Source organism: Gordonia malaquae NBRC 108250, from assembly GCF_000344135.1.
GTDB classification, from domain to species: Bacteria; Actinomycetota; Actinomycetes; order Mycobacteriales; family Mycobacteriaceae; genus Gordonia; species Gordonia malaquae.
In genome coordinates, this window is record NZ_BAOP01000022.1 from 1 (window position 1) to 44,114 (window position 44,114).

General features: G+C 65.2%; 49 protein-coding genes and 1 pseudogene. 29 read left to right on the forward strand and 21 right to left on the reverse strand.

What is annotated here, in order from left to right:
* Positions 1-328 (forward strand): hypothetical protein (locus tag GM1_RS14705; RefSeq protein WP_008380065.1); only part of this gene is annotated, 328 nt, incomplete at its 5' end.
* 615 nt (positions 329-943) lie between these two features.
* Here the strand turns inward: GM1_RS14705 and GM1_RS21630 are convergent.
* Positions 944-1,330: a hypothetical protein gene (locus tag GM1_RS21630; protein ID WP_052005427.1), complete on the reverse strand. Its 387-nt coding sequence runs from the start codon at positions 1,328-1,330 to the stop codon at positions 944-946.
* Between the two features lie 229 nt (positions 1,331-1,559).
* On the opposite strand from GM1_RS21630, the gene GM1_RS14715 reads away from it, so the two are divergent.
* The 4 genes from GM1_RS14715 to GM1_RS14730 all read left to right on the forward strand — a co-directional run bounded on the left by GM1_RS14715 (position 1,560) and on the right by GM1_RS14730 (position 4,327).
* Positions 1,560-1,994, forward strand: coding sequence for a hypothetical protein (locus GM1_RS14715; RefSeq protein ID WP_008380070.1), 435 nt, complete (start codon positions 1,560-1,562; stop codon positions 1,992-1,994).
* 90 nt (positions 1,995-2,084) lie between these two features.
* A complete protein-coding gene (locus GM1_RS14720) occupies positions 2,085-2,537 on the forward strand; it encodes an excalibur calcium-binding domain-containing protein (protein ID WP_052005428.1) in 453 nt (150 codons plus the stop codon).
* A 51-nt stretch (positions 2,538-2,588) separates the two neighbouring features.
* On the forward strand, positions 2,589-3,803 hold the full coding sequence (locus GM1_RS14725; protein WP_008380074.1) for a cytochrome P450: 1,215 nt from the start codon (positions 2,589-2,591) through the stop codon (positions 3,801-3,803).
* Entirely contained in the window at positions 3,800-4,327 is a 528-nt protein-coding gene (locus GM1_RS14730; RefSeq protein WP_008380076.1) for a TetR/AcrR family transcriptional regulator, read from the forward strand. The genes GM1_RS14725 and GM1_RS14730 overlap by 4 nt, the downstream gene beginning before the upstream one ends.
* On the opposite strand, the gene GM1_RS14735 is transcribed toward GM1_RS14730, so the two are convergent.
* The gene (locus GM1_RS14735) at positions 4,317-5,327 is read right to left on the reverse strand and encodes an esterase/lipase family protein (RefSeq protein WP_157436046.1); all 1,011 of its coding nucleotides are present in this window, start codon (positions 5,325-5,327) and stop codon (positions 4,317-4,319) included. The genes GM1_RS14730 and GM1_RS14735 overlap by 11 nt on opposite strands.
* The gene (locus GM1_RS14740) at positions 5,327-6,490 is read right to left on the reverse strand and encodes a lipase family protein (RefSeq protein WP_008380080.1); all 1,164 of its coding nucleotides are present in this window, start codon (positions 6,488-6,490) and stop codon (positions 5,327-5,329) included. Before GM1_RS14740 ends, GM1_RS14735 begins: the two co-directional genes overlap by 1 nt.
* Positions 6,491-6,636: 146 nt before the next feature.
* Between GM1_RS14740 and GM1_RS14745 the strand changes: the two genes are divergently transcribed.
* Positions 6,637-7,872, forward strand: coding sequence for a PucR family transcriptional regulator (locus GM1_RS14745; RefSeq protein ID WP_008380081.1), 1,236 nt, complete (start codon positions 6,637-6,639; stop codon positions 7,870-7,872).
* Positions 7,873-7,931: 59 nt separating this feature from the next.
* On the opposite strand, the gene GM1_RS14750 is transcribed toward GM1_RS14745, so the two are convergent.
* On the reverse strand, positions 7,932-8,288 hold the full coding sequence (locus GM1_RS14750) for a fluoride efflux transporter FluC (protein ID WP_008380083.1): 357 nt from the start codon (positions 8,286-8,288) through the stop codon (positions 7,932-7,934).
* Positions 8,285-8,716 (reverse strand): fluoride efflux transporter FluC, encoded by a 432-nt coding sequence (locus tag GM1_RS14755; RefSeq protein WP_223291309.1) that lies wholly within the window; start codon positions 8,714-8,716, stop codon positions 8,285-8,287. Before GM1_RS14755 ends, GM1_RS14750 begins: the two co-directional genes overlap by 4 nt.
* 70 nt (positions 8,717-8,786) lie before the next feature.
* Between GM1_RS14755 and GM1_RS22620 the strand changes: the two genes are divergently transcribed.
* Positions 8,787-8,927, forward strand: a complete 141-nt coding sequence (locus tag GM1_RS22620) for a hypothetical protein (RefSeq protein ID WP_169332786.1) — start codon at positions 8,787-8,789, stop codon at positions 8,925-8,927.
* An 8-nt stretch (positions 8,928-8,935) separates the two neighbouring features.
* On the opposite strand, the gene GM1_RS14760 is transcribed toward GM1_RS22620, so the two are convergent.
* Positions 8,936-10,207 (reverse strand): DNA polymerase III subunit delta', encoded by a 1,272-nt coding sequence (locus GM1_RS14760; protein ID WP_040520277.1) that lies wholly within the window; start codon positions 10,205-10,207, stop codon positions 8,936-8,938.
* 83 nt (positions 10,208-10,290) lie between these two features.
* Between GM1_RS14760 and GM1_RS14765 the strand changes: the two genes are divergently transcribed.
* Positions 10,291-11,853, forward strand: coding sequence for an adenylate/guanylate cyclase domain-containing protein (locus GM1_RS14765; RefSeq protein ID WP_008380087.1), 1,563 nt, complete (start codon positions 10,291-10,293; stop codon positions 11,851-11,853).
* Between the two features lie 195 nt (positions 11,854-12,048).
* Here GM1_RS14765 and topA read toward each other — a convergent pair whose 3' ends face one another.
* Positions 12,049-15,096 carry a type I DNA topoisomerase gene (gene topA, locus GM1_RS14770; RefSeq protein WP_008380089.1) on the reverse strand — a complete coding sequence of 1,016 codons (3,048 nt, stop codon included), beginning with the start codon at positions 15,094-15,096 and terminating at the stop codon, positions 12,049-12,051.
* 132 nt (positions 15,097-15,228) lie between these two features.
* On the reverse strand, positions 15,229-15,528 hold the full coding sequence (locus tag GM1_RS14775) for a helix-turn-helix transcriptional regulator (RefSeq protein ID WP_217997952.1): 300 nt from the start codon (positions 15,526-15,528) through the stop codon (positions 15,229-15,231).
* Positions 15,529-15,674: 146 nt separating this feature from the next.
* Between GM1_RS14775 and GM1_RS22355 the strand changes: the two genes are divergently transcribed.
* The 4 genes from GM1_RS22355 to GM1_RS14795 all read left to right on the forward strand — a co-directional run bounded on the left by GM1_RS22355 (position 15,675) and on the right by GM1_RS14795 (position 19,088).
* Complete coding sequence (locus tag GM1_RS22355; protein ID WP_008380093.1) at positions 15,675-16,061, forward strand: hypothetical protein; 387 nt, start codon at positions 15,675-15,677, stop codon at positions 16,059-16,061.
* Complete coding sequence (locus tag GM1_RS21635) at positions 16,058-17,299, forward strand: LppP/LprE family lipoprotein (RefSeq protein WP_157436048.1); 1,242 nt, start codon at positions 16,058-16,060, stop codon at positions 17,297-17,299. The genes GM1_RS22355 and GM1_RS21635 overlap by 4 nt, the downstream gene beginning before the upstream one ends.
* A gap of 245 nt (positions 17,300-17,544) precedes the next feature.
* On the forward strand, positions 17,545-18,456 hold the full coding sequence (locus GM1_RS14790) for a nuclease-related domain-containing protein (RefSeq protein ID WP_008380097.1): 912 nt from the start codon (positions 17,545-17,547) through the stop codon (positions 18,454-18,456).
* A gap of 17 nt (positions 18,457-18,473) precedes the next feature.
* Entirely contained in the window at positions 18,474-19,088 is a 615-nt protein-coding gene (locus tag GM1_RS14795; RefSeq protein WP_008380098.1) for a hypothetical protein, read from the forward strand.
* Positions 19,089-19,094: 6 nt separating this feature from the next.
* Here GM1_RS14795 and GM1_RS14800 read toward each other — a convergent pair whose 3' ends face one another.
* Together GM1_RS14800 and GM1_RS14805 are read right to left on the reverse strand one after the other, a co-directional pair.
* Complete coding sequence (locus tag GM1_RS14800; protein WP_040520295.1) at positions 19,095-19,670, reverse strand: hypothetical protein; 576 nt, start codon at positions 19,668-19,670, stop codon at positions 19,095-19,097.
* 102 nt (positions 19,671-19,772) lie between these two features.
* On the reverse strand, positions 19,773-19,976 hold the full coding sequence (locus GM1_RS14805) for a cold-shock protein (RefSeq protein ID WP_008380101.1): 204 nt from the start codon (positions 19,974-19,976) through the stop codon (positions 19,773-19,775).
* Positions 19,977-20,209: 233 nt separating this feature from the next.
* Between GM1_RS14805 and sftH the strand changes: the two genes are divergently transcribed.
* Positions 20,210-22,546 (forward strand): DEAD/DEAH box helicase, encoded by a 2,337-nt coding sequence (sftH, locus tag GM1_RS14810; protein ID WP_008380103.1) that lies wholly within the window; start codon positions 20,210-20,212, stop codon positions 22,544-22,546.
* Positions 22,547-22,549: 3 nt separating this feature from the next.
* Here sftH and GM1_RS14815 read toward each other — a convergent pair whose 3' ends face one another.
* From GM1_RS14815 to GM1_RS21980, 5 genes and pseudogenes are all read right to left on the reverse strand, one after another.
* Positions 22,550-22,948 carry a type II toxin-antitoxin system VapC family toxin gene (locus tag GM1_RS14815; RefSeq protein WP_008380104.1) on the reverse strand — a complete coding sequence of 133 codons (399 nt, stop codon included), beginning with the start codon at positions 22,946-22,948 and terminating at the stop codon, positions 22,550-22,552.
* Positions 22,945-23,178, reverse strand: coding sequence for a type II toxin-antitoxin system Phd/YefM family antitoxin (locus GM1_RS14820; protein WP_040520280.1), 234 nt, complete (start codon positions 23,176-23,178; stop codon positions 22,945-22,947). The genes GM1_RS14815 and GM1_RS14820 overlap by 4 nt, the downstream gene beginning before the upstream one ends.
* A 55-nt stretch (positions 23,179-23,233) precedes the next feature.
* A complete protein-coding gene (locus GM1_RS14825) occupies positions 23,234-23,590 on the reverse strand; it encodes an Rv3654c family TadE-like protein (protein WP_040520297.1) in 357 nt (118 codons plus the stop codon).
* Positions 23,574-23,936, reverse strand: coding sequence for a TadE family type IV pilus minor pilin (locus GM1_RS14830; protein WP_008380110.1), 363 nt, complete (start codon positions 23,934-23,936; stop codon positions 23,574-23,576). Before GM1_RS14830 ends, GM1_RS14825 begins: the two co-directional genes overlap by 17 nt.
* A gap of 1 nt (position 23,937) precedes the next feature.
* A pseudogene (locus GM1_RS21980) lies at positions 23,938-24,075 on the reverse strand (DUF4244 domain-containing protein); the annotation flags it as partial.
* Positions 24,076-24,232: 157 nt separating this feature from the next.
* Here GM1_RS21980 and GM1_RS14835 point away from each other — a divergent pair.
* The 10 genes from GM1_RS14835 to GM1_RS14875 all read left to right on the forward strand — a co-directional run bounded on the left by GM1_RS14835 (position 24,233) and on the right by GM1_RS14875 (position 31,906).
* Positions 24,233-24,490, forward strand: coding sequence for a hypothetical protein (locus tag GM1_RS14835; protein WP_157436050.1), 258 nt, complete (start codon positions 24,233-24,235; stop codon positions 24,488-24,490).
* A 5-nt stretch (positions 24,491-24,495) separates the two neighbouring features.
* The gene (locus GM1_RS14840) at positions 24,496-24,870 is read left to right on the forward strand and encodes a hypothetical protein (protein ID WP_008380113.1); all 375 of its coding nucleotides are present in this window, start codon (positions 24,496-24,498) and stop codon (positions 24,868-24,870) included.
* A gap of 2 nt (positions 24,871-24,872) precedes the next feature.
* The gene (locus GM1_RS14845; RefSeq protein WP_157436052.1) at positions 24,873-25,046 is read left to right on the forward strand and encodes a hypothetical protein; all 174 of its coding nucleotides are present in this window, start codon (positions 24,873-24,875) and stop codon (positions 25,044-25,046) included.
* Positions 25,043-25,591, forward strand: coding sequence for an antirestriction protein ArdA (locus GM1_RS14850; protein ID WP_008380117.1), 549 nt, complete (start codon positions 25,043-25,045; stop codon positions 25,589-25,591). The genes GM1_RS14845 and GM1_RS14850 overlap by 4 nt, the downstream gene beginning before the upstream one ends.
* Before the next feature lie 142 nt (positions 25,592-25,733).
* Positions 25,734-25,982 (forward strand): hypothetical protein, encoded by a 249-nt coding sequence (locus GM1_RS22360; protein ID WP_157436054.1) that lies wholly within the window; start codon positions 25,734-25,736, stop codon positions 25,980-25,982.
* Positions 25,979-26,278 carry a hypothetical protein gene (locus GM1_RS14855; protein ID WP_008380121.1) on the forward strand — a complete coding sequence of 100 codons (300 nt, stop codon included), beginning with the start codon at positions 25,979-25,981 and terminating at the stop codon, positions 26,276-26,278. The genes GM1_RS22360 and GM1_RS14855 overlap by 4 nt, the downstream gene beginning before the upstream one ends.
* Before the next feature lie 91 nt (positions 26,279-26,369).
* A complete protein-coding gene (locus tag GM1_RS14860) occupies positions 26,370-27,125 on the forward strand; it encodes a helix-turn-helix domain-containing protein (protein WP_008380123.1) in 756 nt (251 codons plus the stop codon).
* 63 nt (positions 27,126-27,188) lie between these two features.
* On the forward strand, positions 27,189-27,380 hold the full coding sequence (locus GM1_RS14865; protein WP_008380125.1) for a hypothetical protein: 192 nt from the start codon (positions 27,189-27,191) through the stop codon (positions 27,378-27,380).
* Between the two features lie 235 nt (positions 27,381-27,615).
* A complete protein-coding gene (locus GM1_RS14870; protein ID WP_008380127.1) occupies positions 27,616-29,577 on the forward strand; it encodes a site-specific DNA-methyltransferase in 1,962 nt (653 codons plus the stop codon).
* A 4-nt stretch (positions 29,578-29,581) separates the two neighbouring features.
* Positions 29,582-31,906, forward strand: coding sequence for a DEAD/DEAH box helicase (locus GM1_RS14875; protein ID WP_008380129.1), 2,325 nt, complete (start codon positions 29,582-29,584; stop codon positions 31,904-31,906).
* A gap of 129 nt (positions 31,907-32,035) precedes the next feature.
* On the opposite strand, the gene GM1_RS14880 is transcribed toward GM1_RS14875, so the two are convergent.
* Complete coding sequence (locus tag GM1_RS14880; RefSeq protein WP_157436056.1) at positions 32,036-33,211, reverse strand: CHAT domain-containing protein; 1,176 nt, start codon at positions 33,209-33,211, stop codon at positions 32,036-32,038.
* A gap of 162 nt (positions 33,212-33,373) precedes the next feature.
* Here GM1_RS14880 and GM1_RS14885 point away from each other — a divergent pair, with 162 nt between their 5' ends.
* Entirely contained in the window at positions 33,374-33,640 is a 267-nt protein-coding gene (locus GM1_RS14885) for a hypothetical protein (protein ID WP_040520284.1), read from the forward strand.
* Positions 33,637-34,251: a recombinase family protein gene (locus GM1_RS14890; protein ID WP_008380133.1), complete on the forward strand. Its 615-nt coding sequence runs from the start codon at positions 33,637-33,639 to the stop codon at positions 34,249-34,251. The genes GM1_RS14885 and GM1_RS14890 overlap by 4 nt, the downstream gene beginning before the upstream one ends.
* A 4-nt stretch (positions 34,252-34,255) precedes the next feature.
* Here the strand turns inward: GM1_RS14890 and GM1_RS21640 are convergent, their stop codons facing one another.
* Complete coding sequence (locus GM1_RS21640) at positions 34,256-36,871, reverse strand: AAA family ATPase (RefSeq protein ID WP_008380134.1); 2,616 nt, start codon at positions 36,869-36,871, stop codon at positions 34,256-34,258.
* 129 nt (positions 36,872-37,000) lie between these two features.
* Complete coding sequence (locus tag GM1_RS14900) at positions 37,001-38,401, reverse strand: hypothetical protein (protein WP_008380135.1); 1,401 nt, start codon at positions 38,399-38,401, stop codon at positions 37,001-37,003.
* A 410-nt stretch (positions 38,402-38,811) separates the two neighbouring features.
* Between GM1_RS14900 and GM1_RS14905 the strand changes: the two genes are divergently transcribed.
* Genes GM1_RS14905 through GM1_RS21650 form a run of 4 tightly spaced genes read left to right on the forward strand, consistent with a single transcriptional unit; the run spans position 38,812 to position 41,973 of the window.
* On the forward strand, positions 38,812-39,111 hold the full coding sequence (locus GM1_RS14905) for a helix-turn-helix domain-containing protein (RefSeq protein ID WP_008380136.1): 300 nt from the start codon (positions 38,812-38,814) through the stop codon (positions 39,109-39,111).
* Between the two features lie 50 nt (positions 39,112-39,161).
* Entirely contained in the window at positions 39,162-40,523 is a 1,362-nt protein-coding gene (locus GM1_RS21645) for a glycosyltransferase 87 family protein (protein ID WP_008380137.1), read from the forward strand.
* A complete protein-coding gene (locus GM1_RS14915; protein WP_008380138.1) occupies positions 40,523-41,563 on the forward strand; it encodes a hypothetical protein in 1,041 nt (346 codons plus the stop codon). Before GM1_RS21645 ends, GM1_RS14915 begins: the two co-directional genes overlap by 1 nt.
* A gap of 32 nt (positions 41,564-41,595) precedes the next feature.
* Complete coding sequence (locus tag GM1_RS21650) at positions 41,596-41,973, forward strand: hypothetical protein (RefSeq protein ID WP_008380139.1); 378 nt, start codon at positions 41,596-41,598, stop codon at positions 41,971-41,973.
* A gap of 83 nt (positions 41,974-42,056) precedes the next feature.
* Here the strand turns inward: GM1_RS21650 and GM1_RS14925 are convergent, their stop codons facing one another.
* From GM1_RS14925 to GM1_RS22715, 3 genes are all read right to left on the reverse strand, one after another.
* On the reverse strand, positions 42,057-42,473 hold the full coding sequence (locus tag GM1_RS14925; protein WP_008380140.1) for a hypothetical protein: 417 nt from the start codon (positions 42,471-42,473) through the stop codon (positions 42,057-42,059).
* Positions 42,474-42,575: 102 nt separating this feature from the next.
* On the reverse strand, positions 42,576-43,484 hold the full coding sequence (locus GM1_RS14930) for a hypothetical protein (RefSeq protein WP_008380141.1): 909 nt from the start codon (positions 43,482-43,484) through the stop codon (positions 42,576-42,578).
* Positions 43,477-44,114, reverse strand: a 638-nt coding sequence (locus GM1_RS22715) for a hypothetical protein (RefSeq protein WP_008380142.1), incomplete at its 5' end; no start/stop codon positions are given. The genes GM1_RS14930 and GM1_RS22715, both read right to left, overlap by 8 nt.

Here is a 44,114-nt window from a genome sequence, read left to right on the forward strand (position 1 = left end):
CCCAGTAACATTGACTTCGACAAAGAGCTGGGAAGTCGGCGGCGAGCTTGGCGGAGAAGTCGGCAATGATGTGGGCGCCAAGGCAAGCGCCCAAATATCGGCCAAGTATGGGCAGTCTATGTCCCAGGAAGTCCAGTACTCCAGCTCAATGGGGCTCGATACCAGCAAACTGAAACCTGGGCAACGAATGGTCGGGTACTCCATGTACAATAAGTACCTCGTTACCGTGCAGAAGTATCACACAGAGAGCAAGACGGTGGAATCGACAAAGCAGTATATCGTCTTAATCCCTATCGATGGCCTCGATGCCGATGTGGAAGACGTGTAGCCATGAGGAGAACCGTTCTGCTCTCTTTGTCTGCGGTCGCCCTGATTGCGGTTGCACTTATCACCACGTTGTACTTCACACGAACCGCGGAGCCTAACCCACCTGCGGCCGAACCCCTTCCCTCGCGCGTTCAGGGCGAAACCGTCACAGGACTCGACCTCGTAGGTTTGCCTCCCTCCACCGCAGAGGCTCGCCTGGGGTATCCAAAAAATGATCCTTTTGGCTCACCCCCGAGAATCATTGGCCAAGACCCTTCGGTCAACTTGAATGCGCCGACTATTATCACTGCAGTCTGCATGAACCCGAAAAGTGAATCTGAGAGATCGTCTGGCACTGTTGTCTTCGAGGTCGCGAACCCCCAACAGATTAGCGAGAACGACCTCGCTCTACTAAAGAAGTTCACTTATAAGTCACGTCGACAGCACATTAAGGACGCGACTGGCTGTGAAAGTGACGTGATCGGCGTGTTTGTGCCAGGCGAGAGATAATCAATACTCTGGCACAAGTTGAGGCAGTCGAATAGACGATCAACCGCCCCAACACCCATACGCAGGAAAGGCGCCCCACCCTCCGAAGAGGTTGGGGCGCTTTTCAGTTCACGACAGCGGCGAGACGCTACTGATCCTCCGAGTGATGCTTCGCCGCGATCGCATCCTGACGATCCAGACGGACTGCGAGCTCGTCGAGCCGAGCCGGGAGCGCCTGATCTCCCGCACGCCTCGCCACCCGATCCTCCCGGACCTCCGCACCGATCGTCTCGACGAGCGCCCTGACGTCGCCGACGGCGTCGGACACGTCGTCGAGGTCGTACCGCATCGGCCGCTGATGCGAGTTGACCGTCGACTCCCAGATCTCCCGGATCGTCTTCGCCTGCTCCTCGACCTGCTCACCGTCTCTTCGTGCCGGACGCCGCCCTTTCGGGCGACCACGATCGCGGTGATGCCGGTGACTGCCACGGCGATCAACGCGGCGCCGTTGTCGATGAGTCAGCAACGAGATCAAAGACGCTGTCAGCCTGGGCCTGCTCCGCAGCCCACACCGACCACGCGCCGGTCACTCGCGGTCCTTGCTGAGGGTCGGGGTGTGCCACGCGGCCATTGTCGAACCACCCGGCCGCAGATCAGACGGTATAGTCACCGCCGATCACATCCACCGATGTCCGCACGCGAACAGCCGACTGCCTGACGATCGATCCTCGCCCGCGACGACATCGCCTGAGAAAGCCGGAACCATGAGGCCACTTCACGCGATCACCGCCGTCGGTGCAGCCCTTGTGCTTGCACTCTCCGCTTGCGGCACCGAGCAAGAGGCCGCGCCGGCCTTGAGCACCACGGCGCAAGCAGACGCCTCCGGCACCGAGAACGCATTGCGAGCGCGGCTCGACGACGTCTATCGCATCGTCATCCAGGGCGGGCAGTGGGCCAAGGGATACGACTACCTGTCCCCTCGCTGCCAGACGAAGCACAACCGCACCGACGTCGAAGCAGCACTCAAGGCCGAATACGGCCCCGAGTCCGGCCGCGACTTCTCGGGCGAGCCCACGTATGTCATCACCGTGGACGACGACTCCGCGTCAGTCGTGACACGGGCATCGGATGGCAAGGGCTCGAACGCACCTAAGACCTGGACCTTCGTCGACGGACAGTGGTCGAACGACAGCTGCTGACACCGGACCGCACTCGACGACAGTCGGCCGCTCGGACGATTTCTGGCGAGCACGGACCACAACCAGGACAAGTAGCGGACCGTCGAAGGCATGAGTGTGCGTGAGACGGTCCTCCGAAATCCGAAGCGTTCGGCAGTGATCGGCGTCGGCGGCTTGATAGCACTGCTCGGATCGTGCGGGATCGGCGCAGCGGTGAGCAGCCCCGCGCCGATGGCCAGCCCACCGACGACGATCACACAGACCGAGGTTCTCACGGAGACGACGACTGTCACCGCGACTCCGACAACGTCCGAGCAGCCAGTGAAGCGGACGACCACACGGGAGCCGCGAAAGCCGAGGACGACAACGGAGGAGTCGCCCCGCGTGCGCGCGGCAGTCCCTCGTCGGACCCGAACACCACGACCGGCCCCGACAACCGAGTCGGACGCTTCGTACGCCAACTGCGGTGAAGCTCGAGCAGCGGGCGCGGCGCCGCTTCTCCAAGGTCAACCCGGATATCGCAGCAAACTCGACCGCGACGGCGACGGAGTCGCGTGCGAGTAGCCCCAAGACTCGAAGGTTGACACTTTTCCTCGTCTGTCTCATTATCAACACATGTTGATGGATTCGTCGCAGGGCTATTCACTCCGCTCCGATGACACGTGGCGGGACCCGTTCACGATGTACTCACGCCTGCGGGCAGACGACCCCGTCCACAATGTGGTTCCCGCCGATCGGCCGTCCGACGACTTCTGGGTGTTGACCCGCCACGCTGATGTGATGGCGGCAGCAAAGGACTGGCAGACGTTCTCGTCCGCGCAGGGACTGACCGTGACGTACGGCGAACTACAGAAGATCGGGCTCGCCGACAACCCTCCGATGGTGATGCAGGACCCGCCGGTGCACACCGACTTCCGCAAGCTGGTGTCGCGCGGGTTCACTCCGCGCCAGGTCGTGACGCTTGAACCGCTCGTGCGCGACTTCGTGGTCGAGCGAATCGAACGCCTCCGCGCCGAAGGCTCCGGCGACATCGCCGCGGAACTGTTCAAACCGCTGCCGAGCATGGTCGTCGCCCACTACCTCGGCGTGCCGGAGGAAGACCGCGCGCGGTTCGATGCGTGGACCGACGCGATCGTCGCCGCCAACCCCGGTGCCGATCTCGGTGCAGCGATGACCTCGGCCGCCGACGCCGTCCTCGAACTCACGTCGTACTTCGCCGAACTCATCGAACACCGCCGCAAGCACCCGGGCGACGACACCGTCTCCCACCTCGTCGACGCGGGAATCGCCACTGACTCGGCGGGCCTGCTGTCGGTGCTCGCGTTCGCATTCACGATGGTCGCGGGCGGGAATGACACCACGACGGGCATGCTCGGTGGTTCAGCGGCCCTGCTCACCGAGCATCGGGACCAACGTCAGATCCTGATCGACGAACCGGAACTCATCGGGACTGCAGTCACCGAGTTGCTGCGACTGACCTCCCCAGTTCAGGGCCTCGCGCGGACCACGACCCGCGACGTCGACTACCCCACGGCGACGATCCCGGAGGGCCGAAAGGTCCTGCTCTGCTACGCCTCCGCCAATCGCGACGAGCGTCTCCACGGTCCGGACGCCGACCAACTCGACGTCCGGCGAGATCCGCCCGGCCTGCTCACCTTCAGCCACGGCTCGCATCATTGCCTCGGCGCGGCGGCCGCTCGCATGCAGGCCACCGTCGCTCTCACTGAGCTCTTGCATCGCTGCCCAGACTTCGAGGTGGATGTGGACGGGATCGTCTGGGCGCCGGGCAACTACGTGCGTCGTCCGTTGTCAGTACCCTTCACCGCATGACCTCCGAGTGGACCGGCGCACGACGCTCCGCCGCGCGTGACCGCATCCTGCAGGTGGCTGCCGAACAGTTCGCCGAGCACGGGGGCGACGTGTCGATGTCGGACATCGCAGCAGCGGCCGGCTGTTCGCGCGCGACGCTGTATCGGCATTTCGACAGCCGGACCGCCCTGCAGCTGGCGTACATCGCACAGGTCGCGGGGGAGATCTCCTCAACGATCGAGACCCGCTTGGCAGGAATCGACGACCGAACTGAACGAATCACCGAGGCAGTCTTGATCGCCCTCGCCGAGGTCCGCTCCGATCCCGCGCTGACCGCCTGGTTCACCTCTGCGGGCGCCGGGCTGACCAGTGAGCTCGCGCTGTCGTCGGACTCCGTCGGGGCGATCACGACGGCGTTCACGCAGGATCCGATCGCTGCGGCGTGGATCGTCCGCGTGATCGTCTCACTGCTGATCGTCCCCTCCTCGGAAGACGAGGAGAGGACGATGATTCAGCGTTTTGTGACACCGACGCTCAGCCGATGAGCCAACCGTGCTGAGCGCAGACCGGGTTGGTGACGCCGCCGAGAGCGCCCTCGACGAGGGAGATCATGCGTGGTGAGTAGACCATCGTGAGGTGATCCGACAGGTCTTTCGAGCAGCCGTCCTGGATGGTGATGTTGCGGACTCCAGCACTGCGGATGAACGCGGAGGTATACGGCGTGACGACCTCGTCGAACCGACTGGCAATGTTTGTGTACTCCACTCCGGGGTAGGTCATCCGGCCGCTGTTGAGCCGTTTGATGAACGGCGACCCGACGGACTGATCGATGGGACCGGCACCGTACAGCCACGCGTAGAACCCCATTATGTCGAGTCCTGCGCTATTGATCTGGCGGCCGATCCAGGCGAGGCCGTCGAGCGTGGTCCCGTGGTTGGGTGCGGCGAGCATCACGAGCTTGCCGATCTTGTTGTTCTCGGGATTCGACACATCGGCGCCCCCGTCCGCCTTCATCCACTGGCGGACCACAACCCCGCCCTGCGAATGTGACACCACGTCGACCTTCGCCGATCCGGTGGCCGCGCGGACCCGGTCGATGTAGCGACCCAGCTGTGTCGCCGACTGCGCAATGCTCGCGACACCGTTCGCGGCAGGCAGAATCGTGACCACCCCACCCTTGTCGACGAGATCGGTCCGGCCGTAGTTGGGCGCGAACACGCATCGCCCGGACTCTGCGAGCTCGGGTGCGATTCCCGCCCAATTGTCGTATGCGTCCTCGTAGGTGCCGTGGACGAGGACCACCGGGTTCTCCCCTTCCTTCGGCGTGCATCCGAAGTCGTTCGCGCCAGGAGGGGCAGAGTTCGGGTGCAGTTGGGCGTAGAGGTAACCCGCCCAGAACCCTGGCTGACGTGGCCCCACGTCCGCGGTGCCACCGATCGCCTGCAGCGTCTTCGGCGCGGCCTGCACAGTGGCCGACGCGCACACGGACGCTGCGGCAATAGCGCCCAGAATCGCGACAACCCACCGCCTCGACATCGTTCTCATCACGTCAGAACATCCCTCTTTCCAGTTCGCGACAGGCCCTCAACCTTCGCGTTCGGCTGCTCCTGCAACCAGTCCAATGCGCTACGCGCCGTCCAGAACTCGAGCGGGAGGTGCGCGCCGTACGGCAATCGGCGGTAGTCGACCGTCGTCCCGACACTTCGGTAGCGATCGACGAGATCGTCGACGTCGGACACTGAGATCACCTCGTCTCGCATCCCCTGCTGAATGAGCAGCGGCATCGCCGACGCACTGCCGCCCGGCCGGATATCGGCGAGAACCGACGCCAGGCGGGGGTCGGCGAGCAGTCCGTCGACACCGTCGCGCAGATGTGCTCCGAGGTCCATCCCACGTAGTCGGATGAGCAACGGCACCGTCGTGAACCGCTCCGCCGTGTCGACGGCAGCACGTAGTCGAGCGTCCGCGTGGTCGACGAGCACATCATCAACCTGCGGGTATGCCCGGCGCAGCCCGGCGATGAACATGATCGGAAATCCCGCGAACCGACCCGACGACAGCCTGCGCAGGGCGTTCGCCGGGTCCCCGACGGGGGACCCGGCAACCGCGCCGATCATCGGGAGTTCGGACGCGTAGTCGGCCGCGACCTCAGCGGCCCATAATGTCGCGAGACCTCCACCCGAGTAGCCCCACAGCCCGACGTCGAGACCGAACGTTCCGCGGTCCATCCCGAACCTACGCGCGGCTCGCACGCCGTCGAGCACGCGATATCCCGGCTCGCGAGCTGCGCCGAGCCGACCCTCGAAGCCACAGTGGTCCGGTATCGACACCACCCAGCCACGTCGAAGAGCCGCGACGACCTGACCGAACTCCAATTGGGCGAGGCTGCCCGCGGCCCTGGCTCCGAGACGAAGCGCATACGACGGCGAGCATCGCGGTGTCACCGCGTCGATCGCGCATTGGAACGAGAGGAGGCCCCGGTGGTCACCACGAGGAAAGAGGACCGTGGTCGTCGCCGCTTCCGGCGCACCCGTCAGATCCGTGGTCCGATACTGCAGCTGCCATGCATCGACAGACATCGGGAGTCGCCCGAAAGCTGCGGGCGTCACCCGTCGTTCGGCGAGCACGCCTCCCGGCTGCCGCGCGGCCATGTCGGCGACCGGCAGGTAGAAGCCATCATCGTCGGGTGGTCGGATCGTCGAATTCACAAGATCCAACGCTAGGTTCGATCCGGCCCGGCCGTCACTGCACGCACACGAGAACTATCCGCTCAGAATTTGTGCCCGGAACCAATTCCTCACCGAATCGACAATCCGATGGCACATACGAACGGAGTGTCGAGCAGTATGTCCTGATGACCGACGCCACCGAAGGACTGTCACCTCTGCTGTCACGCATGCGAGACCAGTGGGAGACGATCGCAGGAAAACTGCTCACCGACGGCCTCGCAGCGGCCATGCCCGACGGTGTTCCCGACGATCATTTCAACGCCGACGTCCTCCCCGCGATCACCTTGTGCGGCTACGCGCTGTTCGAAGCGATCTCGTCCGGTCGCGATCTGACGTATGACGAAGTCCGCGTCTTCGCGGAACCTGTCGCCGCCAAGCACGCCGAAGACCGCCTGCCCCTCCACATGTTGCTCACCGGCATGCACGCGTCCGCGCAGGTCCTTCTCGCCGAGGCAGCGGCGATAGCCGACGACTCCGAGATGGACCAGATGCTCGATATGGGCAAGCGAATGCTGAACTTGCTCGCGAGCCTCACATTGACGGCTGTCGCCGCGTACACGGAGGTGGAACAGTCGATCTACCATGCGGAACGCGAAGCGCGACGCGAGTTGTGCGCCGCGTTGATCGACGGACGAGCGGCCGCAGGACTCGCCGCCCGTGCCGACGCCTCGATCGCTGATCGGTACCTCGTACTGTCGCTTCGAGTAGACGTCGACCCGAGCCCGGTGAGCGCGGCTCACCTCATCTCCCGCAGGCGGATGCGACTGCTGCAACATGTGCTCGACGACCTGACCTCGAGCACCACCCTTGCCGTCTTCGACGGAGCAGTCGGGACTGCGCTCATCCCGGAGGCGTCGACCGACGACATCACCGACCGGGATAGATGGAGCGCACTGACATCGCGCCTCACGGATGAGTTCGACGCAGCGGTGCACGTCATCGTCGCGACCGGTGTCACGCCTGAGCAGATCCCGGCCGCTGTTGACGACGGCCGCGAACTGGCACGACTGGCCAGCGCACTTCGACGACCAAGCGGCGCTTACGAACTCGACGATCTGCTGCTCGAGTACCAGATCACCCGTCCAAGCGCGGCCCGTGACCGGCTCGCGGACCGCGTCGCGCCTCTGTTCAGTCAGGCGCACCTCCTCGAATCACTGCAAGCCCATCTCACACACGGCACGAATCGGAAGGAAGCCGCGAGCCAACTCTTCGTGCATCCGAACACCTTCACTTACCGGTTGCGTCGCGTCGCCGAACTGACCGGGCTCGACCCCGCCGATCCGTACGAGTCACGAATGCTCGCCGCGGCACTGACCATCTCGAAGGCACAGGACTCACCTAGTGTCGTCGAGACACCGTGAGCAGACGCCGGTTCGCGTCTCGTCCAGCAGCGAGACATCACGACCAACACGCTCAGGGTTCACCCGACGTAAGTGACGGCCAGCCCGACTGCACACGCACCGACCGACCCGCCGAGAGTCAGCACTGCGTACACGAGCCCCCGCCGACCGCCGGTGCGGACTGTCTCCAGGACCGACGTCGAGAACGTCGTGTACCCGCCGAGGAACCCTGTGCCGATCACCGTCTGCCAGTCGTGATCGGCGCCGTGGAACATCACCATGCCCGCGATCAATCCCATGGCGAGCGAACCCGTCACGTTGATGGCGAAGGTGGGGCCGGGGAAGGCTCCCGGCCACCGACGGCGACAGGCGTCGTCGACGAGGAACCTCAGTACGGCGCCGACCGCACCGGCGAGAAAGGTGAGTATCGGGATCATGCGTGATCACCGGCCATGTGCACGCTGCGGCGGGCCGCCCACACGCCTGCCGCGGCGGCCAGCACACCGACGATCACGCTGACGAGGGCGTAGACGACCGCGATCGCAGGATGCCCGTCCTTGCCCAGCAGGCTGATCTCCAGCGAGAACGCGCTGTACGTGGTGAATGCTCCGCAGAATCCGGTGCCCGCGGTCAGCCTGATCCGGCGACGCCGCCCGACGTCCGGGCCCCGTCGCACCAGCCCTTCGAGCAGCGCGCCGAGCACAAACGCACCGACGATGTTGACCAGGAACGTCCCCACCGGCCACTGCCCCGAGTCTGCGGGCCACTGCTCCTCGGCAGCCCACCGCGCTGCAGTCCCGACCACGCCCCCCGCGAAAACCGACAAGATGTCGCCGACACCTGGTCGGCTGCGCTGCTCGGTCACTCAGCCAGACTACGGGCGATCCGACCTATAGTTGACAGGACATCGACCACACCGGCCCGAGGAGCCCGCCATGTCTGAGTTCATCGACAAGATCAAGCACAAGGTGGAAGAGATCTCGGCAGCGGTCGACAACGAGCTCACCGTCCTCGAGGGCGCGGGCGGCGACGACATCCTGGCCGACCACGACGACAAGCCTACAGAGAACGCCTAGGAGAAGCCCTAGCGGCGGGTGGCGAGTTGGTCGCCGAGTTTGACGACCATCGCGCCGACCGCGAACTTCGGCTTCACGTTCATCTCCAGCACTTCGCGGCATTCCAGCACTGCTTCGATGCAGCGTAGAAGCTTGTCGGGCGTGGCGTAGTCGGCCATGGGCGCCACCACGTCGTGCTCCTTGTCGGGGTGCATCAGCGTGACACGCGCCCCCAGGGAGACGGCGAGCGCATCGCGGAACAGTGCCGCCAGGTCGACGAGCGCCCGGTCCAGAACGTCACGCATCACGCGGGTCCGTCGCGACTTCTGCTGCTTCTCCAACTCCTTGACCGCGCCCGCGGTCCCTCGAGGCGGCCGCGCCGTGCCTTTGCCGGTTCCGCCGGCCCCCAGCGCCGTCATGAGTTCTTCTGTTTCGGCCGCGTCGATCTCGTCGCTGATCGCTGCCGCCGCTTCAGCCGCTGTCTTCACCAACTTGTCGGCCGCAGAGTACGCCGTCGAATCCCGAGTAGCCGCGCGGGCAAGGCTCAACGCCTGATCGCGCTGCGCACGTGCGATCGGATCGGTCGCGAGTCGCTTCGCCCGGCCGACGTGTCCGCCGGACACCGACGCCGCCCACCGCGCGGGTTCGGCGTCGATGCCGTCCCGTTCCATCAGAACACGTGCGATCTCACTGCTCGTCGGCGCGGTCAGCGCGACGTGCCTGCACCTGGATCGAAGGGTGATCGCGATGTCGTCCGGGGACACCGACGGCGCGCACAGCAGGAAGATCGTGCGGTCCGGCGGCTCTTCCACCGCCTTGAGCAGCGCGTTGGCACCCTGTTCGGTGAGACGATCAGCGTCTTCGACAACCACGATCTGCCACCGCCCGGTGGTCGGGCGTCGCGCGGCCATCGAGACGATCTCACGGATCTGCTTGACCGAGATCGTCAGACCGTCGGGAACGATGTGGCGGACGTCGCCGTGCGATCCAGACATGACCGTCGTGCACGCCCGGCACTCACCGCAGCCCACCACGTCCGACTGGCACTGCAGGGCGGCGGCGAACGCGGTCGCAGCGATCGACCTGCCACTGCCTGCGGGTCCGGTGAACAGCCAGGAGTGGGTCATCGACTCGCGGACGCCCACCGGGAGTTCGTCGACCGGGTCGCCCTCGAACATCGAGACCGCGCCGTCTGCGGCCTCCTCCAGACGTGCCGCGACCAGGCGCGCAGACGTTGCCGCGGCTCGGAGTTCGGCGGCGAGGGTGTCCTGCCCGATCAATCGATCAAAGACATTTGTCACACCGGCAAGCCTAATCCCCAGTTCAGACGACCGATGACCCGCAACCCGTTTAACAATTGCAAGCACCCCGGTACCGTGGACTCGTGGTAGCAAGACGGTTCGGCCTCGCCAAGCCGGCGCAGACCCTGCGCTGGCTGGCACACACGCCCTGGCCTGTCCTTGCCCTCGATCTCCTTCGAGCCAATCTCGTCGGCGCACTCTTCACGTTCGCTTTCCTCCGCTTCGGCATGCCACCCGCAGACGCCTTCTCCATCGGCGACGCGGACGCCTACAACCAGGTCGCGTTCGCGATCTATCTCGTGGTCGCGGTCCTCGTCGGCATGTACGCCACGGTGGCGCTCAGCATGCCGGTCCTGATATGGCATCGTCGCAGGTCACGGCTCGACGACGCGGCGGCTCGCAAACGAGCTCTCCAGTTGCCGAGCCTCCTGACCCTGACCACACTCGGCCTGTGGACGGTCGGCGGCATCTTCCTCTCGATCATCAACTGGCGCACCACCTCGGCCAAGGACGCGATTCTGGTCGCGTTGGCGAGCCTTGTCGGAGCCCTGGTGACCGGCGTTCTGTCGTTCATGCAGTCTGAGCGCGTCCTGCGTCCCATCACGGTGACCGCGATGGCTAACGATCCGGACTCCACCAACGCGCCCGGCATCACCGCCCGCATCTCGGTGTTCTGGGCGGTGACCGTCGGCGTTCCGATGCTGGTGATCGGCGCCCTCATCGTCCTGCAGCACTACCACTTCATCGACACCGATCCGAGCGGTCTGCTGCGGCCGATCCTGTGGCTGGCCGGCGCGTCGATCGTGTTCGGTCTCCTTGCGATCTCCCGCCTCGTCGGGTCGATCACCGACCCCATCAAACAGCTCCGGGTGGCGTTGGCGCAGGTCCGCGCCGGCAACCTGAACGTGGCAGTCAAGGTGTACGACGGCAACGACCTCGGCGCACTGCAGTCGGGTTTCAACGAGATGGTGTCCGACCTTCGGGAGCGCCAGGAACTGCGGAACCTGTTCGGCCGCTACGTCGGCGAGGACGTCGCCCGCCGCGCCATCGAGACGGGAACTGAGCTCGGCGGCGAGGAGCGCTACGTCGGCGTGCTGTTCGTGGACATCGTCGGCTCGACGCGCCTGGCGGTGAACCGCCCGCCGCGCGAGGTGGTGATGCTCCTCAACGAGTTCTTCCAGATCGTCGTCGAGGTGGTCGGCCGTCACGGCGGGTTCGTCAACAAGTTCCAGGGCGACGCTGCTCTCGCGATCTTCGGTGCGCCTTTGGATCAGGACGACTTCGCGGGGGCCGCTCTCGCCGCCGCCCGTGACCTGCGTGTCCAGCTCGACAAGCGTCTCGGCGACGTCGACATGGGCATCGGCGTCTCCGCGGGCAAGGCAGTCGCCGGCCACATCGGCGCCGAGGAGCGTCTCGAGTACACGGTGATCGGCGACCCGGTGAACGAAGCCGCCCGCCTCACCGAACTGGCCAAGGATGAGCAGACACGCGTCCTCGGATCGGCGCGAGCCGTCTTCCTCGCCGGCGACGACGAGGCCGCCCACTGGGCCATCGGCGAAGGCGTCGAACTCCGCGGTCGAGGCATCGAGACCCTCCTGGCCCGCCCCGACATCGACGTCACGACGCCCACTGTTCCTGAAGCCTGAGTCCGGTTCACAGCAAAGACGCTGCTTACAGCGACATCCGCTCCCCAAAGAAGCAATCCGCTCCCTCCAGCTACATCCGCTCCCTCCGGGAAGGGAGCGGATGTAGCCGAGAGGAGCGGGATGTCGACGAAGGGAGCGGATGGAGGCCACCCGCTGTCGTCCCCAGCGTCTTTGACGAAAGGCCGCGGTAGGAAGCTAAGCCTCCGGAGCAGCCTTCTTGGCAGCGGTCTTCTTAGCCGCAGCAGTCTTCTTAGCTGCCGCAGTCGTCTTCTTGGCCGCCGTGGTCTTCTTCGCCGCGGTCGTCTTCTTAGCCGCCGTGGTCTTCTTGGCGGCAGTCTTCTTCGCCGTCGTCTTCTTGGCGGTCTTCTTGGCAGTCTTCTTCGCCGGTCCGCGGGCGCGGCGGTCGGCGAGCAACTCCATCGCCCGTTCCGGGGTGATGGTGGCGACTTCGTCGCCCTTGCGGAGGCTGGCGTTCGTCTCGCCGTCGGTCACGTACGGGCCGAAGCGACCGTCCTTGATGACCATGGGTGCGCCGCTGACGTCGTCGTTCTTGCCGAGTTCACGCAGCGGCGGAGCTGCTGCGGCCCGGCCGCGGCGCTTGGGTTCGGCGTAGATCTTGATCGCCTCGTCGAGCGTCACGTCGAAGAGCTGGGCTTCGCTGGTCAGCGACCGCGAGTCGGTGCCCTTCTTCAGATACGGGCCGTAGCGGCCGTTCTGCGCGGTGATCTCCTCGTTCGTCGCGGGGTCGACGCCGACCACGCGCGGCAGGGACAGCAGTTTGAGTGCGTCCTCGAGCGTGACGGATGCGATGTCCATCGTCTTGAACAGCGAACCGGTGCGCGGCTTGGGCGCAGCCTTCTTGGCAGTCTTCTTCGCGGTCTTCTTGGCGACCTTCTTCGCCGTCGACGTCACGGTCGCGACACCGCCTGAGGGGACCTCGTCGAGTGCGACGACGGCGTCGCCGGTGGGCAGCTCGCCTCCGTCACGCGGGGTGGGACCGGCGGGGATGGTCGGGACGGGTGCTCCGTCGTCAGGCTCCTCGTCGTCGGGGAGGACCTCGGTGACGTACGGGCCGAAGCGGCCCTCCTTGGCGACGATGCGGTGCCCGGTCACCGGGTCGACGCCCAGTTCCCGTCCGTCCTGAGGCGTCTCGAAGAGCTTCTCGGCGACGGCGAGGGTCAGCTCGTCGGGCGTCATGTCGGTGGGCAGGTTCGCGCGCTGCAGATCGGGTTCGGCATCCGGACCTGCGACGTTGCGTTCCAAGTACGGTCCGTACCGGCCGACGCGGACGAACACCGGACGGCCTTCGGAATCGTCGAACAGCTTGATCGAGTTCACTTCGCGAGCGTCGATGCCCTCGAGGTTCACACCGACGAGCTTCTTGAGGCCACCGAGGCGGGCGATCGCGCCCGCAGCGTCCTCGTCCTTCGACGCGCCCTCTTCGTCACCGAAGTAGAACTCGGTGAGCCAGCGGGTGCGGTCTTCCTGGCCGGATGCGATCTGGTCGAGATCGTCTTCCAGTGAGGCGGTGAAGTCGTAGTCGACGAGACTGTTGAAGTAGCTCTCGAGCAGTCCGACGACGGCGAACGCCACCCACGACGGGACGAGGGCGTTGCCCTTCTTCACCACGTAGCCGCGGTCCTGGATGGTTCCGATGATCGACGCGTACGTCGACGGACGGCCGATGCCGAGCTCTTCGAGGACCTTGACCAGCGACGCTTCGGTGTAGCGGGCGGGCGGGTTGGTCGAGTGGCCGTCGGCGACGAGCGACGTCGCGGTGAGCGACTGGCCTTCGACGAGGTTCGGGAGTCGACTCTCGGCGTCGTCCGCCTGGCCGCCCGCAAGCTCGTCGACGGTCTCGACGTACGCCGACAGGAAGCCGGGGAACGTGATGGTGCGGCCGGACGATGCGAACGTGACCTGCTCGCCGGTCGACGCTCGTCCACCGATCTTGAGGCTCATCGTGGTGCCCTTGGCGTCTGCCATCTGCGACGCGACGGTGCGCTGCCAGATCAGTTCGTAGAGACGGAACTCATCGGTGTCGAGCGCCGAAGCCACCTGCCCGGGGGTGCGGAAGGTCTCGCCCGCCGGGCGGATCGCCTCGTGCGCCTCCTGCGCGTTCTTCACCTTGCGGTTGTACTGACGCGGGGTGGCGTGGACGAACTTGTCGCCGTACAGGTCCCGGGCCTGAGCACGGGCTGCGGTGATGGCCGACTCCGACAGCGTGGTCGAGTCGGTACGCATGTACGTGATGTAGCCGTTCTCATACAGCCGCTGCGCGATGCGCATGGTGCGGTCGGACGTGAAGCGGAGTTTCCGGCCGGCCTCCTGCTGGAGGGTCGACGTCATGAACGGCGCGTACGGCCGACGGGTGTACGGCTTCTCCTCCACCGACGTGACCGCGAGCGCGGTGCCGTCGAGGGCGGCGGACAGCGCGTTGGCGCGGGCGCCGTCGAGCACCGTGACGCCGGAGGCCTTCTTCAGCTTGCCGTCGGACCCGAAGTCGCGGCCGGTGGCCACACGGTCGTCGTTGATGTTGACCAGGCGCGAACTGAAGGTGCGCGGCGCGGCGTTCTCGCCTGCGTCCATCGTGGCGGCGATGTCCCAGTAGTCGGCCGACACGAACGCCATGCGCTCGCGTTCGCGCTCGACGATGATGCGCGTCGCGACCGACTGCACGCGGCCTGCCGACAGCTTCGGCATGACCTTCTTCCACAGGACCGGCGACACCTCGTAGCCGTACAGGCGGTCGAGGATGCGGCGGGTCTCCTGCGCGTCGACCATCGGCATGTCGAGTTCGCGCGGGTTCTCGGCGGCGGCGAGGATCGCCGACTCGGTGATCTCGTGGAACACCATCCGCTTGACGGGGATCTTCGGCTTCAGGGTCTCGAGGAGGTGCCAGGCGATGGCCTCCCCCTCGCGGTCACCGTCCGTCGCGAGGTAGAGCTCGTCGACGTCGCGCATCAGTGCGCGGAGCTCCGACACGGTCGACTTCTTGTCGGCGGAGACCACGTACAGCGGCTCGAAGCGGTCGTCGACGTTGACGCCGAGTCGGGCCCACGGTTGCCCCTTGTACTTGGCCGGCACGTCGGCGGCACCACGGGGGAGGTCACGGATGTGCCCACGCGACGACTCGACGACGTAGTTCGACCCGAGGTATCCCTGGATCTTGCGCGCCTTGGTCGGGGACTCCACGATCACGAGTCGCCGAGTGGCGGGGGACGCACTGCCTGTGGTGGCCACACCGTGCCCTTCGCTTAGAAAATTTCGCTGTTCGAATGCCGTTGTACCTTATATACGGGGTGTTCTGCACTCCACCCCGCCTAACGGGTCGAAGGTCACGATTGTTCCCGACGTACGCTGCAGTACAGGTCGTCAGCGTCGGATATCGGTTTCGAGCGCCGCTTCGATCCGGTCGCGGGCGAGTTCCTCGACGGTCTCCGCGGGACGAACGGGCGCAATCCGCTCCAGATCTGCGAGTACATCCTGAACGGTCCGGCCTAGCGGGCGGAGGTACTCCTGGAGTTCGATGAGGTCGAGTCTGCGTTCGCGCGACTCCACTTTGGACACCAACGACTGGACGACGCCGAGCCGCTCAGCGAGTTCGTCCTGCGTGAGACCGCTGAGCACGCGGTAGGACTTGAGGATTCGGCAGATCGCCTCAGAGCGCTGCACGTAATCCGCTCCCCTCAAGGACATTCATCGATCATCCCTCTGTCGAACATGACAACCCAATATCGGTTTAGACATTCTATGTTAGGTTGACGCGTGACGTCCGCTTCAGGCGATTGGCGCAGACGCGGGCACATCGGAGGGGAAACATGAAGACAGCACTCAAGCGAGCGGTGGCGGCGACCCTGGTCGCCGCGGCCGCCGGCACTGGCATGACGCTCGGGGCGACAGACGCCGAAGCGGCTCGATACGGCATTGCCGGCGGAACCTACACGTGGGCGCAGGTCCAGAACTGGGGACCGTACTCGAAGGTGACCGGCAAGGCATGGGTCCGCGGAAACGTCATGACCCTCAAGCCCAACAACCGCGGTGCAGCAACTGTTCGGTTCCGCATCGTGCCGACCCGCACCGGCGGCTACACCGATCCAGGCTTCGGTTCGCGCTTCGTCTTCAACCGAAAGGCCGGCGGCCGCTACTCGGGGCCCTCGTACACCTTCGGCATCCCCTCGGGCACCGTTCGCCTGACGCCGCGATGACCCGCACACGGATCGGCGCTGTCCTGGCCTGCGTTCTTCTCGTCGGCGCTGGGCTCACCGCTTGCGGCGACGACAGCAGCCACGACCCGAGTTCACCACAAGCAACCGCTACGGGCACCGCGTCGGACACAACGAGCGCGGCCGCAGCACCGGACCCGTGCCCGCCAAATCGCAACGGCGCGTGCACTCCCCTCGCCGTTGTCGACATGGACGGCTCGGGCGAGCCCGCGTCGCTCAGCCTGCATCCGATCGGGACGAAGCTCGTCACGCTGACGACGCCGACAGAGACGTACGTAAGCCCGGAGATCGCACCCGCGAGCGTCCGTCTCACTAGGCCGAAGTCGTCATCTGAGATCGCCGACGGCATCGCCTACTACGAACTCGATGGTCGTCCAGGGGCCGAGATCGTCGTGCCGATTGGAATGATGGGTTCCAATTCGGTGTTTCAGGTCTTCACGTTCCGAAACGGTGAACTCATCAGCGTCGGCGCACCCGGCGACACGTACCAGATGAACCTCGGATCATCGTTCTGGGTGTTTCCCGGTGAGGGAATTCTGGCTCGGGCGATGTGTCGCGACGGCGGACTCAGCCTCGGAAGCACGGAGATGCCGACTCCGAAACAGGGACACGTGATCGATTTCGTCTCCGAAACGAGCACCGGCGCAGGCGAGGCAAGCGAATGGGTCGTCAGCGGACGAAGGACAGTCACCCCGTCCGAGATCACCGATATGTCGATCGGCCAGACGCATTTCAAGTGCAAGGACGTCCGTATCAAGTCGCTCACTGGTGCCACGACCTCAGCAGCGACCACGACATCATGCGACTCGAGCAAGGACATGTCGGATGCGGTACGCACCGCGGTCCTCGGACTCTCCACCAAGAACGGGTGGCAATGGCAGGCGGACAACGCGGACGTGTCCAGCCTCGATCCATGCAAGACCTTGAGCTTCGCCACTACGACGATCGAGATGGCGACCAACTCGAGTCCGGTTGCGATCCTGCTCTTCAACAAGGGCAAGTTCGTCGGACCTGCATCGACGTGCTTCCCGCCGATCAAGGACGTCACCTCTTCTGGCGACGACACCGTGACCGTTACTTACCGATACCCGAACGAAGGCGATACGAACGCCGGGATGACCGGACGGGCCACCCTGACCTTCCGGTGGGACGGATCGAAGGTCGTCAAGACCGGTGACGTCCCCGCCCGACTCACGCAACTCGCCGGCTGCGCGCCATAAGGACCTCGGCATGGAGACGACCGCTGCGGAAGACACGTCAGCACCAGACCCCACGCCCTTTGTTGTCGTACCCGCCCTCGTTTCGATTCTCTCGGCATCGCCGCACCGCCCCCACTGAGGAGCATTCAGAAGTCATGGACGAAACAACAGGTTCTGCTGCGCGGTACGGGTCTCGAAGGCCCGCCGAAGGAGCATTCCGAAAGGCGCTGAACGTCAGCGATTCGGTTCCCGACAGAATCCGACGAGTGATCGTCTCCCAGACCGGCGGGACCACCCGCCGAGATGAGATCCGAACTCATTTCATCGCAGCCGCCGGAACCTTCGTTCTCGGTGTGGTTCTGTTCAGCTTTGTCTTGTGGTTCACCACGGTGATTCAAGGCATGGTCGTCGGCGGGCGTGACCGCAGCATCATTGGAAACCTGTTCTTCCTCGTACTCGGTCTAGCACTCGCCCTTGCGATGGTTCCAGCCGGGCTCATTGCACTCCGCATGATCTTCATTACTCCGTTCATCAAGGCCGCCAAGGGTTTCGTCAGCGAGAAGACGCCACCGACAACGACGTTTGCGTACGTCACGGACGACGCTGGGCCAGCGCCGACCTTCGACTACGATTCAGCGGTCGCAATGCTCGCCGATGACAGCAACGCACCTGCGAACGAGGAGGAGGCGCAGTGGTGGCGCGGCGCAAAGGGTGAGGTGATCGTCGGCGAACTGCTCGAGCAACTTCCGGAGGGCTACGAAGTCGCGCACGACATCGAAATCCTTGACGGACGTGGTCGGGTCCGAGCGAACATCGACCACATCGTCACCGGCCCGGCCGGCGTCTGGATGGTCGACGCCAAGCACTGGCGCGGGTACACCAAGGTGGAGAACGACGGTATCGCAGGCGCGGAGTACAAGCAGAACGCCGCACGCATCACCCGCTGGGAGGCGAGCCAGATCGGCTGCGACGTCGACGGCATCATCATCGCCGTGGTCGGCGGCAAGGTCAGGCGATCCGGTGTCATTCTCGACGGCGAACGAGATGATATCCCGGTCATCGTCACCGAGGCTCAAGTTGTCAACGGCTTTCTGCAGAACCATGCAGCGGGGAGGAACGAGTCCGGCCCGCCGATGCACGAGGTCGCAACACGTTCGCGCACCCTGCGCTTCGGCTGAATGGAAGGCACCCACTCATGAACTCGATGCAGCGGAGTCTCGATGCCGCGATCCGTTCCGCGAAAGCGAACACTCCGGCGCCACATCCCCTATCGGAAGCATCACCGGCCCAACCGTCATCGATCTCGCTCGTCAAACCTGCGCCAGTCGCTTCCGACTTCGACGAATGGCTGGAGACCGATGAAGGAGCGGCATTCCACGCCTGGAAGTTCACTGCAGGAACGCAGGTACGGTTCGCTGCAGCAGTCGACGCGCTGTGGACGGCTGCCGTCGACGACATCGTCGACGACTGGGTGACGACCCACGGCCCGCTGTTGGAACAGCTCACAGCCTTGTCGAAAGGATCCGGCGCCGAGGTCGATGTCGCCGCAGCCGGATTCGAAGCACTTCGGCAGCACTCCCGAACCGAACTGGGCTTCTACCCGCTCGATCAGGCTGATCGACCGCGATGGCAACCTCCTGAGACCCGGGCCTATCTGTCGGGTGTCACGAGGCACATCTCCGCCGTGACAGCAGATCACCGCGGCCATCACACGCTGCCAGACCTTGCCCACGTCGACTGCGTTCCGATCGAGTCCATTGTCAGCACTCGACTTCGCACGATCCTTCGCGAACTGTTCCCGGACGACTAGGGCAGTTCAGCCCTCCGGCCACACCCCGCCCGGAGCTTCGAGGGGCACCCCGCCGACAGTCTCGGCTAGGCGAGAGAGTCGCTTGTGTCCCGACACCCGCAGGGCGGGGTTGTTTCCGCGGACGCCGACGAGGGTCGGGGCTATGCCGACGCGCATGAGCGACGTCGCGAGCGGAGCGTGTGTGTCGGGGGCGCTGGGGTCGAGCCCAAGGACGTAGTGGACGCCGTCGAAGCGTCCGGCCGCGAGGACCCAGAGGCGTAGTGCGCGTGGGCTGGGCGTCCACCCCTCCGGGACCGCTTTCACCGCGCCAGAGGACCAGCGGCGGTGCAGTGCAGTGATCCGGGGGTTCGCTTCGGTGCGTGCGATCGGCGATCCCTCCTCGGACGTGAGGGTTTCGGCATCGAGACCGGTGGCCATGATGTCGGCGGCGATCTCGTCTGCCCGCCACTGCTCACCGACGACGACGGATACCCGCGCGCCGAGCGACGTGTGGACCGACTGTCCTTGTGCCGCAAGGAGACCCGCAAGATCGTCGATCACAGGATCTTCCGTGTCTGCGGAGAACAACGACATCTGGCTCACACCGTTGATCTTATAGTGCACAGCGCACAACTCCCGGCCCCGCCGAAGCGGAACCGGGAGTTGTGTCTAAGTGTCTGGTGTCGCCCCGAGGGGCGGGTCAAATCAGACTGCGCGAACGCCGGTGGCCTGCGGGCCCTTGGTGCCCTGGCCGACCTCGAACTCCACGCGCTGGTTCTCTTCGAGGGTTTTGAAGCCGTTGCCCTGGATCTCCGAGTAATGAACGAACACGTCGTCATTGCCCTCGTCAGGCGCGATGAAGCCGAAGCCCTTCTCCGCGTTGAACCACTTCACAGTGCCCTGTGCCATTTACTGCATTCCTAACTTTTGCTTCCCGTCACGGAACGTCCCGACGGGGGCCTGTTCCGACCGCCATACCTCAACTAGCCCCGCCTATTGGCGATGGAACCGACTGCAAGTACCACGCTCGCAACTACCTTCGCCATCGAAGCGAAGTGTGCGACCAGGACTAGCTAATCACGTTTCGGGGCGGCGCGATACTTTTAGCGCACGACGATCGAGAAGAACCTGGAGCGAGGGCGATGCAACACGCGACGTACGGCAGCGAACTGCTCGGTCGCACCCTCGCCGGAACACCGTCCGACGAGACGTCACCCCTCACTCACATGGCCGTGATCCCCACGCGGACAGCACAATTCGACGAGTGGCCGGAGTGGGTCCATCCGCAGGTCCGGGAGGCGTTCGTCGAGCGCGGCGTCCGGACGCCGTGGCGTCACCAGATCGCCGCGGCGAATCATGCGCGCGAGGGACGCCACGTGTGCGTCTGCACCGGCACCGCGTCGGGCAAGTCACTCGCCTACCAGTTGCCGATCCTCACCACGTTCGCCGAGGATCCCAACGCGACCGCGCTCTACCTCTCCCCCACGAAGGCGTTGGGCAGCGATCAGCTGCGGGCGACGGCCCAATTGATCACCGGGCGGTCGGCCTTCGCGCACCTGCAGCCGTGCGCGTACGACGGCGACACCGACTCCGAGCTGCGCCAGTGGGCGCGACAGCATTCACGGTGGATCTTCACCAACCCCGACATGCTCCACGTCGGCATCTGCTCCTCGCACCCCAAGTGGCGGCAGTTCTTCAGCAAGCTCAAGTACATCGTCGTCGACGAGTGCCACCACTATCGTGGCGTGTTCGGGTCGCACACTGCGCTGGTCCTGCAACGCACGCTTCGCATCGCCCGTCGCTACGGCGCGGATCCCGTGGTCATCGGGGCGTCGGCGACGGTGTCGAATCCCGCACAGGCGTTGTCGCGGCTCATCGGCGAGGACGTCGTGGCCGTCACGGACGACACGTCGCCGCACGGTGAGCGGACCGTCGCCATGTGGGAGCCGGGATTCCTCGAGGGCTCCGGCGGAGAGGATCCGACGACCGGAGAGAACGGGGCACCCGTCCGTCGCGCCGCGGGCGCTGAGGCGGCACGACTGCTCGCAGACTTCGTCATCGAAGGCGCCCGGACCCTGTGTTTCGTACGGTCCCGCCGTGGGGTCGAAGTGACGGCGGTCAAGGCCAAGCAGTTGCTCGCGGAGTCAGCGCCCGAACTCGTCGATCGCGTAGCCGCGTATCGCGCCGGCTACCTCGCCGACGATCGCCGCAAGCTGGAACGTGCGCTGTCCGACGGTGAACTGCTCGGCGTCGCCACCACCAACGCTTTGGAACTCGGCGTCGACATCAGCGGCCTCGACGCCGTCGTCGTCGCCGGTTACCCCGGAACTGTCGCATCGTTCTGGCAGCAGGCCGGGCGCGCCGGACGACGCGGCGAAGGATCGCTCGTGGTGATGATCGCGCGCGACGATCCGCTCGACACCTACCTCGTCCACCATCCCGAAGCTCTGCTGGAGCGGCCCGTCGAGGCGACGGTCACCGACCCGACCAACCCGTACGTCCTCGGCCCACACCTGCTGTGCGCCGCAACCGAGTTCCCGATCACGCCTGACGAGGCCGAGGCGTGGCATGCCGTCGGCGTGATCGACGAACTCGTCGTCGACGGGCAGCTCAAGCGACGGAAAGCCGGGTGGTACCCCGCGCCCGGCCTGGATCCCCACGGCGACATCGACATCCGCGGCGGGATCGGCGGGCAAGTGCTGATCGTCGACGCGACAACCTCCCGCCTCCTCGGGACCGTCGACTCCTCGCGTGCGAAGACGTCCGTCTTCCCCGGTGCCGTCTATCTGCATCAGGGCGAGAGCTTCGTGGTCGACGAACTCGATCTCGACGACGGCCTCGCTCTAGCTCACCCGGAGGAGCCGGACTGGACCACGTCCCCGCGCGAGGTGAGCGACGTGGTGATCGACCGGGTCGTCGAGCAGCGCTCGTTCGGACCGTTGACCGTCGCCTTCGTCGAGGTGACCGTGACGAGCCAGGTGGTCGGCTTCCTTCGGAAGGCACTGTCGGGCGAGATCCTCGACCAGGTCGCGCTCGATCTACCGGAGGAGAGCCTTCCGACGAGGGCCGTCATGTACACCCTCGAGCCGGACACCATGGTCGACGCCGGGATCACACCCGACAAGTTCCCCGGCGCTCTTCACGCCGCCGAACACGCGGCCATCGGAATGCTGGGGCTGGTCGCGACGTGCGACCGCTGGGACATCGGCGGACTGTCGACCGACGTGCATCCGCAGACCGCGCTGCCCACGGTGTTCGTCTACGACGGCTTCCCCGGAGGCGCAGGATTCGCCGAGCGCGGCTATCACGCGTTCGCGGATTGGATCTCCGCGACCGATGTCGCCGTCTCATCCTGCGCGTGCGACTTCGGCTGCCCGTCGTGTGTGCAATCGCCGAAGTGCGGCAACGGAAACGAACCGCTCGACAAAGAACACGCCATCAAGCTCCTCCGCCTTCTCGGGCGGTTGTACGGGAGTTGACGGTCAACCGCGCGTATCCAACGTTCGGGTGTGAACGGCGTCGATCATCACCTTGTCGCTCGTCGCGATCGTCAGACCACGCCGGGCGGCCTGGGCGACGATCATCCGGTCGAACGGATCTCGATGATCCCAGTCCAGCGTGCCCGCGAGGATGGCATCGCTCGCGTCGACCGGCAGATCAACAGCGGACATCGCCGCGAGCGTCTCCGGCCATGTCGCAAGCAGGGGGCCGGCATCCAGTTTTCCCAACCTGGCCTTCGTCGCCACTTCCCAGGCAGACGCAGACGACACGTAGACCTCCGTCGCCGGATCACTGATCACGGCCAGCGCCGCGCTGTTCAGCCTGCTCGGCTCGGTCAATAACCACAGCAGCGCGTTCGTGTCGAGCAGGATCGATGTCACGCGTCGCCCTCCCACGCACCGAGTTCACTGTCGGGCAGCGGAGCATCGAAATCGTCGGGCACGACCATCCCCGGGAACTGCCCGAACTGCCGCGTTGCAGGAGTGACAGGCGACAAGACAGCGACCGGCCTGCCGTGGTTCGTGATCGTCACAGGAACACCCGTCCGCTCGACTTCGGCGAGCACAGCGTTCAGTCGCGCCTTCGCATCGGTGCTGCTCATCACGTTCATTCTCCAATCGTACCCATGAACTGACTATTGCCAATAGTCAATTTTCGCCCAGGCGTCACTCCTCCACCGGCCCCGCACGGGCCGCAGCGACCGCGTCCCGAACCCCGAGCCCGCCGAGCCGAACCGAGACCGCAACTCGAAGGACGACGTCCTGTCCGTCCACCGTGCACGACGTGATCCGCGGGCGGCCGTCCGCTGAGGCGAGCAGCTCTTTCGCGGCGGCACACCCGTCGTCGCCGAGAACGTGCGCAGACGCGGCGGCGAGCGCTCCGAGATCGGCCGCACTCTGTGCCCGGTGACGGGCGACCACCGCCACTCCGACGTACAGCACCCCGACAAGCACACTGGCGAGAGCCGCGATCACCGCAGCACCGGTGATGGTGGAGAAGCCCTCGTCATTCCGCCGACGCATCGGCAGCACCCGCAGGCTCAACGGCTGCGACAGCCCGCGCCGACACCGTCAGCATCGGGACCAGTGGAACATCAGCCGACACCGTGACGGTGACCGTCTCCCCCGACGTCACCACCGCGACGGACGCACCTCGGGGAGCGACTCGGCGCCCGACCGATTCAGCCGCCGCATCGCCTGCCGCGGTGAGCCTGGCGACTTCACGCGCGGCGTCCGTGCACCGGATCTGCGTCGCCACCCCCGCGACCGCACCGATCCCCACAAGCAGGAACGCGGCTATCGCCGCCAACGCGAAGGCCGCCTCGACAGTCACCATTCCGCGCTCGTCGACGAACAGACGACTCAGCACGTCAACCGACCGATGTGCTGAGCGCTTTCGAGATGATCCCGGTCAGCGCGGTGACGACGTTGTCGCCGGTCACAACCGTGTACAGGATCGCCCCGAACGCCGCAGCCGCAATCGTGCCGATGGCGTATTCGAATGTGGCGCTTTACACCAATCGTGACCTGCGGTTTTTCTAAACGGTCCGATCAGTCCGTTCCGTAGCGGCGACCAGCATGGGTCTTCGCAGCACGTTCAACACTCTAGTAGGCACCGGCGGCAGAGCCACCGCCAAGACCTCTTTGAATCAACAGGAGGTCCAGTTGTCAGAAATCATTGCACTCAAGATCCGCACCGAGAACAGCTACGCCACAGGCGCAGTCTTCACCCACGTCCTCGCCGTCGAGGTACCGCCACCGCCGAGCGACGACCTCGACGACTGGGCCCAGGACCAGCTCCTGTCGTTCACGGGCGAGGGCCCGCAGTACGCCGATGTGCCCGCGATATACGAGGTCGAGATCCTCAGTGCGCCAGCCGAGTTCGCCCACCTGGTCAGCCTGACCGCGAGCGCCGAGGGCTGACAGACGTGACGGACACCATCACCGATCCGTGGGTACAGCGCCAGGTGGCCGCTGGCCTCGTCCCCGAGCGGGCCAGGACTCTGGACCGCGCCGACGTCGCCCGCCGGTACAACCGGGTCCACAATCTGGCCCCGGACCACGACGACTACCTGTACAGCCCCGGCCAGGCGCAGCAGACCGCTCGTGACGCCTTGGCGTTCATGGGCATCGACCTGACCGACGGCACCAGGATTGTCCTCACCGACGGAGTAGCCGGACGCCGCGGCCGCGCCTACGTGGCCAACGTCGGCCAGATAGAGGCCGGGGTCGAAGAACACCGTCTGGTCACGGGCGAGACCATCAGCGCCGACGCACTGATCCAGGCATTGCCGTGGGAATGACCGTGACGTCTGCCCTCGCGGCCCTGCGTGACGCGGTCGCCGCCCGCGACCGCTTCACCGCCGCCAACCAGGACCCGTCCGACTGGTCCCACTACGACGAATCCGTCACCGACCTGACCGAGCAGATCGCCGCTGCCGCAACCACTTTCCTCGATGAGATAGGAGCGCACCCATGACCACCACCGTCATCGCCGAGCCCCAGGTATGGGCCGGCTGCCTGAACTGCTACAACTCCGGTCGACTCGTAGGCCACTGGTTCGGCGTCACCGAGGCTGCCGACGTAGACCTGGCCGCGGTGCACCGCGGCTCCGGGGTGAACACCGCCGCCGAGGGCTGCGAGGAACTGTGGTGCCTCGACATCGACGGCCTGCCCGTCCGCCGCGAGATGGGTTTGCTCGAAGCCGCCGAGTGGGGCGAGGTCTTCACCGAGGCCGGCGAGAGCTGGCCAGCAGTCGCCGCGTGGGTCCGCACCGGCGACTACATCGCCGAGGGAGACACCGACCTGCCGGTGCTGAGTGACTTCACCGACCGCTACTGCGGGCACTGGGACTCGTTCCGCGACTATGCCTTCGGCCTCGCTGATGACATCGGGCTCCTGCGCGACGTCCCCGAGGAGATCGAGCGCTACTTCCACTGGGACGCCTGGATCAGGGATCTCAAGATGGATCACAGCACCGCCGAGGCCCCCGATGGCGGCGTCTACATCTTCCGGTCGCTCTGAGCAGCCGCACCCCCGCAGACAGCAGCAGAGGCGCCGCCCGCAGGCGGCGCCGCTGCCAGCAACTGGGAACTGCTCGACGAGCTGGGGATCACGACCGTCTGCGCTCGCTGAACTGTCGTACCTCGGCACTAGGGTACAGCGCGTGCCCTCCGTACCCGACTTTCAGATCACGCCTGTAGCCAAACTCCGAGACGGGGACACCCTGCTGGACCTGCGAGTGGAGGCCCGCGTGGGCCTGCTGCGCGACGGCGACGACCCGGGCACCACGGTGCTGGGCGTCCACATCACCACCCTTGACGGCGCGCCCGTGGGCTACGCCGAGATCACCACCAGCCCCGACGCACTACGGATCATCGCAGCCCGAAACCTGAACAGAGGAGACCGCACGTGACCAAGGAAAACCCCCTCCACGTCGCGTTCACCCTGCCCGACGAGGCCACCGCGCAGTGGCTCGACCGGATGATCCACGACGCCGGCGGAAATCCCGACGCATGGCTCACCGGCGTCATCGAGGCCGACCGGCAGCGAGCCAGGAACGCCGCGCCGTCCGCGTTCGCCGAGCTGGCAGAGCACGTGCGGGAACAGCCCCGGTCACCGCAGAGTCCGAGCCAGGGCGACCAGCCCGCAGACGAACGCCCCCGGCGGCCACGACGTCCCAAGCCCAGCTCGGCCTGGCGCACGCAGTAGCCGACTCCTGACCGCGACCCCGCCGGCCGATGGCTGGCGGGGCCTCTGTTCTCCATCGCTGAAGTGTACCGATTTCGGTACACTTTGAGTCATGCGCCTAGCCATTGCGGACCCGCCGTATCTCAACAAGGCCGTCCGTTGGTACGGCACCGACGGCTATGGACACGGCGATGGCCAAGGTCGGGCCGACGAGCACCCGGAAGCCGCCTACTGGGATGAACAGGCCAGCCATCTGGACCTGCTCGCCCGCCTGCAGTCCGACTACGACGGGTGGGCGATCGCGATGGACCCGGCGAGCCTGCCGCTCTACCTGTCCGCCGAACCGCCGGGCGTGCGCGTCGCGATCTGGCACAAGACCAACGCCATGCCGTCGGCTTCCCGAGTCCGCGGCGTCTATGAGCCGCTGCTGGTGTTCACGCCGCAGGGTCGGCGCACCCACGGGACCGGCCCGATCGCCGACGACGTGCTGCATGCCGGCTTCGAGCGATCCGGCGGTACCTTCATCGGTCGCAAGCCGCAGGCGTGGACGCACTGGGTGCTGGCACTGCTCGGTTACGACCCGGCCACCGACGCCGTCGATGACCTGTTCCCGGGCAGCGGCGCTGTCGCCGCGGCGATCGAGACCTACCGACCACCCGCGCCGCGGGCTGGCCGTCTGCGCCGTCCGACCGGGGACAAGGCCCAGCGCCTGCGCTCGGCGGCCCGCGGCGCGCACAGCCGCAAGGCCGCGGTGCTCGCAGCCCTGGACACCGGCGCCTCGATACGCGCCACCGCACGGGAGGCCGGCGTGGCCACCTCGACGGTCCAGCGCTGGAAGGCCGAGGCCGAGAACGCCGGTGGACACTAGCACCGTCGGTCACTTCCGCGGTTCGACCACCGGCACCTGTCCCATCACGCTGTACTGGTCGGCATGGACGCCGACGACGAAGAGACGATGACCGAGGCCGAGATCGACGCCGAGTTCGAGCGCACCCAGCCGATCGGCTACGCGATCAACGCGCTGGCGCAGGCCGAGCTGATCATCCAATCCGGCGACGAGGTGCCGCCTCAGGATCAGCACCGCGTCGACAGGGGCGCTGAGGACCGCCCTTGGCCGCCTTGAACACTAGGCCCGAAGATGGCCCCGTGCTCTTCCGATACAAGCCCCGTACGGATCGGTGCATCCCACATTGACTATCCTCAGACCAGGATTCAGGGCACCCAGCACGCCTCTTGCCCTTCGCGCTCAACGCGAAATGTCAGAGGCATCTGGTCTATTAGCAGCAACCGCACGTCCAAGCGCCCCGGATCATTGGGCGCTCCAGATGTGCTGCCATTCTCAAGCGAAAGCAGGTTCCGTGGACGATCTGATAGACCTGGAGTCGTTGCCCGTCGAGCAACTGATCGAGATGATCCGTGAGAAGACGGGCGCGGGAGTGAACCTGTCGTTCCCCGGCAAGGTCCTGGCACGCCAGATCGGGCGTCGTGTGCGACCCCGCAATCAGCGCACCGTCAAGTCATTGAGCGCCGGCGACGAGCATGGGCGTGCCCGGAACGTCCTTCTCGAAGGCGACAACCTCCAGGCTCTCGCGTCCCTCTACCGCGAGCGTGGGCAGGTCGACATGATCCTCACGGACCCGCCGTACAACACTGGTGGCGACTTCCGCTACAACGACAAGTGGGATAAGGACCCGAACGACCCCGACATGGGAGAGTTCGTCGGCAGCGACGATCCCGCGCGCCACACCAAGTGGATGAAGTTCATGTACCCACGCCTGCAGATGATGAAGGCAATGCTAAAGCCGACCGGAGTGTTGGCCATCTGCATCGACAGCCGCGAACTGTTTCACCTCGGACAGATGCTCGACGAGCTGTTCCACGAGGATAATCGCCTCGCCATCATCAACTGGCAGAAGATCACATCCCCCAAGAACCACGACCAGGGCGTGTCGACGGCGACCGAGTACGTGCTCATCTACGCCAAGGATGAGGACAAGGTCCGGACGGGTCGCCTTCCGCGATCAGAGAAGACTGCTTCCGGGTACGTGAACCCAGACTCCGATCCGCTCGGCGCGTGGGCCCCGTCCGACTCCACCCTCATGGGGGCGTCGACTCATCCTGGGCAGGTCTACGGAATCCAGAACCCGTTCACGGGCAAGCTGCATTACCCGCAGGAAGGTCGCTGCTGGCGAAACGAGCGCGCGAAGATGAAGGCGGCAGCGGAGGCATGGGGTGCGGAATACGAGGATCGAGACCTCGACGACGGACTCCGACCCGCCTTGGTCATCAAGGGCGCTCGGAACCCCCTCACACGGGACTACTCCAAGGACCCCGCGGTCCGAGCTGCGAAGAAGCTCGCGCTCGAACGGAGGAAGGCGGGCTCGTGGCCGCGCTACTTCTGGAGGAACGACCGTTCGCGAAACCCTGGTCACGGCGAACTCCGGTACAAGACCTACCTGTCCGATGTGGAGGTCGGTGTCGTGCCGACGACGTACTGGGCGTCCGACGAAGAGTTCGAGGTGGCCGAGATTGACACAGTGTCGTGGCCCCATCCTCAGTCTGGGACCTCTGAGACCGGAAAGAGTGAGCTGAATGCCGTCGTCGGTCGTGGTCACGGCTTCGATACGGTGAAACCGCTCCAGTTGATGGAGAAGATTATTAGCCTCTGGTGCCCGCCCGGTGGACTGGTGCTGGACCCGTTCGCGGGTTCCGGGACTACCGGCCACGCCGTGCTCGACCTGAACAAGGCGACCGGTTCCGACCGTCGGTTTATCTTGATCGAACAAGGACGCCCTGACAATGGCGATTCCTACGCGAGGACGCTGACGGTCGATCGACTGCGTCGGGTGATCGACGGCGACTGGTCCAAAGGCGCGCACGAGCCGCTCGGCGGCGGCTTCACCTTCAAGAAGCTGGAGAAGAAGGTCGACGCCAAGACGCTGCTGCTCATGGAACGGGACGAGATGATCGACACCGTCATCGCCTCGCATTCCAGCACGGGCAGCCGCCGACGGGCGGTGCTCATACCCGTGGTCGACGCTGACGAGGAGCCGTACGCCTACCTGGTGGCCAAGAACGCCGCCAATGAAGGCATTTTCCTCGTCTGGTCCGGCGCTGACTCCAACACTGACCTCACGGAGGAGGTCTACGAGGAGATCGCCGAAGAGGCCGAGGCCGCGAAGCTTTCCGACGTCTATCACGTCTACAGCCGGCGGAACCTCATCGTGACCGATGACGTCGTCTGGTACCAGATCCCGGATCGCATCCTCTCTGACTTCGGCCTCGACGTCCGGTCCGAGCCCTTCACCGAGGAGGTCTGATCCGGTGGCTATCGAACTCTTCCAGTTCCAGCAGACGGCGGCTTCCCAGATGGCCGATCGGTATGTGGAGTACAGCACCGAGCCCATATCGTTCGGCCGCGGGGCCAACCGCCACGATGTGCCCTTCTACCAAGCGCTCTCGTCCATTACAGGATCGGGAAAGACCGCCATCCTCGCTCAGGCTGTCAACGAGATCATCGACATGTCGGAGGTCCCGCCGATCATCCTGTGGCTGTCCACCGGCAAGGTCGTCGTCCAGCAGAGCTACGCCAACCTCGCCGGGGGTGGGAAGTACGCGCACCTCCTGCCCGATGTCACCGTGCGGCTCCTGAGCGAGTACGACCCAACCGACGTCGCCGACTCCGGCGACGCCCTGCTCTACTTCGCGACCGTCGGAACCTTCAACCGCAAGGACCGCGAGAACAGCAACCTCAAGATTTTCGCCGCTGATACCGACAACATCGAGGACACGCGCTGGGAGGCTCTCAAGGGTCGCGAGACCGCCGACGGCACGCGTCGGCCGCTGATCGTCGTCTACGACGAGGCGCAGAACCTCAGTGATCAGCAGACGATTCTGCTGCTGGAGCAGCACCCGGCGGTGTTCCTGCTAGCCAGCGCCACTCTTCGCTTCCCTGCGCAGTTCGACACCGAGGTGATTCAGCAGCTGCGCGCGCAGGGTGGCTACAAGGACGAGGACCTCATCACCGCGGTCCCGTCCTCGACGGTCGTGGCATCTGGTCTGGTGAAGGGCATGATCTCGCTCGACGGGCTCAATGCGCCGATGCAGGAGACCGTCTCCGAGATGCTCGCGGCGATGCAAGAAACCGAACAGTTGGCGCGGACAGAGGGGCTGGACTTCCTGCCGAAGGCCATATACGTCTGCAACACGAACATCCTCGCCGACGACGCGAGCCAAACCGATAGCGCCGAGCAGGTCTTCGAACAACGGCAGGCACCTCCGATCCTCATCTGGCGATACCTCACCGAGCAGTGCGGAGTACCGGCTGACGAGATCGCGGTCTACGCGAACCTCAAGACGCACAAGGACTTCCCGCTGCCGTCGGACTTCGTACTTTTCAACGGCGGCGACAACGACTATGACGAGTTCGTCGCAGGCGACTACCGGCACATCATCTTCAACCGAACCCTGCAGGAGGGTTGGGACGACCCTACGGTCTACTTCGCATACGTCGACAAGACCATGGATTCACCGGTCCAGATCACCCAGATCGTCGGCCGGGTGCTCCGCCAGCCCGGCGCCGTCCACTACGAAGCCGACCGCCTCAACACCGCGCACTTCTATGTCCGCGTCGACCGCAACGATGCGTTCACCCAGGTCGTCGATGAAGTGCGCAAGGGACTCGGCAGCGACGTGCCCGAGATAAGGATTCTCACCTCTCCGCCGGATACCGGCGACGCCGTCAGCCTGCCGCCGAAGTCCCTTCGACGCGTGCCGCGTACCGGCATCGACAACACCGACACCGTCGGCCCCGTGCAGAAGGTCATCGCGAAGGTGCACAACTACAGCCAGGACACGGTGAACACGCGCGGGGTGGGACGTCGCAGGACAGTCCAACAGAAGATCGGCGACAGCGCGCCCGTCGACTCGGACTGGACTGACTTCGAACAGGCCAACCGTGTGAACGCACGATGGGTATTCCGGCGTGAGGTGGCGCGACGGTACAAGCGTTCCCTCACGGTGATGGACACCGACGAGCCGAAGTTCGACGCGAAGATTGGTGTTGGCAGCAACGCGTACGCAAGCCTGACCGATCATGCCGCCGAGGCGGTGGACGAATACCTCCGGCACGCCGTCGTGAAGGTGCTCAAGCCGAAGCCCTACGAGGTAGCCAGCACGCTCGCGCGAAGAGCGTCGATGGAGACTTTCCAGAACGCCGTTCACGAGGGGTACGACGGGCTCAATCAGTTCGAGTCGAAGTTCGCCCAGGCTCTCGACAAGACCAGGCTGCCTTGGGCGCGGAACAGGCCGCAGACCGGGTACAAGATCCCGCTCATCTCACTCGGCCAGACAATCTGGTTCTTCCCCGACTTCCTGATCTGGGTCGACGACAGGGTGATCTGCGTCGACACAAAGGGCCAGCACCTCGTCGAGACCGACTCGCGCCGGAAGCTCCTGACGATAGCGCCGCACAAGGACGTGTCTACAACAGTCGAGGTCAAGTTCGTCACCGAGGGCAAGTGGAAGACCGACGGCACGCCCGACAGCAAGGACGGCTACTCCATCTGGGAACTCAGCAGCGGACAGGCTCTGAGGACCCTCCCGCACGACGATCTCGACTCGCTCACGATGTCTTTCGTGCCCAAGTAGCGACCTAACTACGTGTCCGCAAGCCGGTCGGTGAGTGAGACGCTCGCCGATACACCGCCAACTGAGAGATCGTCCGGGTCATGCAGTCTCACAGGACCCTCCCGACCCTCGTTGCATTGAGGGTTGATTCTACGGCTCTTGTTGCGCCCCATCGACCTCAGCTTTGCTGAACGACAAAGAGATCGAGGGCAGCTTGCCAACACCCTGATCGGCGATCAACTTGTTCACCGCACTGATTACCGCATTCCTCTTGCGGTCCACGTCGTTGAGCCGTTTCATCCACTCGACCTGCGTGGTCTGACCGCCGTCGAAGTTGATCAAGGTCGGCGAGACATAGTCTCCAGCAGTTCCCTCCGTCGCATACTTCAGCGCAGCCTGTGCGGCTGTGACCTTCTTCCGTAGGCCAACGACGAACTTACTGATTGTCGCCTCGTTGAGCCATTCAGCTGGAAATGAGGCACTGCTCACGCCGTACCGCCGTGACCGGACCTCACCTGTTCCCAGCGCGTGGATAACGTCCTCCATGGCGTCTGCCAGGTCCTTGAGGGATAACTCCATCCTCATAGGCGTTTGGAAAGCAGGGCGATCGAAAACCCTACGGATACAGGTGTAGATGGTTCGTGACATCTCGCTGACTGGCGGCAACCTGGAGAACTCCGACCAAATCGCATGCGGAACTTCGTCTTCCCAAATAGTGTCTGCATAGCACCTGGCAACTTCAAACGCCTCGTGTGGCGACTGTGCGCTACCGCTTAAGTGGCTGTAGAAGCGTTCGGCGAAGTACTTCGCGAGGTCGTCATCGACCCCAGTCCTGGTTCCGATGACCCAGCCCCCCGCAGGTGTTAAGGACTGCGCTAAGTCCGGCCCCGCGCCGACGCTATAACAACCACTCAGGAAGACGCCCGTAAGTTCAGCACTTGCCGCAGAGATTGTGCGAATGACCCTAACCGCGTTGTATCCGACTCTGTGACCGTTCTCCGGAACCATCACGTTCCCGCTCGCGTCTCCGTGCCCAATGAAATGGAAGATTGTCGGCCGAAATCCGCTCACCACGCGCGCCAGGTCGGGCCAATCGACGTCGGTATCCATAACCTTGAAGTCCGCTGATCTCAGTCTGATGATCGAAGATACCTCGTCTGCCGCGAACGACAACTCCGGCGCACAAACCCACACCAATACCTTCTCCATCGCGTCAGTATCACAGATATCCGCAGGTAAAGTGAGATGTGACACGAGGTTAAGCTCACGGTTTGCGACCGCATTTGGCGCCGACGGCAGTCGGCAGACTCTCTCCAAGTCGTCCATCTCAGGTACACCCTGCTGGAACATCTCCGCACTGCGGCATATTCCGTCATATTAGGGTCCAGATTCGATTCACTGGACACTTTCAAGTTGAAGTCTTAGACTTAGGTTGACACATAACCAGGTGCCGCGATGGACGCGGACGAATCGAACGGAGACCCCCAAATGGCTCGCATCCGCATTCATCCGACCGCAGCGCGACTGCTGGCCCGAAGAATCGATCTGGCTGTGCGGCACCAGCGGGACGACGTCGTTAGGGGGCTGGCGGCACGGATCGACGGCAAGACGGGTGACGTCACCGTCGTCGTGAACGACACCGAGGAGCTGGAGAAGGTTCCCGGCCTCGCCGACATCCGACGCGTGCTCGCACAGGTCGATACCGAGGAACAAAAGCGGAGTCGCGGATTCGCGCCCGGGGGTCGCGAACGATGACCGCCAAGCACCAGCGCATCGGATACAAGCGAGTCTCCACCGTCGACCAGAAGACCGATCGGCAGCTCGCCGACGTCGAGGTCGACAAGGTCTTCACCGACAAGGCCAGCGGCAAGAGCACCGACGGCCGCCCCGAGCTGGCCCGGGCCGTCGACTACGTCCGCGAGGGCGACACTCTCGTCGTGCACTCGATGGACCGGTTGGCCCGCAACATCGTCGACCTGCACCAGATCGTCGACGCACTCACCAAGGGTGGGGACCTCGTCATCGACGGCAAGACTATCGAGTGCGGGGGCGGTGTCGCGGTCGAGTTCGTCAAGGAGGCGCGCACCTTCACTGGCGACGACGGCTCCGAGGCCGCGCTCATGCTGGGCATCCTCGGCTCGGTCGCGCAGTTCGAGCGAGCGATCATCAAGGAGCGCCAACGAGAGGGCATCGCCATCGCCAAGGCGGCGGGGAAGTACAAGGGCGGCCAGCCCAAGCTCACCGACGAACAGGCGGGTGAACTCGCGCGGCGTAAGGCCGCAGGGGAGTCGATGGCCGCACTCGCGCGCGAGTACGGGGTGAGCCGCCAGACCGCGTACCGGTATGCGGCTCTCGGGAAACCCTGATCAGCTAACGCTTGCTGGGATCGAAGCCGTACCTACTCAACTCGGCTACTGCGGCCGGATAGACATCGTCCGCTGTCAGCGTCGAGAGCGTCCGATTATCCGCCCGGTTCAGATGATCGGCGATCCTGCGTGCTAGTTGCCCGGGCGCCCGCGTCTGGATGATGCTTTCGACGACTCGGGCGTAGGCGAAGCCCTTGCGCGACATGACTCCCTGCTGTTCGGCGGCGCCGAGTACGTCGTACAGGGCGCGCATAGCGCCCTCATCAACCGAGTAACCGGCCGACTGAGCCATCCGCCTGGCTATCTCGACCAGTTCGTCGTTTCGGTACGGGTTGAAGTGGATCGTCTCGGTGAATCGCGACCGCAGGCCCGGGTTCGCGTCGAGGAAACGATCCATCTCGTCGGGGTACCCAGTTGCGATTACGATCAGCCGGTCGCGCTCGTCGAGCATCCGTTTCAGAAGGGTGTTGATCACCTCGTTTCCGAATGCGTCGCCGCCGTCGAGACCCTCCTCTTGCAGTCCGTACGCCTCGTCGATCAGAAGAACACCGTCGAGTGCCTCGGTGATCTTCTCGTCCGTCTTTGCCGCAGAATGTCCCAGGTGCTGGCCTACTAACTTCTCCCGGTCGACCTCGACGAAGTGACCTTTTTCGAGGACACCAAGCGCCTTGTAGATGCTTCCCATGATTCGTGCGATCTCGGTCTTGCCCGTGCCAGGAGGACCCGCGAACACAAAATTCTGGGTCAACCTTCCAGTCGTTTGAAGCCCCCGAGCCTCCCGTACGCGGTCGACTTGGATTCGGCTGATCAGGGTTTTGATCTCCATTTTGAGTTGGTCCTGACCGACGAACTCGTCCAGCGCGGCGAGGGCCTCCTCCACAGTGGCGTACTTGGCGCCGGTCGCTCCGCCGCTTCCGTCGGTGTACTTGATCTTGTCCTGATCCCCGCCGACGCTCGCGGTTCCGTCATTCTCACGCTCAACGACGGCGCTGCCACCCTCAGGCAGGAACAAGTTCGCAACGCTTACCGAGGCCTTTCCTTCGGACCGGATTCTGGTCACTTTCCGCTGTGACACCACGCTGTCTGCAATGATCTGACCACCAGACATCGCGACCAGGGGCGATGCCTCGGCATCGCCAACGTCAATCAATTGCAGCGTCCCGTTCGATTGGACTTCTCCGTCAGTGGCTGCGAATACCCCATAGGCACTGGAATTGTTCAGCGCAATGTAGCCTCGCGATGCGACGGCCCATCCTACGAATGAGCTCGTCGCCTGTAGTCGCGCGGAATCAGAGATATCAACATACCCGTCAAAGCTATGCCGATCGGCGCGTATTTCGCAGTGCTCCAGCGTCGTCAGACCGGATCGCAGAATCATCAGAGGGAAGTACTCGTCCCCGTCGCCAGATCTGGCGACCCCGAAACCAAGCCGGTAGTGATCGATGACCACGTTGGACAACACGAGCGATCGGCCCTCACTTGCAAGGATGGCCGTCTGCCCGATCCCGGGTCGCAATGTGAGATTCGAGAGCACAAGGGCATGTCCAGCGCTGGGTCCGATGGGGCCGTCGGCGAGGTTGACGATGACCTTTGTCGGGTCCCCGTGGCCGCTGAACGCGATATCTTTGAAGTTGCTTGACGGAAGCCAGTATTCGCCGGGCTCAAGGATCAGATTGGTCCCAGCACTGAGCTGAGGCCTGATATGGTCCGCCCAGTTGCTACCGGCAGAACTCGGCCACGCCAACATCTGCGAGAACGGCTTCAACGGCTTACCGTTCGGGATCGGCCCGACCGCACCGGCCGGCACCGAAGGCCGCGATCGAGCCCCAGAGCTGGGCTGGTCTCCTGCCGCGGACTTGTCGGTCTTCAGCATCGACCGGAACTTGTCCTTGTACGCGCCGACCCGGTCGCGCGTTGGGCTCCCGGATGCCGAGCGGTTCGGCCCGGACTGCGTCGGCTGACGAGGCTGCGGCGCTATCCGCGGTTGAGTGGCTGGTGGCTGTGCCGTTTGCTGCTGCATCGGAGCATCAGGCTGCGGCGCTGTCTGCGATGCCACTCCGCCGTTGATGCAGACTATGTCGCTGATCGAAGCATTGGGTGAGTGGTAGAGATGACCGCCGTCCACCACGACCGACCCCACCGCAGAAGCGTCGAGCCATAGGCTCGCGCCGGGTCCAACATAGACGTCGGGAAGGCTGTCTCGATTCATCGCCTTCGCCGCGACTCGCCCGATCCCCGCCGACAGGGCGCTGCCACTCTCACGCTGGACTATGACGTTTCTCAGTAGTGCAGTCGAACCCGCCCCTTCGATGTGAAGCGCTCGTGCTGGCCCGGTGTGGAAGGAGTACTCGATCGTGCAACATTCGATTATCGAGCGTCCACGAATGACCAGCGGTGAGGCGGACAAGATTGTTCTCTCGGGACTTCCGGAACCGCGGAGGACAAGATCGGAGACGGTCGTCTCAGTGGGTGCGTAGCGTCCTTCAGCGAGATTGATCACGTCGCCAGGCCCTGCGCGTGTGATCGTCACAGTCAACTCCAGCCCGCGTCGGAGCTGCTTGGACATCCCCTCCTTGCCCGTCGTCAACCCGAAACCTACGTTGTGAGACTGCGCAGCCATACGTCTTCTCCATCATTGTTCAACCAGGCATCGCCCCGGCTCGCACTGAACTTCTTAGAACGGATTTTGCCTAATTTTATGACTCGCCGATGTCGACCGCAGTGCCGACAGCGCGAAACGCTTCGCTCCCTACCGGTCCCAACAGGTCTTCATCTCGCGTCCGGCGTCAGCCGTCTCGCCCTTGCTAGGGAAGTACCAGACGATCTTGAGGTAGGCGCGTTTGCCATTGCACGTGCCGATGTCCGAGGCGACGACCGTGGCCGGGATGTACTGCTCCCGGCCGACTCTGCCGTCTTCGCGCCACACACCGGTGCCCGTGCCGACTGCCTGGGCGCCGCCCCAGTCCGACCAGGTGATACCTGTGATCCGGCTGGTCGGCGATCCGCCGGCGTAGATTTCCGTTGGCCTCGCGCTTCCGTAGCCGGTGCCGTTGCTCGGCATCGAGCCCAGCACTACCGGTTCTGCGCCCTCGTCGTCGCGGGCCGGGGGACTCGAACCGCCTGGCCCGTCGAACTTCTCGACCTTCTCGTTGGAGAGGAATATCCCGCTGCCGGTCGTGGTGTTCCAGACCGTGAGTCCGTTCATCTCCGAGGCGATCGCCCAGTCCTGGAAGTAGTACTGCTTGCCGTACTGCACGCGCGGCACCTGGTAGCCGTCGCTGAGCGGCTGGTTCATCCAGCCGGTGGTGCCGGTGTTGCCCACGGGTTCGCCGACCCGGTCATTGGAGAGCTGAAAGAGCCATCGGCCCTTGTCGGTCCCGCCTATCTTCTCGGTGCCGAAGGGGCTGCTGGTTGTGTTCATGCTCCGGACTCCGCACTGGCCCTGCCGCGTGTACTCGTTCTGCGTGCTGAAGTCGCAGCCGATCCCGCCGGTGGGTGTGAGCAGGTGCGCAGATTCGAGCTTGCCGTATCTGCTGACGTAGGTCGGCAGCGGTGCGGCGCTCGCTGGCCGGGGTCCTCCGGCGCCGGGGTAGGCGCCGGCGACGGGAGCTGCGGGCGGGGTTGGCTGATCCGTCGACGCGGGCGCCCCCGACTGCCGCGCGGGCTCGCTGCTGTTGGGGCTGTCGGTCGGTGCCGCGGTCTGGTCGGAGTCTGGTCCCCGGCTGATCACCAGGGCCGTCACGGCTGCGATCACCGCGACGACCAGGACCGCGACGATCGCGAGCAGAACCTTCGTCGTCGGCAACCAGCCGGCTTGACCGCCCGTACCGGACGCAGCGCTCGTGCCGGCTGACGGAGGTGGCCCGACGCGGGGCGCGGACGCGGACATCATGGGGGAGCCTGGCAGGCCCGCTAGCTCGTGCAGGGCCTGCGTGTCCAGTGGTGGACCTCCGGGGTCGGCCAGCCGGCCGTCGTATATCGCGCGGCGCTGCGGTGATCCCAGGATCGCCTGCGCTGTCGTCAGCTGCTCGCGCAGGACCGCGTCGCCCGGGCCCGTCGACGCGATCCGGGCGTCGAGCTGCTGCGCCAACTTCTCGCAACCGGCCGCCCGGTCCAGTCCGAACGATTGATACAGGTCTATGTGGGCCATCGATTCCCCCTTGTTTCGGCTCCCTTGTGGAGCATCTTTACCAGACCCTCGCCCGGAGCCCAACTGGGGGTGTGAGCCTGATCACACTGATCCCGGCGATAGGATGATAGGCATGAGCAATTGGGCGCTTCGCGTCCATGTTTCCTGCTGCTGATCCCACGTTTCTCTTCTGGCTCTTCGCCAAATCCCCTGGTAGACACTGTCGTGCCGGGCTGCAAGCAATGGACTTCCGCCACGTCACTGTCCACATCATTCGAATGACCGACGTTGGATGATCCATCGCTTTGCGTCCAGCGTGTCAGGCAATATGGTGAGGTCGTATGTCGGCCTAGGCCGACATACGACAGAAGCGACCAGAGGGGAGTCAATGCAGGAGGTCTACAGGCTGGGCGGCGTGGGACGATGGACGGGTGCCAGCTCCCGATTCACGTCTCGACTCGCAGCAGTTGCGGGTGCGCGCCGTGCGTCGTGAAGCGCTCGGCGCGGCGATCCGCGACGCGCGCAAAGCGGCTGGCCTGACTCAGGCGCAGGTCGCCGAGTTGGCCGGGATGGCCCGCTCGACGATCATCGAGGTCGAGCGCGGACAGAAGTCGCTCTCGTCAGATTCGCTATGGAATCTGGCAGCGGCCCTGGGCACGCCGCTCTCGGAGATCATCGCCGCGGCCGAGGCCGACCCAGGCCTCGCGGCCACGCTCAAGCCCGAGGCGTAGACCCTCTCCTGCATGACTCCCTTTCGCACCGACGAGAGGGGGATAGACGAATGAAGCGCACTTCTGCTCCGGCAGACAGCGACGTGGCCGGGTTGGCCAAGCTAGGGTTCCTCGCCGTCTGCATTGTCGTTCTGGCAATGCAGGTTCCGGTACTGGTCGACGCGCGTTGGTCGCTGTTCGACACCCGCATCTACCTCGACGGTGGCCATGCAGTGTTCCACGATCCGGCGGCCCTCTACACCACTCGGTGGCAGGGAGGTTGGTGGTTCACCTATCCACCGTTCGCTGCGATGGCGTTCGCGGTGCTCGACCTGGGGCCGTCCGACGTGGCCACCGGACTGCTGGCCGCCGCGAGCGTTGCCGCGATGGCGCGCATCGCGTTCCTCGTGTCCCGTGGAATCGTCGATGGGCTGCGCATGCCGTGGCTGGACTCGCAACCGCTGGCCGTTCGCCGTTCTGCCGCGTTCGGGCTCGCAGCCGTCGTCCTGCTGGCGTCGGCGCTGTCTGAGCCTGTGCGCGGCACCATCGCGTTCGGACAGATCAATCTGCTCATCGCGTGGCTCACCGCCGAGGACTTCCTCGGCGTCGGCAGAGCACGCGGCAAGAATTCTTGGCTCGCCGGAACTCTCACCGGTATCGCGGCGGGAATCAAGATCACGCCGATGCTGTTGGTGATCCCCATGCTGCTCGCCGGCCGGTGGCGAGCAGCTCGCAACGCCGTCCTCGCCTTCGCCGCAACACTCGCCCTCAGCACGCTGGTGCTGCCGAACCAGACGTGGTCGTACTTCACGACGCTGTTGTGGGATCCAACCAGGCCCGGCGATCCGTGGTACGCCTGGAACCAGTCGATCGTCGGCTTGGCCCATCGACTCACAGGCCCCGACGGATCGCCTGCGGCCCAAGCCATCCTCATGGCCTTGGTCGTCGCCGCCGGCATCGTCGCGACGTCCATGATGTTGCGCTCGGGTGACCGCGTCGGGGCGCTGCTCACCGGATGGCTGACGATCTACCTGCTCAGCCCGATCACCTGGTATCACCACCTCGTTCTCGTGCCCGCCCTGCTGGTGTGGGGAATCCTCGCCAGCCACCGATGGCCTGCACTGTGGCGCACCGTGATTCGGGCGGAAGTTCTGCTCGTCGCCTGCTCGGTCATCCCCGGCCTCTACAAGCTCGCCCCCAGCGGCGGCGGTTCCGAGTTCGACTACACGCTTTGGCAATCGGCCCGTGTCGAATCCTTTCCCGTCCTCGGGCTCATTCTGCTGGTCACCCTGGCCTTGGCCACCATCGCCAATCCCGAACCCGCGCGTAGCCGCGAAACCGAAACCGCGCCGCCGACCCCACCGATCTATACCGAACCACCACCGGCGCCGTACATCCCCGCCCACGACACCGCCACCAACAGGAGGACCTGATGACCCCGCACCTAGATCTGTACGCCATCTACGGGCTCGACCAGCGCATGCCGCCGACCGAGATCGGCCAGCGTCTCACCGAGATCCTGAACGCCACCGCCGACCCGCTGACTCGCGGCCGGATCGAGACGGCGCGCGCCATCCTCGCCGATCCGCAGCGCCGGACCGCTTACGACCGTCAGCTCGCCGATCCTGCAGCGCCGCCTATCACCGAGCAGACCCTCGCCCAGCTGGCGGGTCGGCCCGCACCGACCGCTCCTGGCTCGGGCAGCGGCCTGGCTCAGCTCGCTGGCCGGCCGAAGGTCGTCGCGGGCATAGCCGCCGCCCTCGCGCTGCTCCTGGTCGTCATCGTCACCGCGGTCAGCTGTAGCGGGAGCGACTCCAGCAGCAACAACGCCGGCGGCCAGGGCTCGCGTAGCGCAGACAACAGTGTGCCCACCTCGGCGGAGGCAGGGAACAGAGAGCCGATCAATGCCGGTAACGACAATCTCGACGCCGCCGTGTGGCGTGACACCGCAAAGGGGGGCGAGGAGACCACCTATTCGCTCCAGCTCACCAAAGAGATTGCCCTGCCCAATGAATTCTCACGTCTGAGCGGACAGGGCACAGGCTGTACCCCGGGCGATCACGCACTGAACCAGGGGTCGCAGTGGAATCTCGGCATCACACAGCTCAGGGACAGCTCAGTGGCGATCGTGTGCAACGTCCCGCGGTCGGACGGCAAGTTGACCCTGGCTGCCACGCAGCTCGCCGTCGTGAACAAGGACGGCCAAGTGGTGTCGACAAAGGAGTACGGTCCGCTCGAAGACATCGCCCTCGAACCCTTCGATCTCCCTAAGCAGTCGTTGTTCAAACAGTACTTCCACGTGGAGGCCTCGAACGGAATCACGGTCCCCACCGAGAGCACCGGACTAAGCAGTGGCATGGTCTTCGTGACCCAAGCCAGGCCCGACGCCTTCGACGAGGATCTCGTCTGGGTGCTCCTCCGTGGCTCGGACAAGCTCTACCAGGCAAAGGTCCTGTTCTACCGCAGCAGTTAAGCAACCAATCAACGCAACGAGGAGAAGACACCATGAAGTCCATCAAGTCCCGCGTGGCGGCCACAGCGCTTGCCCTGGGCATCGGCGCCACCGCCGCTCTGGGCGCCACAGTGACCGCTGGCGAGGCCTCGGCCAAGGTGGCCAGCGGAAACTACTGGTTCACCAGCACCTCCCTGCTGAGCGGCCTTTCCGACCGCAAGCCCGTCATGATCAAGGGCAACGTGATGACCGAGTACGTCTACGGCACCAAGGCGCACACTCGCCTCGTGCCCACCCGCAACGGCGCCTATTACGACGCCCAGCCCGGGGGACGCATAGTCCTGACCAAGCGCGCCCACGGCCGCTACTCCGGCTACGGCGCCCTTCTCGGAATCCACACCCACAGCGTCAAGCTCACACCGCGGCGCTGACCGGCGGCAAGCGCCCACCGGCGCAAGACATGAGCCCCGCACCTCAGAAATGAGGCGCGGGGCTCGTGCTTTCGGGGCTGCTGTCAGCGGCGAACGAGATTGCCCGAGTTCGCCGCGCCCGCCACGTCCACGACGTACACGCCCTCGGCGTCGTCGCCGGGGAGCGTCCAGACGACCACTGGAACACCGGCGATCACCGCACGGGCGCCGTCGGCGGCCAGGCGGCCGCCGTGGAACGGCTGCAGCTTGCCGCTCTGACCGGCGATGGTCAGCACGCCGGTGCCGGATACCGAGGCGGGCAGCTCGCCGACGACGGGGCCGGAGATGCCCGTGAGCGACGGTGCGGCGATCTTGGCGGTGTACGCGCCGGCGGGAATCGCGCTGTCGACAGGTGCGGCGCTGGCCGCGCCGGTGCCGGCGGCCATCAGGGCGGCCGCCGCGATGGCGGCGCCGCCCGCTGCTGCTGCGACGCGGGTACGGATCTTGGTGATGGTGGTCATGTCGTTCTCCTCAAATCTCGTCTTGCTATTTCTGGTTGCAGATCAGGTCAGCCGGGACAGAGTTGGGGATGGTTCGGTGGGTGCTCTGGTGATCGCCTCCTCTCACTTGCTCGGGGCGGGGCTGCTGGCCGCCGACGAATCGCTCGGCGGGTCGACCTTCTCCAGCGACAACTCGATCACCTCGTCGTCGGTGATCCCGTACATGGTGTCGCCCACGGCCTTGCTGGACAGGATCTCGATGGACTTCTCACGGTTACCGCTGACCACCGCAAAGCGGGTGATCCGGCTGGTCGTCGGGCAGATCCCGACGTCCCTACCGACCCGCAGCACACCGCCGTCTCCGAGCACCACGGGCACGCCGCCCGCGATGCTGATCTCGGCGCGGTTGTAGTTTCCGACTGCACCGCTCGCGTAGATGTCCAGACGCCCCTTCTCCGGCTGCACCATCGAAATCTCGCTCGGATCGTCTTTGTGCCGCCGCTTCACGCGAGCGGTGACCGACGAGGGCAGGTCGGCTGCCGACTCACGCCGCAGCCTGTGCTCCGGCGGGTCGCCCTCGCCGTCCCAGACCGCGGGCGCTGGGTCCATGCAGGTAGCGCCGGTCACCCGGGTGCCGGTCCGGTCGGACTTCTCCTCCTCGGGTGGCCCCAGGACCTCGCTGGACTTGACCGCCACTGAGGACTTCACGGCCTCGGTCTTGGACGACACTGCGGCCTTCACGTCGGCCGCGGTGTTCTGGTTGCCCAATGTGTGCAGACCCCAGACCGCGCCGCCACCGATCAGCACGACCACGGCGGCAACCCCGGCCAGCGCGGCCTTCGGCACCTTGCGGCCCTGGGTTGCTGGAGCTGCGGGAGTCGGAGCCTCGGCGGCCGGCTGCGCTGGCACGGCAGTGGGCGCCTCGACAGTCTCCTCGACGATCTCGACCTCGTCGCCCAGCGCGGCGATCTCGTCGGCCGACAACGGGTTGCCGTCCTCGTCGACGTACTCGAACTCTTCGTTGTCAGACATCGTTGTTCTCCTTCTTGACGATTCGGCGCACGACGACCTTCTTGGCCGGGGCGACTTTCTTGACGCGCATGACGCGCTTGGCGGTTGGGGCGGGCGCAGGTGTTTCCACCGGCGCGGGTACGGGGGTCGGTACCGGTGCTGGCGCTGGTGCCGGATGTGCAGCGACGTGGACCGTCGGCTGCGTCTCCACTGTCCGCACCACGCCGGACCGGCGAAGGCTCCGCATCACGTTCGGCATCAGGCTCGGCATGACCACAAGGGACCCGACCACGAGCGCAGCACCGCCCGCGATGTACAAGTTCTGGAAGAGCCCCATCGCGCTGGCCACCACCTCGCGCACACCGATCAGCCCGATGCCGTAGACCAGCGAGACGCCCGCCAGGATGCCGACGTGGCACGTGCGCAGGAACGTCGAGGCCGTCGCTGTCCAGTCCGCAGCCGTCGATCGCAGCAGTGCGATGTCGTCGCCGTCGTCGCCGTCGTCGCCGTCGGCGACCACCGGGACTGCCGTGTCCGCGACCGGTGCCGCGGTGCTGCGCTCCCACAGCTGCGCGACCAGGAACGCCATTGCCCCCGTCAGCGCGATCGAGGCGTAGTCGGCCACCGTCTCACCGACGACGGGCGACAGCA

What these genes read in the sequence shown, in the direction of transcription:
- GM1_RS22355 (WP_008380093.1), top strand. Translation starts at nt 15,675, where the DNA reads ATGAAGACAGCACTCAAGCGAGCGGTGGCGGCGACCCTGGTCGCCGCG.
- GM1_RS21640 (WP_008380134.1), bottom strand. Translation starts at nt 36,871, where the DNA reads ATGGCTGCGCAGTCTCACAACGTAGGTTTCGGGTTGACGACGGGCAAG.
- GM1_RS14805 (WP_008380101.1), bottom strand. Translation starts at nt 19,976, where the DNA reads ATGGCACAGGGCACTGTGAAGTGGTTCAACGCGGAGAAGGGCTTCGGC.
- GM1_RS14900 (WP_008380135.1), bottom strand. Translation starts at nt 38,401, where the DNA reads ATGGCCCACATAGACCTGTATCAATCGTTCGGACTGGACCGGGCGGCC.
- GM1_RS14825 (WP_040520297.1), bottom strand. Translation starts at nt 23,590, where the DNA reads ATGCGTCGGCGGAATGACGAGGGCTTCTCCACCATCACCGGTGCTGCG.
- GM1_RS14795 (WP_008380098.1), top strand. Translation starts at nt 18,474, where the DNA reads ATGAACTCGATGCAGCGGAGTCTCGATGCCGCGATCCGTTCCGCGAAA.
- sftH (WP_008380103.1), top strand. Translation starts at nt 20,210, where the DNA reads ATGCAACACGCGACGTACGGCAGCGAACTGCTCGGTCGCACCCTCGCC.
- GM1_RS21635 (WP_157436048.1), top strand. Translation starts at nt 16,058, where the DNA reads ATGACCCGCACACGGATCGGCGCTGTCCTGGCCTGCGTTCTTCTCGTC.
- GM1_RS14890 (WP_008380133.1), top strand. Translation starts at nt 33,637, where the DNA reads ATGACCGCCAAGCACCAGCGCATCGGATACAAGCGAGTCTCCACCGTC.
- GM1_RS14820 (WP_040520280.1), bottom strand. Translation starts at nt 23,178, where the DNA reads ATGAACGTGATGAGCAGCACCGATGCGAAGGCGCGACTGAACGCTGTG.
- GM1_RS14715 (WP_008380070.1), top strand. Translation starts at nt 1,560, where the DNA reads ATGAGGCCACTTCACGCGATCACCGCCGTCGGTGCAGCCCTTGTGCTT.
- GM1_RS14865 (WP_008380125.1), top strand. Translation starts at nt 27,189, where the DNA reads ATGGACGCCGACGACGAAGAGACGATGACCGAGGCCGAGATCGACGCC.
- GM1_RS14915 (WP_008380138.1), top strand. Translation starts at nt 40,523, where the DNA reads ATGACCCCGCACCTAGATCTGTACGCCATCTACGGGCTCGACCAGCGC.
- GM1_RS14930 (WP_008380141.1), bottom strand. Translation starts at nt 43,484, where the DNA reads ATGTCTGACAACGAAGAGTTCGAGTACGTCGACGAGGACGGCAACCCG.
- GM1_RS14720 (WP_052005428.1), top strand. Translation starts at nt 2,085, where the DNA reads ATGAGTGTGCGTGAGACGGTCCTCCGAAATCCGAAGCGTTCGGCAGTG.
- GM1_RS14860 (WP_008380123.1), top strand. Translation starts at nt 26,370, where the DNA reads ATGCGCCTAGCCATTGCGGACCCGCCGTATCTCAACAAGGCCGTCCGT.
- GM1_RS14725 (WP_008380074.1), top strand. Translation starts at nt 2,589, where the DNA reads ATGTTGATGGATTCGTCGCAGGGCTATTCACTCCGCTCCGATGACACG.
- GM1_RS22620 (WP_169332786.1), top strand. Translation starts at nt 8,787, where the DNA reads ATGTCTGAGTTCATCGACAAGATCAAGCACAAGGTGGAAGAGATCTCG.
- GM1_RS14850 (WP_008380117.1), top strand. Translation starts at nt 25,043, where the DNA reads ATGACCACCACCGTCATCGCCGAGCCCCAGGTATGGGCCGGCTGCCTG.
- GM1_RS14735 (WP_157436046.1), bottom strand. Translation starts at nt 5,327, where the DNA reads ATGAGAACGATGTCGAGGCGGTGGGTTGTCGCGATTCTGGGCGCTATT.
- GM1_RS14885 (WP_040520284.1), top strand. Translation starts at nt 33,374, where the DNA reads ATGGCTCGCATCCGCATTCATCCGACCGCAGCGCGACTGCTGGCCCGA.
- GM1_RS14745 (WP_008380081.1), top strand. Translation starts at nt 6,637, where the DNA reads ATGACCGACGCCACCGAAGGACTGTCACCTCTGCTGTCACGCATGCGA.
- GM1_RS14925 (WP_008380140.1), bottom strand. Translation starts at nt 42,473, where the DNA reads ATGACCACCATCACCAAGATCCGTACCCGCGTCGCAGCAGCAGCGGGC.
- GM1_RS14730 (WP_008380076.1), top strand. Translation starts at nt 3,800, where the DNA reads ATGACCTCCGAGTGGACCGGCGCACGACGCTCCGCCGCGCGTGACCGC.
- GM1_RS14880 (WP_157436056.1), bottom strand. Translation starts at nt 33,211, where the DNA reads ATGGACGACTTGGAGAGAGTCTGCCGACTGCCGTCGGCGCCAAATGCG.
- GM1_RS14750 (WP_008380083.1), bottom strand. Translation starts at nt 8,288, where the DNA reads ATGATCCCGATACTCACCTTTCTCGCCGGTGCGGTCGGCGCCGTACTG.
- GM1_RS21650 (WP_008380139.1), top strand. Translation starts at nt 41,596, where the DNA reads ATGAAGTCCATCAAGTCCCGCGTGGCGGCCACAGCGCTTGCCCTGGGC.
- GM1_RS21645 (WP_008380137.1), top strand. Translation starts at nt 39,162, where the DNA reads ATGAAGCGCACTTCTGCTCCGGCAGACAGCGACGTGGCCGGGTTGGCC.